Annotated in this window: 49 protein-coding genes (1 of these 49 only partly in view); 29 read left to right on the top strand and 20 right to left on the bottom strand. The window is 71.5% G+C overall.

Annotated elements, in window-relative coordinates; translation table 11 throughout:
* The 3 genes in view from ACIREI_RS08655 to ACIREI_RS08645 are tightly spaced (at most 41 nt apart) and all read left to right on the top strand, a layout consistent with a single transcriptional unit that may run on beyond the window.
* A protein-coding gene (locus ACIREI_RS08655; protein WP_403329040.1) for an FGGY family carbohydrate kinase crosses the window boundary here: on the top strand, positions 1-729 show its 3' portion. 702 nt of this gene lie to the left of the window's left edge; the window shows 729 of its 1,431 coding nt (coding positions 703-1,431); its start codon lies beyond the left edge, outside the window; it ends in the stop codon at positions 727-729.
* A gap of 41 nt (positions 730-770) precedes the next feature.
* Positions 771-1,823, top strand: a complete 1,053-nt coding sequence (locus ACIREI_RS08650) for a glycerophosphodiester phosphodiesterase family protein (RefSeq protein WP_403329037.1) — start codon at positions 771-773, stop codon at positions 1,821-1,823.
* Positions 1,823-2,053 (top strand): hypothetical protein, encoded by a 231-nt coding sequence (locus tag ACIREI_RS08645; RefSeq protein ID WP_403329034.1) that lies wholly within the window; start codon positions 1,823-1,825, stop codon positions 2,051-2,053. The genes ACIREI_RS08650 and ACIREI_RS08645 overlap by 1 nt, the downstream gene beginning before the upstream one ends.
* A gap of 3 nt (positions 2,054-2,056) precedes the next feature.
* Here ACIREI_RS08645 and ACIREI_RS08640 read toward each other — a convergent pair whose 3' ends face one another.
* On the bottom strand, positions 2,057-2,695 hold the full coding sequence (locus ACIREI_RS08640; protein WP_403329031.1) for a DsbA family protein: 639 nt from the start codon (positions 2,693-2,695) through the stop codon (positions 2,057-2,059).
* 136 nt (positions 2,696-2,831) lie between these two features.
* Between ACIREI_RS08640 and pepN (ACIREI_RS08635) the strand changes: the two genes are divergently transcribed.
* Both pepN (ACIREI_RS08635) and ACIREI_RS08630 read left to right on the top strand, forming a co-directional pair.
* Entirely contained in the window at positions 2,832-5,414 is a 2,583-nt protein-coding gene (gene pepN, locus ACIREI_RS08635; protein ID WP_403329028.1) for an aminopeptidase N, read from the top strand.
* Positions 5,415-5,652: 238 nt separating this feature from the next.
* Complete coding sequence (locus tag ACIREI_RS08630) at positions 5,653-6,711, top strand: hypothetical protein (protein WP_403329025.1); 1,059 nt, start codon at positions 5,653-5,655, stop codon at positions 6,709-6,711.
* A 106-nt stretch (positions 6,712-6,817) separates the two neighbouring features.
* Here ACIREI_RS08630 and ACIREI_RS08625 read toward each other — a convergent pair whose 3' ends face one another.
* Entirely contained in the window at positions 6,818-7,045 is a 228-nt protein-coding gene (locus tag ACIREI_RS08625; protein ID WP_403329023.1) for a hypothetical protein, read from the bottom strand.
* A 78-nt stretch (positions 7,046-7,123) separates the two neighbouring features.
* Here ACIREI_RS08625 and ACIREI_RS08620 point away from each other — a divergent pair, with 78 nt between their 5' ends.
* On the top strand, positions 7,124-8,578 hold the full coding sequence (locus tag ACIREI_RS08620) for a PLP-dependent aminotransferase family protein (RefSeq protein WP_403329019.1): 1,455 nt from the start codon (positions 7,124-7,126) through the stop codon (positions 8,576-8,578).
* 45 nt (positions 8,579-8,623) lie between these two features.
* Here ACIREI_RS08620 and ACIREI_RS08615 read toward each other — a convergent pair whose 3' ends face one another.
* From ACIREI_RS08615 to ACIREI_RS08600, 4 genes are all read right to left on the bottom strand, one after another.
* The gene (locus ACIREI_RS08615) at positions 8,624-9,835 is read right to left on the bottom strand and encodes a serine hydrolase domain-containing protein (protein WP_403329016.1); all 1,212 of its coding nucleotides are present in this window, start codon (positions 9,833-9,835) and stop codon (positions 8,624-8,626) included.
* Between the two features lie 137 nt (positions 9,836-9,972).
* Positions 9,973-11,112 (bottom strand): serine hydrolase domain-containing protein, encoded by a 1,140-nt coding sequence (locus ACIREI_RS08610; protein WP_403329014.1) that lies wholly within the window; start codon positions 11,110-11,112, stop codon positions 9,973-9,975.
* Between the two features lie 93 nt (positions 11,113-11,205).
* Complete coding sequence (locus tag ACIREI_RS08605) at positions 11,206-12,996, bottom strand: TIGR03767 family metallophosphoesterase (RefSeq protein ID WP_403329011.1); 1,791 nt, start codon at positions 12,994-12,996, stop codon at positions 11,206-11,208.
* Positions 12,997-13,195: 199 nt separating this feature from the next.
* Complete coding sequence (locus ACIREI_RS08600; RefSeq protein ID WP_403329008.1) at positions 13,196-13,645, bottom strand: NUDIX hydrolase; 450 nt, start codon at positions 13,643-13,645, stop codon at positions 13,196-13,198.
* Between the two features lie 225 nt (positions 13,646-13,870).
* On the opposite strand from ACIREI_RS08600, the gene ACIREI_RS08595 reads away from it, so the two are divergent.
* Positions 13,871-17,155 carry a S8 family serine peptidase gene (locus tag ACIREI_RS08595; RefSeq protein WP_403329005.1) on the top strand — a complete coding sequence of 1,095 codons (3,285 nt, stop codon included), beginning with the start codon at positions 13,871-13,873 and terminating at the stop codon, positions 17,153-17,155.
* 49 nt (positions 17,156-17,204) lie between these two features.
* Here ACIREI_RS08595 and ACIREI_RS08590 read toward each other — a convergent pair whose 3' ends face one another.
* Both ACIREI_RS08590 and ACIREI_RS08585 read right to left on the bottom strand, forming a co-directional pair.
* Positions 17,205-17,981: a hypothetical protein gene (locus ACIREI_RS08590; protein ID WP_403329002.1), complete on the bottom strand. Its 777-nt coding sequence runs from the start codon at positions 17,979-17,981 to the stop codon at positions 17,205-17,207.
* Between the two features lies 1 nt (position 17,982).
* Positions 17,983-18,510 (bottom strand): RNA polymerase sigma factor, encoded by a 528-nt coding sequence (locus tag ACIREI_RS08585; protein WP_403328999.1) that lies wholly within the window; start codon positions 18,508-18,510, stop codon positions 17,983-17,985.
* Positions 18,511-18,818: 308 nt separating this feature from the next.
* Between ACIREI_RS08585 and ACIREI_RS08580 the strand changes: the two genes are divergently transcribed.
* Positions 18,819-19,835, top strand: a complete 1,017-nt coding sequence (locus ACIREI_RS08580) for an aspartate-semialdehyde dehydrogenase (RefSeq protein ID WP_403328996.1) — start codon at positions 18,819-18,821, stop codon at positions 19,833-19,835.
* Positions 19,836-19,895: 60 nt separating this feature from the next.
* On the opposite strand, the gene ACIREI_RS08575 is transcribed toward ACIREI_RS08580, so the two are convergent.
* From ACIREI_RS08575 to ACIREI_RS08565, 3 genes are read right to left on the bottom strand one after another with little or no spacing between them, the layout of a single operon-like run.
* The gene (locus ACIREI_RS08575; RefSeq protein WP_403328993.1) at positions 19,896-20,243 is read right to left on the bottom strand and encodes a type II toxin-antitoxin system PemK/MazF family toxin; all 348 of its coding nucleotides are present in this window, start codon (positions 20,241-20,243) and stop codon (positions 19,896-19,898) included.
* Positions 20,230-20,460 (bottom strand): type II toxin-antitoxin system ParD family antitoxin, encoded by a 231-nt coding sequence (locus ACIREI_RS08570; protein ID WP_403328990.1) that lies wholly within the window; start codon positions 20,458-20,460, stop codon positions 20,230-20,232. Before ACIREI_RS08570 ends, ACIREI_RS08575 begins: the two co-directional genes overlap by 14 nt.
* Positions 20,461-20,518: 58 nt before the next feature.
* Positions 20,519-20,992 (bottom strand): DUF1203 domain-containing protein, encoded by a 474-nt coding sequence (locus tag ACIREI_RS08565; protein ID WP_403328988.1) that lies wholly within the window; start codon positions 20,990-20,992, stop codon positions 20,519-20,521.
* Positions 20,993-21,112: 120 nt separating this feature from the next.
* Between ACIREI_RS08565 and pepN (ACIREI_RS08560) the strand changes: the two genes are divergently transcribed.
* On the top strand, positions 21,113-23,689 hold the full coding sequence (pepN, locus tag ACIREI_RS08560; RefSeq protein ID WP_403328985.1) for an aminopeptidase N: 2,577 nt from the start codon (positions 21,113-21,115) through the stop codon (positions 23,687-23,689).
* A gap of 69 nt (positions 23,690-23,758) precedes the next feature.
* Here pepN (ACIREI_RS08560) and ACIREI_RS08555 read toward each other — a convergent pair whose 3' ends face one another.
* From ACIREI_RS08555 to ACIREI_RS08545, 3 genes are read right to left on the bottom strand one after another with little or no spacing between them, the layout of a single operon-like run.
* Positions 23,759-24,655, bottom strand: coding sequence for a LysR family transcriptional regulator (locus ACIREI_RS08555; RefSeq protein WP_403328982.1), 897 nt, complete (start codon positions 24,653-24,655; stop codon positions 23,759-23,761).
* A 14-nt stretch (positions 24,656-24,669) separates the two neighbouring features.
* Positions 24,670-25,584, bottom strand: coding sequence for a DMT family transporter (locus ACIREI_RS08550; RefSeq protein ID WP_403328979.1), 915 nt, complete (start codon positions 25,582-25,584; stop codon positions 24,670-24,672).
* A gap of 35 nt (positions 25,585-25,619) precedes the next feature.
* Positions 25,620-26,615, bottom strand: coding sequence for an EamA family transporter (locus tag ACIREI_RS08545; protein ID WP_403328976.1), 996 nt, complete (start codon positions 26,613-26,615; stop codon positions 25,620-25,622).
* A gap of 184 nt (positions 26,616-26,799) precedes the next feature.
* On the opposite strand from ACIREI_RS08545, the gene ACIREI_RS08540 reads away from it, so the two are divergent.
* Positions 26,800-27,312, top strand: a complete 513-nt coding sequence (locus ACIREI_RS08540; RefSeq protein WP_403328973.1) for a MarR family winged helix-turn-helix transcriptional regulator — start codon at positions 26,800-26,802, stop codon at positions 27,310-27,312.
* Positions 27,313-27,324: 12 nt separating this feature from the next.
* Here the strand turns inward: ACIREI_RS08540 and ACIREI_RS08535 are convergent, their stop codons facing one another.
* Positions 27,325-28,791 (bottom strand): FAD-dependent monooxygenase, encoded by a 1,467-nt coding sequence (locus ACIREI_RS08535; protein WP_403329454.1) that lies wholly within the window; start codon positions 28,789-28,791, stop codon positions 27,325-27,327.
* Between the two features lie 207 nt (positions 28,792-28,998).
* Here ACIREI_RS08535 and ACIREI_RS08530 point away from each other — a divergent pair, with 207 nt between their 5' ends.
* The gene (locus tag ACIREI_RS08530; protein WP_403328970.1) at positions 28,999-29,598 is read left to right on the top strand and encodes a TetR family transcriptional regulator; all 600 of its coding nucleotides are present in this window, start codon (positions 28,999-29,001) and stop codon (positions 29,596-29,598) included.
* Between the two features lie 136 nt (positions 29,599-29,734).
* Here the strand turns inward: ACIREI_RS08530 and ACIREI_RS08525 are convergent, their stop codons facing one another.
* The 3 genes from ACIREI_RS08525 to ACIREI_RS08515 form a co-directional block, all read right to left on the bottom strand.
* A complete protein-coding gene (locus ACIREI_RS08525) occupies positions 29,735-29,992 on the bottom strand; it encodes a hypothetical protein (RefSeq protein ID WP_403328968.1) in 258 nt (85 codons plus the stop codon).
* 114 nt (positions 29,993-30,106) lie between these two features.
* Positions 30,107-32,242 carry a 4-alpha-glucanotransferase gene (gene malQ, locus ACIREI_RS08520; RefSeq protein ID WP_403328965.1) on the bottom strand — a complete coding sequence of 712 codons (2,136 nt, stop codon included), beginning with the start codon at positions 32,240-32,242 and terminating at the stop codon, positions 30,107-30,109.
* The gene (locus ACIREI_RS08515; protein ID WP_403328962.1) at positions 32,243-32,521 is read right to left on the bottom strand and encodes a hypothetical protein; all 279 of its coding nucleotides are present in this window, start codon (positions 32,519-32,521) and stop codon (positions 32,243-32,245) included.
* Positions 32,522-32,708: 187 nt separating this feature from the next.
* Here ACIREI_RS08515 and ACIREI_RS08510 point away from each other — a divergent pair, with 187 nt between their 5' ends.
* The 3 genes from ACIREI_RS08510 (at position 32,709) to ACIREI_RS08500 (ending at position 35,420) form a co-directional block, all read left to right on the top strand.
* Positions 32,709-33,242: a PadR family transcriptional regulator gene (locus ACIREI_RS08510; protein ID WP_403328959.1), complete on the top strand. Its 534-nt coding sequence runs from the start codon at positions 32,709-32,711 to the stop codon at positions 33,240-33,242.
* On the top strand, positions 33,239-33,937 hold the full coding sequence (locus ACIREI_RS08505) for an ABC transporter ATP-binding protein (protein ID WP_403328956.1): 699 nt from the start codon (positions 33,239-33,241) through the stop codon (positions 33,935-33,937). The genes ACIREI_RS08510 and ACIREI_RS08505 overlap by 4 nt, the downstream gene beginning before the upstream one ends.
* A gap of 124 nt (positions 33,938-34,061) precedes the next feature.
* Positions 34,062-35,420: an FtsX-like permease family protein gene (locus tag ACIREI_RS08500; protein ID WP_403328954.1), complete on the top strand. Its 1,359-nt coding sequence runs from the start codon at positions 34,062-34,064 to the stop codon at positions 35,418-35,420.
* A gap of 104 nt (positions 35,421-35,524) precedes the next feature.
* On the opposite strand, the gene ACIREI_RS08495 is transcribed toward ACIREI_RS08500, so the two are convergent.
* Positions 35,525-36,061: an HNH endonuclease gene (locus ACIREI_RS08495; RefSeq protein ID WP_403328951.1), complete on the bottom strand. Its 537-nt coding sequence runs from the start codon at positions 36,059-36,061 to the stop codon at positions 35,525-35,527.
* A gap of 317 nt (positions 36,062-36,378) precedes the next feature.
* On the opposite strand from ACIREI_RS08495, the gene ACIREI_RS08490 reads away from it, so the two are divergent.
* Positions 36,379-37,473 carry a mechanosensitive ion channel family protein gene (locus ACIREI_RS08490; RefSeq protein ID WP_403328948.1) on the top strand — a complete coding sequence of 365 codons (1,095 nt, stop codon included), beginning with the start codon at positions 36,379-36,381 and terminating at the stop codon, positions 37,471-37,473.
* 70 nt (positions 37,474-37,543) lie between these two features.
* Here the strand turns inward: ACIREI_RS08490 and ACIREI_RS08485 are convergent, their stop codons facing one another.
* A complete protein-coding gene (locus ACIREI_RS08485) occupies positions 37,544-37,804 on the bottom strand; it encodes a hypothetical protein (protein ID WP_403328946.1) in 261 nt (86 codons plus the stop codon).
* Positions 37,805-37,910: 106 nt separating this feature from the next.
* On the opposite strand from ACIREI_RS08485, the gene ACIREI_RS08480 reads away from it, so the two are divergent.
* From ACIREI_RS08480 to ACIREI_RS08415, 14 genes are all read left to right on the top strand, one after another.
* Positions 37,911-39,158, top strand: a complete 1,248-nt coding sequence (locus tag ACIREI_RS08480; protein ID WP_403328943.1) for an MFS transporter — start codon at positions 37,911-37,913, stop codon at positions 39,156-39,158.
* Positions 39,159-39,334: 176 nt separating this feature from the next.
* Positions 39,335-40,546, top strand: a complete 1,212-nt coding sequence (locus ACIREI_RS08475; protein ID WP_403328940.1) for an ROK family protein — start codon at positions 39,335-39,337, stop codon at positions 40,544-40,546.
* 120 nt (positions 40,547-40,666) lie between these two features.
* Entirely contained in the window at positions 40,667-42,004 is a 1,338-nt protein-coding gene (locus ACIREI_RS08470) for an ABC transporter substrate-binding protein (RefSeq protein WP_403329451.1), read from the top strand.
* Positions 42,005-42,012: 8 nt separating this feature from the next.
* Entirely contained in the window at positions 42,013-42,954 is a 942-nt protein-coding gene (locus ACIREI_RS08465; RefSeq protein ID WP_403328937.1) for a carbohydrate ABC transporter permease, read from the top strand.
* A gap of 2 nt (positions 42,955-42,956) precedes the next feature.
* Complete coding sequence (locus ACIREI_RS08460; protein WP_403328935.1) at positions 42,957-43,847, top strand: carbohydrate ABC transporter permease; 891 nt, start codon at positions 42,957-42,959, stop codon at positions 43,845-43,847.
* 4 nt (positions 43,848-43,851) lie between these two features.
* Positions 43,852-45,117 (top strand): 6-phospho-beta-glucosidase, encoded by a 1,266-nt coding sequence (locus ACIREI_RS08455; RefSeq protein WP_403328933.1) that lies wholly within the window; start codon positions 43,852-43,854, stop codon positions 45,115-45,117.
* Positions 45,108-46,079: an N-acetylglucosamine kinase gene (locus ACIREI_RS08450; protein ID WP_403328930.1), complete on the top strand. Its 972-nt coding sequence runs from the start codon at positions 45,108-45,110 to the stop codon at positions 46,077-46,079. Before ACIREI_RS08455 ends, ACIREI_RS08450 begins: the two co-directional genes overlap by 10 nt.
* A gap of 219 nt (positions 46,080-46,298) precedes the next feature.
* Positions 46,299-47,759 carry a hypothetical protein gene (locus ACIREI_RS08445; RefSeq protein ID WP_403328929.1) on the top strand — a complete coding sequence of 487 codons (1,461 nt, stop codon included), beginning with the start codon at positions 46,299-46,301 and terminating at the stop codon, positions 47,757-47,759.
* Between the two features lie 14 nt (positions 47,760-47,773).
* A complete protein-coding gene (locus ACIREI_RS08440; protein WP_403328926.1) occupies positions 47,774-48,850 on the top strand; it encodes a glutamate ABC transporter substrate-binding protein in 1,077 nt (358 codons plus the stop codon).
* Positions 48,851-48,984: 134 nt separating this feature from the next.
* The gene (locus tag ACIREI_RS08435; protein ID WP_403328923.1) at positions 48,985-50,316 is read left to right on the top strand and encodes a hypothetical protein; all 1,332 of its coding nucleotides are present in this window, start codon (positions 48,985-48,987) and stop codon (positions 50,314-50,316) included.
* Positions 50,317-50,347: 31 nt separating this feature from the next.
* Positions 50,348-52,900, top strand: a complete 2,553-nt coding sequence (locus ACIREI_RS08430; RefSeq protein WP_403328920.1) for a tetratricopeptide repeat protein — start codon at positions 50,348-50,350, stop codon at positions 52,898-52,900.
* A gap of 3 nt (positions 52,901-52,903) precedes the next feature.
* Entirely contained in the window at positions 52,904-54,382 is a 1,479-nt protein-coding gene (locus ACIREI_RS08425) for a PP2C family serine/threonine-protein phosphatase (protein ID WP_403328917.1), read from the top strand.
* Between the two features lie 97 nt (positions 54,383-54,479).
* Positions 54,480-55,826, top strand: coding sequence for a VWA domain-containing protein (locus ACIREI_RS08420; protein WP_403328915.1), 1,347 nt, complete (start codon positions 54,480-54,482; stop codon positions 55,824-55,826).
* A 114-nt stretch (positions 55,827-55,940) separates the two neighbouring features.
* Positions 55,941-57,533 carry an FHA domain-containing protein gene (locus ACIREI_RS08415; RefSeq protein ID WP_403328912.1) on the top strand — a complete coding sequence of 531 codons (1,593 nt, stop codon included), beginning with the start codon at positions 55,941-55,943 and terminating at the stop codon, positions 57,531-57,533.
* Positions 57,534-57,671 lie beyond the last annotated feature (138 nt).

The following is a 57,671-nucleotide window of genomic DNA, read 5'->3' as shown; positions in this document are numbered from 1 at the left end:
GCCTGCGCGCTGGGCGCGGGAGTCACGCGCCCCGGCGACGGTCTGCTGATCGTCGGCACCTGTCTGGCCAGCCTCGTCGCGACGACCGATCTCGACCTGACCGGCGAACCGGCCGGCCTGTACATCAACACGGACCGCCCGGGCCACTGGCTGCGGGCGATGCCCGCGATGGTCGGTACGGCGGCGCTGGACTGGGTGCTGTCGACGACGGGGGTCCGGCACGAGCAGGTCGACGGGCTGCTGGCCGAGACACCCCCCGGGGCGAACGGCGTACGCGTCCTCCCGTACTTCGCGCCCTCCGGCGAGCGGGCCCCCTTCGTCGAACCCCGCCTGCGCGCCGAACTGACCGGTGTCTCCCTGGAGTCGACCCCCGCCGACCTGGTCCGGGCGACCTGCGAGGGCATCGGTTACGCGGCCCGGCACTGTCTGGAGGCGGCGGGGCTGACCGGCACGCTGGCGGTGTGCGGCGGCGGTACCCGCAGCCCGGCCTGGATGCGGCTGCTCGCCGATGTCCTGGGGCGTCCCCTGCGTGTCGTCGAGGGCGAGGTGGGCGCGCGGGGCGCGGTGCTGGCGGCGGCCGAGCGGTACGGGGTGGCGCTGGACGCGGCGGCGTGGACGCGGCCGACGGCCGTGGTCGAGCCGGACGGGGGGCGGGCGGCGTACTACACGAAGGGCTATGAGGAACACCTCACCCGGCTGGCGGAGGCAAGGAACCGGGCGCGCGCCTGAACTCTCTCCCGTACAACTCCCCTACTGCGAAAGGGAACCGCATGCCAGTGAGACGTCGATCGCTCCTGCTCGCGGCCGGAGTCGGCACGGCGGCCGCCGCCGTGCCCGCTCCGGTGGCGGCCGCGTCCCGGCCGGCCGGTCCGGTCGTCATCGGCCACCGCGGCGCCGCGGGCTGGCGCCCCGAACACACGGCGGCTTCCTACACGTACGCCGTGCAGACCGGCGCCGACTGGATAGAACCGGACCTCGTCCCGACGAAGGACCACGTCCTGGTGGTCCGGCACGAGAACGAGATCTCGCAGACGACGGACGTGGCGTCGCACCCGGAGTTCGCGGGCCGCCGTACGACGAAGACGGTGGACGGGCGGTCGGTGACCGGCTGGTTCACGGAGGACTTCACGCTGGCGGAGCTGAAGTCGCTGCGGGCGGTGGAGCGGCTGCCGCTGGTGCGCAACCGCAACACCGTGTTCGACGGCCGTGAGGAGGTGCTCACCTTCCAGGAGGTGGTCGACCTGGCGCGCCGGCTGTCGAAGGCGTACGGCCGTACGGTCGCCGTCTTCCCGGAGACCAAGCACCCCACGTACTTCCGCGGGCTGGGCCTGCCCCTGGAGCCGAGGCTGGCGCAGGTGATCCGCCGCAACCGCCTGGGCCGGCGCGAGTGTGTCGTGCAGTCCTTCGAACCGACGAGTCTCAAGCGGATCGCGGCGGAGCGGCTGGGGGTGCCGCTGTGGCAGGCGCTGGGGACGACGGGTGGGCCGTACGACCTGGTCTCGGCCGGTGATCCGACGACGTACCGGGACATGATGACGCCGGCGGGGCTGGCGCGGATCGCCGAGTACGCCGAGTGGATCGGGCCGGACAAGTCGTCGCTCGTGGGCACCCCGGTCCTCGCGGACGCCCATGCGGCGGGGCTGCGGGTGGGGCCGTACACCTTCCGGGCGGAGAACCAGTTCCTGCCGGCGGACTTGCGGCGCGGCAGCGGAGCGAACGATTTCGGGGACGCGTTCGCGGAGTACGCGCTGTACTACGGGATGGGGGTCGACGCGGTGGTGACCGACTTCCCGGATCTGGCGGTGATGGCGAGGAGGGGTTGATGGGGACGCGTGTACTGGACTGCCCGAAGTGCGGCACCATGCAGGTCTTCCGGGAACTCAACAAGGAGGAGAGGGCGGCGGTCCGTGCGGAGATGGAGAATCCCCGCTATTACGTGGCCAACCTCTGGCGCTGCACCGCCAAGGGCTGCCGGACGTACTTCCCTCAGTTCAACAAGGCCGGCTACGGCCTCCTCCCCGAAGAGTTCGGTGAGGAGGCCGCCGGGAAGTGACCGCTACAGGTTGCTGAAGTCCGGCCCCTTGGTACGGGTGCGCTTGATCTCGTAGAACCCCGGTACGGAGGCCACGGCGAGGGTGCCGTCCCACAGCTTCGCGGCGTCCTCGCCCTGGGGGGCGGGGGTGACGACGGGGCCGAAGAACGCGATCTGCTCGCCGTCGGCGCCGGGGACGGCGATGACGGGGGTGCCGACCTCCTGGCCGACCTTGTCGATGCCCTCCTTGTGGGAGGCGCGCAGCTGCGGCTCGTAGGGGGTGCCGTCCCAGTGGTCCATGAGGGAGTCCGGCAGGCCGACGTCCTTCAGGGCGGCGGCGACGGTCTCCTTGCCCGGGCCCTCCTCCTTGTTGTGGATGCGGGTGCCGAGCGCGGTGTAGAGGTCGCCGAGCACCTCGGCGCCGTGCTCCTCCTGTGCCGCGATGACGACCCGGACGGGACCCCATGCCTTGGTCTCGAGCAGTTCGCGGTACTGCTCGGGCAGTTCGTCGAGCTTGTCCTCGTTGAGGACGGCCAGGCTCATGAGATGCCAGCGGACCTCTATGTCGCGGAGCTTCTCCACCTCAAGCACCCAGCGCGAGGTCATCCAGGCCCAGGGGCACAGGGGGTCGAACCAGAAGTCGACGGGGGTCTTGTCCGACATGTCTCTCCTCAAGGGGAAGCGTTTCCCCGGGGAACGTTCCCGGTCGGTCCGGCCATTCCCGGCTGCTCCGCGGCGGGAGCTCATGGCAGGATCAGGGCTGTCCGCATACTGAACACCATCCGAGGGAGTGGCACCCGTGCCCGGTGAGAATCTGTCCCGCGACGAGGCCCGGGAGCGGGCCGCCCTGCTGTCCGTCGACGGGTACGACGTGTCCCTCGACGTCCGTTCCGCCGTCGGCGACCGGGCCCCGGAGAGCGAGGAGCCGCGCACCTTCCGCTCCGTCACCACGATCCGCTTCCGCTGCGCCGAGCCCGGCGCCACCAGCTTCGCGGACCTGATCGCGCCGAGTGTGACGGCCGTCTCCCTCAACGGCAAGGACCTGGACCCCAGCGAGGTCTTCGACGGCTCGCGGATCACCCTGGAGGACCTCGCCGCCGACAACGAACTCGTCGTCGACGCCCAGTGCGCCTACTCCCGCACCGGCGAGGGCCTGCACCGCTTCGTCGACCCCGAGGACGGCGAGGTCTACCTCTACACGCAGTACGAGCCGGCTGACTCCCGCCGGGTCTTCGCGAACTTCGAGCAGCCGGACCTCAAGGCCCCGTTCCGCTTCGAGGTACGGGCGCCGGAGGGATGGACGGTGTGGAGCAACGGCGTCGGTGAACGTGCCGACGGCGTCTGGCGGTTCGCGGAGACGAAGCCGATCTCGACGTACATCACGTGCGTCGTGGCCGGCCCGTACCACTACGTCACCGACTCGTACTCCCGCACGTTCGCCGACGGCACGACGCTGCGGATCCCCCTCGGCGCGATGTGCCGCAAGGGTCTGGCGCCGCACTTCGACGCCGACGACGTCTTCCTGGTCACCAAGCAGGGTCTGGACTTCTTCCACGACCACTTCGACTACCCGTACCCCTTCGGCAAGTACGACCAGGCGTTCGTGCCCGAGTACAACCTCGGCGCGATGGAGAACCCGGGGATGGTGACCTTCCGGGAGGAGTTCATCTTCCGCGGCAAGGTGACGCGGACGGCGTACGAGGGCCGGGCCAACGTCATCCTGCACGAGATGGCGCACATGTGGTTCGGCGACCTGGTCACCATGGTGTGGTGGGACGACCTGTGGCTGAAGGAGTCCTTCGCGGACTTCATGGGCACCTTCGCGAACGTGGGCGCGACCCGCTTCAAGGACGCCTGGATCACCTTCGCCAACCGCCGCAAGGCGTGGGCGTACCGCGCCGACCAGCTGCCCTCCACGCACCCGATCACGGCGGACATCCGCGATCTGCAGGACGCGAAGCTCAACTTCGACGGCATCACCTACGCCAAGGGCGCGTCCGTACTGAAGCAGCTGGTGGCGTACGCCGGCCAGGACGCGTTCCTGGAGGGCGCGCGGCGCTACTTCAAGCGGCACGCCTACGGCAACACGCGCCTGGGTGATCTGCTGTCGGTGCTGGAGGAGACCAGCGGGCGGGACATGGGCGCGTGGGCGCGGTCCTGGCTGCAGACGGCCGGCGTCAACTCCCTGACCCCGCAGGTGCTGCTGGACACGGAGGGCCGCGTCGACGAGCTGGCGGTGATCCAGGAGGCCGCCGAGTCCCACCCCGAGCTGCGTCCGCACCGAGTCGCCGTGGGCCTGTACCGGCGGGGCGCGGAGGGGGCGTTGGAGCGGTTCGCGCAGGCCGAGGTGGACGTCGAGGGTCCGCGGACGGTCGTGCGGGAGCTGGCGGGCGCCGACGCACCGGAGCTCGTGCTCGTGAACGACGACGACCTGACGTACTGCAAGACCCGTTTCGACGAGACGTCCCTGGCGACGCTGCGGGAGCACCTGGGCTCGGTGACCGACCCGCTCGCCCGTGCCCTGTGCTGGTCGGCGCTGTGGAACATGACGCGGGACGCGCTGCTGCCGGCGCGGGACTTCGTGGACCTGGTGCTGCGGTTCGCGGGGCGCGAGTCGGACATCGGCGTGCTGCAGATGCTGCACGCGTGGGCGAACTCGTCGCTGGTCCACTATGTGGCGCCAGAGTGGCGTCCGACCGGCGAACAGCTGCTCGCCGAGGGCGCGCTGCGGGAGCTGCGGGCCGCCGCGCCGGGCGGCGAGCAACAGCTGGCGTGGGCACGGTTCTTCGCGTCGGTGGCCTCGGGTCCGGAGGATCTGGGGCTGCTGCGGGGTCTGCTGGAGGGCACGGAGAAGATCGAGGGCCTGGACGTCGACCAGGAGCTGCGCTGGGCGTTCCTGGAGCCGCTGGCCGCGCACGGGGTGATCGACGGGTCGGTGCTGGTGGCCGAACTGGCCCGTGACGACACGGCGTCCGGCAAGCGCCACCAGGTCCGCTGCCTCGCCGCGCGGCCGTCGGAGGTGGTGAAGGCGCAGGCGTGGGTGCAGGTCGTCGAGTCGGACCTGCTGTCCAACGCCCTGGTCGAGGCGACCATCTCCGGCTTCACCCAGCCGTCCCAGCGGGAGCTGCTCGCGCCGTACGCCGACAAGTACTTCGCGGCGATCGAGCGGGTGTGGAACGAGCGGTCGATCCAGATCGGCATGGATGTGGTCCGGGGCCTGTTCCCGGCGCTCCAGCAGTCGCAGGCCACGCTGGACGCGACGGACGCGTGGCTCGCGGCCCATGAGGACGCGGCGCCGGCGCTGCGGCGGCTGGTGCTGGAGGCGCGGGACGATCTGGCGCGGGGGCTGCGGGGTCAGGCGTGCGACGCGGCGCGCGCGTGAGCCGTACGTAGGGCGCGTCAACCGCACAAGACCTTTGGCCAACGGTCACGGCCCTCCGTGACCGTTACGGAATTCAGGCAATAGCAGCCGTAACCCCTGGTCCAACCCGAACGGACCAGGGGTTTTCCGTGCCTACTCGGCATCCGAACACGCGTCCTTTAGTGCCAGGTTGTCCGTTTTTGTCGACGGGCGTGTAACAGCGGTTAAAGGACGGTCGGGACGCGGGAACCTCCGGGTCATGAACCACAACGCGCCGCTCCCCCCGCTCTCCCCCCGCCCCCTGCGTCACCTCTCCGAGGTCCACCGCCGTGTCATGACGACCGCGCAGCTGAAGTCGCACGGCATCTCGCCCGCCGAGATGAACGAGCAGTGCCGCCCCGGCGGCCCCTGGCAGCAGTTCCTCCCCGGTGTGTTCCTGCTCCACCCCGGCCCGCCGACCAGCGAGGAACGCCTGCACGCGGTGCTGATGTACGCGGCTCGGGAACGGTCACCGGGGGTGCCGTCCCAGCCGAACGCCGGCGAGGGCCACGCCCCCGCCTACCCCGACGCGGTGATCACGGGCCTCGCGGCCCTGACCCTGCACGGCTTCTCCGCCACACCGCCGCTCACCGCGCTGGACCGGATCGACGTCCTGGTCCCCCGGATGCGCCGGCTGCGCACCACGGGCTGCGCCCGCATCCTGCGCACCGCCGCGCTCCCCACCCCCCAGCAGGTGACGGGCCTCCCGGTGGCCCCGGTCCCGCGCGCCCTCGCCGACGCGGTGGCCGAACTGACGGACGCGAGCGCCGTACGCCGGCTGCTGACGGAAGCCGTCCGCGACGGCCACTGCGAACCGGCCTCGGTGGTACGCGAGTTGAACCAGGCGAAGCTGCTGTCCCGCCCGCACGTGGTGGACGCGGTGGACTCGCTGCTCGCCGAGGGCCGCGCCATCGCCGAGGACCGCCTGTACGAGATGGTCCACGTCCACGGCCTGCCCGACCCCGTCTGGAACGTCGACCTGCGCCTGCCCGGCGGCCCTCACCTCGGCGGCCTGGACGCCTACTGGCCGGAGCAGGCGGTGGCGGTCGAGCTGGACACCCGCGCGCCCCGCCAGGGCCACCGGCAGGACGACGACGCCCTGTGGTCCGAGTACGCCCGCAAGCGCGAGCACCTGGAGCGCCTCGGCATCACGGTCGTCCACATCACCCCGAAGAAGCTGCGGGAGTCGATGGAGCAGCAGGCGGCTGTGGTCCGTACGGCCCTGATGGCGGCGGCGGACCGTGAGCCGGCCGCGTATGTCGTGGTGCTGCCCCGGTAGTGACGGACCGGGAAGGCAGCACCAGGAGGGGAGAGGAGGGGCCGCCGGGGCCTGGCACCGGCGGCCCCTCCTCATGTCGTCACGCTCGTGTCGTCACCGCACCGCTTCAGGCGGCCGGCCAGTCGACGGCAACGGCTCGGCGGGCTCCCATCGTCCGTGCGAAGTGGGTGCGCAGCCGACGCCACGCGGTCTGCCCCTGCCGGGTGTCGTCGGGCACGACCGGTGCGCCCGGCAGCGCCGACAGGACACCGGCCCTGGTCTGCCAGTCGTCGAACAGGCCGCGGAACATCTGGTGTTGGTCCTGGATCGGCACCGAGCGCCTCACTGCTGCCACGACGGCCTCCTTCACGTACCCGCACTCGTCGATGTAGCGAAGGTAGCGAGCAATGGCTCGCTGATACCGTCCAATGCCATGCGGGAATCACAGACCAATCTGGCGGGCGATCTCCTGCTCCAGCTGGGGCGGCCCGGTGACGGACCGCTGCACGAGCGGGTGAAGCGGGCGCTGCGTGCGGCGATCAGGGACGGCCGGATCGAGGTCGGCACCGCCCTGCCGCCCAGCCGGCAGCTCGCCACCGACCTCGGCTGTTCGCGCTGGGCGGTCACCGAGGCGTACGGCCAGCTCATCGCCGAGGGATATCTGGAGGCGCAGACCGGCTCCGCCACCCGGGTGCGCTGGACGAACGCCCTGGACGCCGGCTCCGGGCGCCGCGCATCGCGCCAGGCTCCGGAGGCCCGCTTCGACCTCGGGCCGGGTCTGCCCGACCTGCGCGCGTTTCCGCGCCGCCGGTGGGCCGAGGCGGTGCGGGCGCAGGTGACGACCACGGCTTTCACGGAACTCGGCTACCCGCCGCCCGGCGGTCACCTGCGGCTCAGGCGGACGCTCGTCGCCTACCTGGGCCGCTCCCGCGGCGTCTTGGCGAGCCCGGAGGACGTGACGGTCTGCACGAGCGTGACCGACGGAGTGCGGCGCGTCTGCCACGGCCTGCGCGCCGAGGGCATCACCGCGGTCGGCTGCGAGGAACCGGGCTGGACGCGGCTGCGCGAGGTGATCCGGGCCGCGGGCCTGGACCCGGTGCCGGTCCGCACGGACGGTGGCGGTCTACGCGTGGACGACCTCGCCGGACACAGCGGCCTGCGGGCCGTACTGACCACCCCGGCGCACCAGTTCCCGATGGGCACCGTCCTCGCCCCCGAACGGCGCGCCACGCTGCTGCAGTGGGCCCGCCGGGTGGACGGCGTCGTCCTGGAGGACGACTACGACGCGGAGTTCCGCTACGACCGTCGTCCCGTCGCGGCGCTGCAGGGCATGGACCCGTCTCGCGTCATCCTGTTCAAGTCGCTCAGCAAGATGCTGTCACCGGCGCTCGGCATCGGCTGGATCGTGGCACCGCCCCGCTGGACCCGGCACCTGCACGAGTCCGACCAGACGGCGATGCAGCCGCCGACCCTCGACCAGCTCGCCTTCGCCGTACTGCTAGAGTCGGGCGCGTACGACCGCCATCTGCGCGCCTGCCGGAAGCGGTACCGGGATCGGCGTGACGCGCTCGTGCATGCCCTCGCCCACGAGTTGCCCGGCGCCCCGGTCTCCGGCATCGCGGCCGGGCTCCATCTCATTCTCCGGCTGCCTGCCGATGTCGACGCCGCCGCCATGGTCGGGGCGGCGGCCGCCCGGTCGTTGCGCATTGCCGACCTCGCGGCTTATCACGCCACCGAGGACCACGCCGCGCACGGCCTGGTCCTCGGCTACGGGAATCTTGCGGATGGGGCGGTCAAGGAAGCGGTACGGCTTCTCCGCGAGGCGATCGCAGAAGTGCGCCGGGCAGCGGCCCCGTCGAGCGACGACCAGGAGTCCGCGGCCGTGTAGGCCCCTGCACCTTGCCCCAGGCGGGGGCGAGCCGGGTGTTCCGGGCTACCCGAAACTCCTCACCGCAGCCATCGCGTTGTCCCGGAGGCCGCTCGGATCACCGGCCTTCGCCGGCGCCTTCCCGCAGAACTCGGCCTCGGTCACCGCCCCCGTGTCCCCCGACCAGTCGCCGTTGAGGTTGAAGGCCAAGGACTTGCGGCCGTCCTTGGTCGTGATCGCCTCGGATATCGAGCCGTGGATGCCGCCGGCGTGGCCCCAGACGGTGACGTCGCAGGACAGCTTGGTCTTCATCAGGCCGAGGCCGTAGCCAGTGGCCTCGTTGACGGGCACGGTCGTGGTCATCTCGGCCAACTGCTCGCGCGGGAGCAGCCGGCCGCGCAGGAGGGCCGAGTAGAAGCTGTTGAGGTCGGTCGAGTTGGAGATCATCTCGCCGGCCGCGTAGGCGATGGACGGGTTGATCTTCGTGACGTCGTAGGTCGGACCGGTCGCCGTCTCGGCCAGCTTGGAGTAGGCCCGGCTGCTGGGCTGCGGCACCGTCACCCGGGTGCCGGGGATCGACGTGGCCGTCAGGTGCAGGGGCTTGATGATGCGGTCACGGATCGCGTCGCCGTACGGGCGCCCCGTGGCCTTCTCGATCACCATTCCGGCGAGCACGAAGTTGGTGTTGGAGTAGTTCCAGGACGTACCCGGCTCGAAGTCCGGCTTGTGGGTCATGGCCAGGGCGACCAGTTCCTCGGGCTTCTTCGTGTCGTAGCGGTGCTCGAAGAAGCCGTCCTTCAAGAAATACGTGCGGCCGAAGTCCTCGTCCGCCGTGTAGTTGAAGATGCCGCTGGTGTGGTTGAGGAGCTGGCGGAGGGTGATCCGGCTGCCGTCGTGGCCGTTGCCCCGCACCAGGCCCGGCAGCCACTTCTCCACCGTGTCGTCCAGCGACAGCCTGCCCTCCGCCTCCAGCTGGAGCAGCACCGTGGCCACGAAGGTCTTGGTGATGCTGCCCACCCGGTAGCGGTCGTCGGCCGAACGCGGCTTCCCTGTCTTGAGGTTGCCCACGCCCGCGGTCGCCGACCAGGTCCCGTGGCCGTCCTTCGCGGTCACCGTCACGCCGGGCACACCCGCATCGACCGCGGCCTCCATGGCCTCGCGGGTCGCGTCGTGGCCGGCTCCGGCGGGCGTCGCCGCCAGCGCGGGGGCCGCGAGGGCCACCGACAACGCCACTGCCGTCGCCGCCACCAGGATCGTGCGTGTCGCGCGTACGGTCATGTCTTGTTCCCCCTGGTCATCGCTGTTGTCGCTCATGTGGAGCGTGGTCGGGGAGGGAGACTCCGGGGCGCCTGCCAAGGTTGAGGCGCCGCACGCCGGTTGAGCCGGATTCGGCCAATCGGCGTGAGACGGGGCGGTCACCCGCCGCAGAACTCCGCCTCGATCACGGCGTCGCTGTCTCCCGACCAGTCCCCGTTGAAGTTGAACGCCAGGGCGTGGCGCCCGTCCTCCGTCGTCACCGCGTCCGTGTTCGAGCCGTGGATGCCGCCGTCGTGACCCCAGACGTGGACGCCGCAGTCGAGCTTGCGTTCGACGAGGCCCAGTCCGTAGCCGTTGGTGCCCCTGGACGGGACCGTCGTCTTCATCTCCTTCAGCTGCTCGGCCGGGAGCAGCCTGCCGCGGAGCAGGGCCGTGTAGAAGCGGTTCAGGTCGGCCGAGCTGGAGATCATGTCGCCCGAGCCGTAGGCCAGCCGGGGGTTCAGTTCGGTGACGTCGTACGTCGGCCCTGTCGCCGTCCTGGCCAGCTTGGAGTAGGCGCGGCTGCTGGGCCGGGGAAGGGTGACCCGGGTGCCGGGGACCGACGTGGCCGTCAGGTGCAGGGGGTCGATGATGCGGCGGCGGATCTCGTCGCCGAGACTGTTGCCGGTCGCCTTCTCGATCACCCGGCCGGCCAGCGCGTAGTTGGTGTTGGAGTACCTCCACGAGGTGCCCGGCGCGAAATACGGCTCGTGGGTCATGGCGATGGCGATGAAGTACTCGGGTTCCTTCTGGTCGTAGCGGTGTTCCAGGAAGCCTTCCGCCGCCATGTACGTCTGCTGGAAGGCCGGGTCCGCCAGGTAGTCGTAGATGCCGCTGGTGTGGTTCAGGAGCTGGCGCAGGGTGATCCGGCTGCCGTCATGGCCGTTGCCCCGGACCACGCCCGGCAGCCACTCCTCCACCGTGTCGTCCAGCGACAGCCTGCCCTCCGCCTCCAGCTGGAGCAGCACCGTCGCCACGAAGGTCTTGGTGATGCTCGCGACCCGGTAGCGGTCGTGCGGCGAGCGCGGCTTCCCCGTCTCCAGGTCGCCCACGCCCGCAGTCGCCGACCAGCTGCGACGGCCGTCCCGCACGGTCGCCGTCACTCCGGGCACGCCGTCGGCCACGGCGGCTTCGACGGCCCGGCGGGTGGCCTCGTGCCCGTCGCCTTCGCCGCCCGGCGCCGCGACCGCCGGCGCCGCCAGAGCCATGGACAGCGCCGCCACCACTGTCATCGCCGTCATCGCCGTACGTACATTCATCTGTGTCCCCCTATGCGGCATTCGGCTCGATCGGGGGAACAGACCAGGGCTGTACGGCGAAGGTTGAGGAGCGGTAGGGCAGTTGAGGCGTTTTCAGCCCTTCTTAAGCACCAGCTCCGTGTTGCGGTCCTTCCGGTCGCCCGCCAGCGTCGTGCGGGCGCCGGGGGCGTTGAAGGACAGCTCACGGTAGAGGGCGGCCAGGCCCGTCTGGGAGAGGTCCGTGAAGTCCGTGGCGTGCGGGGCGGAGGACTCGATCAGGGTGGTGAAGAGCGAGATCGTGCCGTCCTTGTTGTCCACCACCTCGATGATCCGGGCGAGTTGGGGGAAGTCGACGTGGGAGGCGGTGGAGATCTCCCAGAAGGAGCCGCCGTCGGCGCCGGAGCGCGGAGTGATGACGTTCTTGTGGATGTGGCCGTTCACCCAGGCCAGGACGTTGCGGTGGCTCGCGAGCAGCTCGACGACCTCGGCGCCGCCCACGCGCCGCTCGTTCGGGCGGGCCGGGTCGCGGCGGAGGTTGTCCATCGTCTCGCTGGTGTGATGGCTGAAGATGATCGCGTACGAGTCCTTGTTGTCGCGCAGTGTCCGGTCCAGCCAGTTGAACTGGGCCGCCCCGATTGACCCTTCGTAGTGGCCGCCCGCGTCGGTGGTGTCGAGGCTGATGCCGATGACGTCGTCGGCGATGCGGAAGCTGTAGTACTGGGTGCCCGCGTCCAGGTTGGCCGTCGAGTAGCCGTGGCCGACCGGGCCGAGGCCGCGGTGGGCCGGGTTCAGGTGGGCCTGCACGTACTCCCGGGGCGTGAACGGGGCCCGGCTCTCGTCCGGCGTGACCGAGCGCATCGAGCGGGCGTGGGCCTTGAGGAACTCCTTGAAGACGGTGCCCCTCGGGTCCTTGTCCTGCTTGAGGGAGTCCTGGAGCTTCTTGGCGTCGGCCGCCGACACGTTCATCAGCTTCCTGCCGCCGACCGCGAGGTCGGTCAGGTAGGAGTCGCTGTGCGAGGCGTAGGTGCCGAGCGGCATCGCGTCGTGGTTGCCGACCGTCGAGTACCAGGGGATGTTGAGGCCGGGGCTGCGCAGTTCGCGGATCGCGGCGGCGAGGAAGCCGTCGATGTGCGGGAAGCCGAGTTGCTTGTCGGCGTCGCGGACGCTGTCGTCGGCCTGCCAGTACAGCTTCAGACCGCTGTTCTGGACGCCCTCGTAACCGCGCGGGTCACCGGTGTTCGGGGTGACACGGCCGCCGCTCATCACCGTCAGGAACCACTCCAGCTCGGACTTGCAGTTGTTGTCCGTGTTGTCGCCGGTGGTCATGGCGAAGTGGAACGGGGCGCCGGTGACGGGGGCGCCCCGCAGCGCGTTGATCCGCTCGACGAGCGCGACGGCGCCCGGCACGGTCAGCGCCTCCTGCGGACGCCAGGCGTGCACGTCGGTCGAGCGCAGGTACTCGAGGCGCAGCGGGTGCTGGACGTCGATCAGGTGCAGGTCGGTGAGCTGGACGAAGGCGGCGAGCGCCGTACGCCGGCTCTCGCGCCCCGACTTGGCCGCCGCCAGGTTCTCGCGGACCACCCGCTTCCAGCCGGCACCGTGGCCGAGCCGGCGGTAGCCGGAGCTGCCGCGCGGGGCGGCGACCGAGCTGAGGGTGGTGCCCCGGGTGTACGGCGCGAGCGCGACCGGCACCTTGCGGGAGGCACCGACGGGCGCCTCCGCTGCGGCGTTGCCCGCCTCGGCGCCCGGTGCGCCCACGGGTCCCGTGGTGGTGGCGGCCTGGCTGTCGGTGGGCCGCAGGGCGTAGCCGACGCCCGCGGAGAGGGTCACCGCTCCGGTGGCGGCGAGCAGGGTACGGCGGTGGACCCCCAGCGCGGAGCTGGCGACAGAGCGTATGCGCGACATGGCGCGATCTCCCCGAGTGCGAACGCGTCGGCAGTGGTCGCGGGTGGTCGCCGAGGCGAACCTCCCGCTCACTGTGGATCGTTGGCAGCGGGGATGACCTGCGCATGAACATGACCGCAACGGGCAGCGCCGATCACCGTACGTGGATCTTGGACTACCTTCCGCGTCCACGGCCGCTCCTTCAACGGCCGGGACGCGGTCACTCAGTGTTCATTTTCCGGGGTACCCGTCCCGTCGCCGGGCGCTCACGCCACAACGCCAGGCCCTTGCCGACCATGGGGACCAGGGTCAGGCCGGTCACCGTGTCGAGCGGGTGCCAGGCCGCCATGTCCGTGGAGCCGTTGGTCTCGTAGCGCAGTTCGCCGCCGGTGATGCGGGCCTCGTAGACCAGCGCCAGGCCTTGGTGATCCACGGCCCGACTGAGGCGGTGGACGGAGTCCATGCCGAGCAAGCCGGTGGGTTCGACGAGGTAGCCGGTCTCCTCCTCCACCTCCCGTACGACCGTGTCGTAGGGATCCTCACCGTGCTCCATGCCGCCGCCCGGCAGCACCCACTCGAAGCCGCCGCCGGGCGCCGGGGAGCGCGCGAGGAGGAGCTGTCCGTCACGTACGCAAATGGCGTAGGCCGCCACCCTCAAGTTCTTCCGCACGTACGGACGTTAGACGGCGAGGCCCGCGTTCGGCAGGCGATTATTCAGCTTGCGGGCGGATTACCCCTTTCGCTCCCCACGCCCCAATTGCATAGCGGGTTTCCCCCATCTCTCCATTTCGATTCGGTCAACTCTTCCCAAACATCCTTCCCTTGCGTAAGGCTGTGCGGTCGTCCGGGGTCGCATACCGGACGCCTCATGCTCCTTTACCAACAAGGGATGCCGATGACCCTCACCCCCCAGCGCGAACCGAAGCCGGGCGCGAGACGCGCGGCCCGCATAGCCGTGGCCGCCGGTCTCGTCGCCGCGCTCTCCGCGGCCGGGCCGATACCCATGGCCATGGCCGCGGACCCCGCGCCCGCCGCGACGGACCCGAGCGTCAAGTCCGCGCACGACAAGCTCGGTTCGGACGACGCCGATCTGCTCGCCGAGGCCAAGGCCGACGGCGACAAGAACGTCACGATGATGGTCGCGACCGCGCCCGGCCAGACCGAGAAGGTCGCCGAGCAGCTGGACGCGGTCGGCTCTGTGGGCCGCACCTACGACAAGCTCGGCTACGTCCGGGCCACCGTCCCCACCGGCAAGGCCGACTCGGCCATCGCCGCCGCCGCGAAGCTCTCCTCGGTGCACGGCATCGACCTGCGCGAGGAGATACCCCTGGACGACCCCGCGGTCGGCACCGGGAAGTCGACGGCCGCCGCGACCTCGTACTCCGGCCCGAGCAAGAGCACCCCGGCCGAGAACCCGTACAACCCGTCCTACGAGACGGGCGCCGTCGACTTCGTGGAGGACCACCCGAAGGCGGACGGCCGCGGCATCACCATCGGCATCCTCGACAGCGGTGTGGACCTCGGGCACCCGGCGCTGCGGAAGACCACGACCGGCGAGCGGAAGATCGTCGACTGGGTCACCGCCACCGACCCGCTCCTCGACAGCGACCGCACCTGGCGCCCGATGGTGACCTCCGTCTCCGGGCCCACCTTCACCTACGGCGGCAAGACCTGGACCGCGCCGGCCGGTTCGTACCAGGTCAGCACCTTCCTGGAGTCGTACACCACCGGCGGTGACGCGGCGGGCGACGCCAACCGCGACGGCGACAAGACCGACTCCTGGGGCGTCCTCTACGACGCCGCGAACGGCACCGTCCGGGTCGACCTGAACAACAACAACGACTTCGGCGACGACACCCCGATGAAGCCGTACAAGGACGGTTTCCAGATCGGGTACTTCGGCACCGACGACCCGGCCACGGACATCGCCGAGCGGCAGCCGTTCGTCGTGCAGATCCGCAAGGACGTCCCGATGGACCCGCTGGGCGGCGACTGGGTCGGCCAGAAGCGCGACTTCGTCAACATCGGCGTCATCGAGTCCGAGCACGGCACGCACGTCGCCGGCATCACCGCCGCGAACGGCCTGTTCGGCGGCGAGATGAACGGCGCTGCGCCGGGCGCGAAGCTCGTCTCCTCCCGTGCCTGCACCTGGACCGGCGGCTGCACCAACGTCGCGCTCACCGAGGGCATGATCGACCTCGTCGTCAACCGCGGCGTCGACATCGTCAACATGTCGATCGGCGGTCTCCCGGCGCTGAACGACGGCAACAACGCGCGTGCCGAGCTGTACACGCGGCTCATCGACACCTACGGCGTCCAGCTCGTCATCTCGGCGGGCAACTCCGGCCCGGGCGCCAACACCATCGGCGACCCGGCCCTGTCCGCCAAGGTCATCTCGGTCGGCGCGACCATCTCCAAGGAGACCTGGGCCGCCAACTACGGCTCCGTCGTGCAGAAGCCGTACGCGATGATGCCGTTCTCCTCGCGCGGACCGCGTGAGGACGGCGGCTTCACCCCGACGCTGTCCGCGCCGGGCGCCTCGATCAACACCATCCAGACCTGGCTGCCGGGCGCCCCGGTCGCCGACGCGGGCTACTCGCTCCCGGCCGGCTACGGCATGCTCCAGGGCACGTCGATGGCGTCCCCGCAGGCGGCGGGCGCGTCCGCGCTGCTGCTGAGCGCCGCCAAGCAGAAGGGCATCGCCCTGACGCCGGCGAAGCTGCGTACGGCGCTGACCTCAACGGCCGATCACATCAAGGGTGTTCAGGCCTACGAGGAGGGTGCCGGCCTCATCAACATCGAGGACGCCTGGGACTCCATCCGTGACGGCGCCACCGCCCACGAGTACACGGTGAAGGCGCCGGTCGACACCGCGATCGACCAGTTCCTGAAGACGCCGGGCTTCGGCACGGGCGTCTACGACCGCGAGGGCGGCCTCAAGGCCGGGCAGAAGAAGACGTACGCGGTCACGATCACGCGCACGTCCGGCGCGGACAAGGCGATCCGGCACGAGCTGCACCTGGAGAACAACGCCGGGGACACCTTCCGGATCGTCGGCTCCGACGAGATCAGCCTCGGCCTGAACAAGCCGGTCACCGTCCAGGTCGCCGCGAAGCCGTCCTCGGCCGGCATCAAGAGCGCGATCCTGGAGGTCGACGACCCGCGTACCGAGGGGATCGACAAGCAGGTCCTCAACACGGTCGTGGTCGCGGCGCCGCTGAAGTTCACGTACTCGGCGTCCGGTTCGGTGCAGCGCAACAGCACCAAGTCGTACTTCGTGACCGTCCCCGAGGGCGCGAAGTCGCTGGAGGTGGCGATCGGCGGGCTGAAGGACAAGAGCCAGACCCGGTTCATCGCCATCCACCCGTACGGCGTCCCGTCCGACTCCACCAGCAGCACGACCTGCTACAACAACTACCTCGGCGGCAACGGCTGCAAGCCGGACGTGCGTGCCTACGCCGACCCGCAGCCGGGCGTCTGGGAGATCGAGGTCGAGTCGCGCCGCACGTCGCCGCTGCTCGACAACCCGTACACGCTGGACGTCACCGTCCTGGGCGCGGCCTTCGACCCGGAGACCGTGACCGTCCCCGAGGCCAAGGTCGGCACCCCGGCCACCGCCTCCTGGAAGGTGACCAACAACTACGCCGCCCTCGACGGCAAGCTGGCCGGCGGCCCGCTCGGCTCCTCGAAGACGGCGCGTCCGACCATCGCCGAGGGCGCCACGCAGACCACCACGGTCGAGGTGCCCGCGGGCGCCACGTCGCTGGACGTCTCCATCGGCAACGTCTCCGACGCGGCCGCCGACCTCGACCTGGTCGTCTACGACGCGGCCGGCACCGAGGTCGGCAGCTCCGCCGACGGCGACTCGGAGGAGTCGGTCTCGGTCGCGAAGCCGGCCGCCGGGAAGTACAGCATCGAGGTCATCGGCTACGCGGTGCCGGCCGGCTCGACGGCGTACGACTACCTGGACGTGTTCTACTCCACCGCGCTCGGCACCGTCACGGTCGACGAGTCGCCGGTGAAGCTCGGCACGGGTGACTCGGCCACCGTCGCGGGCAGCGTCACCGCGCAGGCGGCCGCACCGGAGGGCCGGGAGTTCTTCGGCCAGGTCCAGCTGCTGAACGCGCGCGGCACGGTCGCGGGCGTGGGCAACGTGAAGATCGAGAAGGTCACGCCGTAATCACCGGTACGGCCTTGGGGCGGGCGTCCGTGCGGACGCCCGCCCTTCGTCATTCGCAGGTCAGCTCGCCCGCCTCGGCCAGCGAGGCGGTGATCCAGGCCCGTTCGAGGGCGATGTCATGCTCACCGACGGCCCAGACGTCCGGTGTCGCGGCATGCCGCGGGATGCCGACCAGGAGGTGCTCACCCTTGTCGACGATGTCCTCCTCCATCAGGAAGGTCACCTCGTCGTCCTTGCCCTTCTCCGGGCTCTTCTCCGGCTCGTAGAAGCGCGTCACCCGTAGCGTGATCCGCTCCTGCAGCGTCCCCGGCACCGGCACCACGGCGGTGACGGCTCCCTCGGCGACCAGGCGGGCGCAGGCGAGGTAGCGGGGGCTGCCGAACTCGGCGGCCTCCTGCTTGGCACTGGACTGGTCGGCGCTGCCTCCCGAGGCAAGGCCGGAGTCCCCGCCCTGCGACACCAGCCAGCCCAGTCCGGTCACCACGGAGGCGACGGCGGCCACCGCGAGGGTGCCGAAGGCCAGGGTGAACGCGTGCCGCCGGGCACGGGAGGGACGTCGGGCGGGGACGGGCTCGGGGGCGGGGGCCCGGACCGGCGGCGGCTCGGCGAGCGCCTGCCCGATGAGCTCCAGCTGCTCCCGCAGCAGCGCCACATCGGCGGCGGCCGACCGGTGCTCGGCCATGAAGGCGGCGTCGGCGCGCGCCTCGTCCGGCAGTGGTTCGCCGGTGATGGCGGCCAGCAGCGCGTCGGTGCCGGTGCGGCCCTCGTGGCTGTCGTGGCCCTCGCGACCTTCGCGACCGTTACGGCTTTCGTTCTCGGCGGTCACGTCACACCACCTCGTCCTCGTGCAGGCGGGCGCGCAGGGCCCGTACCGCCGTGTGCAGCCTGCTCTTGACCGTGCCCTCGGGGATGCCGAGCTCCTCGGCGATCCCGCGCACCGGCAGATCGGCGTAGAAGCGCAGCACGAGGACCTGGCGCTGGGCGTCGGGCAGCTCGTCCAGGCCCTGGGCGACGGCGAGGGAGAGCAGGCTGGTGTCCTCGCCGGAGGGGTGTTCGAGCTGGCGCAGGGAGGCGAGCCGTTCCCCGAGCCGCTCCTGGCGCTTCTTGGCCCGGTGCCAGTCCATGGCGAGGTTGGAGGCGACGACCGCCGCCCACGCCGAGACGTCCCGGGGCGCCTCCCGCCCGCTCGCGGCCCGTTCCAGCAGCCGCAGACGGACCTGCTGTACCCCGTCCAGCAGGTCCGTCTGCGGCACCCCGCCCAGCGCGAGCACCGCCCGCACCCGACGCTCCTGGGCCGCGTCCAGAGGATCTCTGTGATCGATCTCCTGGGCACGGCGGGTCCTTCTGCGCAGCACAAGCCACCCCCCTCACCGCGTTTCTCCTACGACGCCGCAGCGCACGGAAACGTTCGCCCGGGTCTCCGGGAGTTTTCGCGAGGCGTACGTCACACCGCGGCGCGGGCGCAGCACAGCTTGCGGAACGAGAGCCTCGTAGGGCGAATTTCTGCAGCTCAGTGTGGGTGTGCACGGGAGTTCCGGTGCCGCCGGACGGGTCGGGGTGTCCCGGTCCTCGGGCATGGAACGCAAAGAATTGGACAGGCGGACCCGGGTCGGCCGCATGATGGAAAGGCCGCAGACATTCAAGAACGCGTAAGGGAGTCGCCGTGAGGGTCGGAATCGTCGGAGCCACCGGACAGGTCGGCACGGTCATGCGCAGGATCCTCGCGGAGCGTGCCTTCCCGCTCACCGAGCTGCGCCTGTTCGCCTCGGCCCGCTCGGCGGGGACGGTCCTGGACGGCGTGACGGTGGAGGACGCGGCGACGGCCGACTACTCCGGCCTGGACATCGTCCTGTTCTCGGCGGGCGGCTCGACCTCGAAGGCGCTGGCGCCGAAGGTCGCCTCCCAGGGTGCCGTGGTGATCGACAACTCCTCCGCCTGGCGTCGCGACCCCGAGGTCCCGCTGGTCGTCTCCGAGGTGAACCCGCACGCGATCACCGACCGCCCCAAGGGCATCATCGCCAACCCGAACTGCACGACGATGGCCGCGATGCCGGTGCTGAAGCCGCTGCACGCGGAGGCCGGTCTCGAGGCGCTGGTCGTCGCCACCTACCAGGCGGTGTCCGGCTCGGGTCTGGCCGGCGTGGACGAGCTGTTCGACCAGGTCAAGAAGGTCGGCGACGACGCGCCCAAGCTGACCCACGACGGCTCGGCGGCGGAGTTCCCCGCCCCGAACAAGTACGTGGCCCCCATCGCGTACAACGTCCTGCCGATGGCCGGCTCCATCGTCGACGACGGCCTGAACGAGACCGACGAGGAGCAGAAGCTCCGCCACGAGTCCCGCAAGATCCTGGAGATCCCCGAGCTGAAGGTCTCCGGCACCTGCGTGCGCGTCCCGGTCTTCTCCGGCCACTCCCTCCAGGTCAACGCCCGCTTCGCCCGCCCGATCAGCGTGGAGCGCGCCAAGGAGCTGCTCGCCGGCGCCCCCGGCGTGGCCCTCACCGACGTGCCGACCCCGCTGCAGGCGGCCGGCCAGGACCCGTCGTACGTCGGCCGCATCCGCACCGACGAGACGGTCGAGCACGGCCTCGCCCTGTTCCTCTCCAACGACAACCTCCGCAAGGGCGCCGCGCTGAACGCGGTGCAGATCGCGGAGCTGGTGGCGGCGGAGCTGAAGGGCTGACGCCGGTCCATTACGCAGGAAGGGGCGCCCACCATGACGGTGGGCGCCCCTTCCTCATGCTCAGAGGGCCAGATGCCGCCGCAGGGCCATGTCGATTTCCGTCATTCGCTGACGCGGGACTGAACCGACGGGTCGCAGCAGCCGCTCCGGAGCGAGAGCCCGCACTTGCTCGCACTGCACCTTGGAGTCCTTTGGGAGACCGCACTCCCCGGCGGGAAGCAGCACCTGGAACGGATAGACGCGAGACGTGTTCGTCGTCAGGGGGACCAACGTGATCACTCCGCGCCCGGTCCGCGCCACGGACGCGTTGGCACCGTCGTTGGAGACGATCACAGCCGGGCGCGCCTTGTTGGCCTCACTGCCACGGGCCGGCTCGTAATCGACCAGGTAGATGTCACCGCGCTTCATCGGTCAGCCCGTCTGCCGAGAACTGGTCCCAGAACTGGGCGTCCTCACTCTCGTCCCATTCTGCGAACGCCTCGCTGTACTGCTGCTCCAGCTGTGCTTGCCGGAGCAGTTCGATGGCTGCGTGTATCACGGCGGACCGGGAATCGGCCTCTGTACGCGCGGCGTACTCGTCGACGAAGGTGACGTCCTCCTGCGGCAGGCTCACACTGATCTTCATACCCTCAGAGTACCAAGGTATGACCACTCTGGCCACTATTCGTACTACTGACCTAGGGCTAAGCCTTTCGCACCTCATAGAGGAAGCACCCGTACTCCACTGCCCGCACATGAACGAAAGCCACCGCAGGGTCGGCGAACGCCCCCGCGACAGCCTCCTCGAAGCCCCCCGGCTCCACCAGCCGCCCCCCAAGGATCCGCCCGTCGACCGAGTAACGGCGGAGGGTGCGGTGGGCGTTGGCGAAGGGCAGCCCGTCACCGTCCGGACCGCCGCACTCCTCGGCGTGCACGAACACCGGCCCCTGCTCGTCGTACGCCCCCGGATCGGTCCCGCTCTCGGTCGCCCAGCGGCGCAACGGCGCGTACGAGACCAGGGCGATCCGCTCCCCGGATGCACTCCGCCGCAGACAGCAGCGCAGGGGCGACCCGCCCTCCTCGTCGGTCACGGGAACCATTCGGCGCCCCGCATCGTCAGCAGAGCGCAACTCCTTCAGGGCCGCCGGATCGATGGCGCGTGCGAGGTAGGTCGTCATGCCTCCAGCCTCACGCGCCCGCGCCCCGCCCACCGGCGGTAAACGGACATCGCGCTCCGCGCAGGTCACGTGGAAGGATGACCGAACCGCCGAACCTACACATATCGAGGAGATGACCGCGTGCCTGGCACAAACCTGACCCGCGAAGAGGCTCAGCAGCGGGCGCAGCTGCTCACCGTCGAGTCCTACGAGATCGATCTCGACCTCTCCGGCGCGCAGGAGGGCGGTACCTACCGGTCTGTCACCACGGTGCGCTTCGACGTCGCCGAGACCGGCGCGGAGTCGTTCATCGACCTGGTGGCCCCGACCGTCCACGAGGTGACCCTCAACGGCGACGCACTCGATGCGGCCGAGGTCTTCAAGGACTCCCGGATCGCCCTGTCCGGCCTGCTGGAGGGCCCCAACGTCCTGCGGGTCGTGGCCGACTGCGCCTACACCAACACCGGCGAGGGGCTGCACCGCTTCGTCGACCCGGTCGACCAGCAGGCCTACCTCTACACCCAGTTCGAGGTCCCGGACGCGCGCCGCGTCTTCGCGTCCTTCGAGCAGCCCGACCTGAAGGCCACCTTCCAGTTCACCGTGAAGGCGCCGGACGGCTGGACCGTCATCTCCAACTCGCCCACCCCGGAGCCCAAGGACAACGTCTGGTCCTTCGAGCCGACGCCGCGCATCTCGACGTACATCACGGCGCTCATCGTCGGCCCGTACCACTCGGTGCACAGCGTCTACGAGAAGGACGGGCAGAGCGTGCCGCTGGGCATCTACTGCCGGCCCTCGCTCGCCGAGTTCCTCGACTCGGACGCGATCTTCGAGGTGACCCGGCAGGGCTTCGACTGGTTCCAGGAGAAGTTCGACTACGCGTACCCGTTCAAGAAGTACGACCAGCTGTTCGTGCCGGAGTTCAACGCGGGCGCGATGGAGAACGCGGGCGCGGTGACCATCCGCGACCAGTACGTCTTCCGGTCCAAGGTGACGAACGCGGCGTACGAGACGCGCGCGGAGACCATCCTGCACGAGCTGGCCCACATGTGGTTCGGCGACCTGGTCACCATGGAGTGGTGGAACGACCTGTGGCTGAACGAGTCGTTCGCCACGTACACGTCCATCGCCTGCCAGGCGTACGCGCCCGAGTCGCGCTGGCCGCACTCGTGGACCACCTTCGCCAACCAGATGAAGACGTGGGCGTACCGCCAGGACCAGCTGCCGTCCACCCACCCGATCATGGCCGAGATCCGCGACCTGGACGACGTGCTCGTCAACTTCGACGGCATCACCTACGCCAAGGGCGCCTCCGTCCTCAAGCAGCTCGTCGCCTACGTCGGCGAGGACGAGTTCTTCCAGGGCGTCCAGGCGTACTTCAAGCGCCACGCCTTCGGCAACACCCGCCTGTCCGACCTGCTGGGCGCCCTGGAGGAGACCTCCGGCCGTGACCTGAAGACGTGGTCGAAGCAGTGGCTGGAGACGGCCGGCATCAACATCCTGCGTCCCGAGATCGAGACGGACGCGAGCGGTGTGATCACCTCGTTCGCGATCCGCCAGGAGGCCCCCGCGCTGCCGACGGGCGCGAAGGGCGAGCCGACGCTGCGCCCGCACCGCATCGCGGTCGGCCTGTACAACCTCGACGACGCGACCGGCAAGCTGGTGCGCGACGAGCGCATCGAGCTGGACGTGGACGGCGAACTGACCGCCGTACCGCAGCTGTCGGGCACGCGCCGCCCGGACGTGGTCCTCCTCAACGACGACGACCTGTCGTACGCGAAGGTCCGCCTCGACGAGCAGTCCCTGGCCTTCGTCACCGAGCACCTCGGCGACTTCGAGGCCTCCCTCCCGCGGGCCCTGTGCTGGGCGTCGTCCTGGGACATGACGCGCGACGCGGAGCTCGCCACCCGCGACTACCTCTCCCTCGTCCTGTCGGGCATCGGCAAGGAGTCCGACATCGGCGTCGTGCAGTCGCTGCAGCGCCAGGTGAAGCTCGCGATCGAGCTGTACGCCGACCCGGCCGCCCGCGAGTCGCTGCTGACCCGCTGGACGGACGCCACGCTGGCCCACCTGCGCTCGGCGGAGGCGGGCAGCGACCACCAGCTGGCGTGGGCGCGGGCGTTCGCGGCGACGGCACGCACGCCCGAGCAGCTCGACCTCCTCGAGGCCCTGCTGGACGGCTCCCAGACGATCGAGGGCCTGGCCGTCGACACGGAGCTGCGCTGGGCGCTCGTCCAGCGCCTGGCGGCGGTGGGCCGCTTCGACGAGACGGAGATCGCCGCCGAGTACGAGCGGGACAGGACGGCGGCCGGCGAGCGCCACGCCGCCACGGCCCGCGCCGCCCGTCCGACCGCGGAGGCCAAGGCCGAGGCCTGGTCGTCGGTCATCGACTCCGACAAGCTCCCCAACGCCCTCCAGGAAGCGGTCATCGGCGGCTTCGTCCAGACCGACCAGCGCGAACTCCTCGCCCCCTACACGGACAAGTTCTTCGAGGTGGTCAAGGACATCTGGGACGCCCGCTCCCACGAGATCGCCCAGCAGATCGCGGTCGGCCTGTACCCGACCCTCCAGGTCTCCGAGGAGACCCTGAGCAAGACGGACACCTGGCTGTCCTCGGCGGAGCCGAACGCGGCCCTGCGCCGCCTGATCTCGGAGTCCCGCGCGGGCGTGGAGCGGGCGCTGAAGGCGCAGGCGGCGGACGCGGCGGCGGAGCAGTAACGGTCGTCGTACGTATGCCGACAGGGCGCCCGGTGCTGCTGCGCCGGGCGCCCTGTCGTGTGCGCCCGGCTACGCGGCGGCAGCACCGCGCAGAGCGTCCAGCGCCCTGCCCACCGCCGGCGAACCCGCCCCGCCCTTGCGTACGGCTGCCACCACATGCCGGACCGGCCGCTCCGCGCCCAGCTCCCGCATCACGACGCCGCCCCTGGCCACCGCCGCCATCCGCGGCACCAACGCCACCCCCATCCCCGCCTCCACCATCGCCAGGATCGCCGTCCACCCGGCCGCCGAGTGCCCCTGTACGGGGCTGAACCCGGCCGCCTCGCAGGCCCCGCGGGTGATGTCCGACCAGGGCCCGCTCCCGCCGAAGATCCACGGCTCCTCCGCGAGATCGGCGAGCCGCAGCCCGTCCGCGGTGGCGAGCGGGTGGTCGCGGGGGAGGGCGACGTCGAGGGGGTCGGCGAGCAGCGGGACGCGGGTGAACCGGGGGTCGGCGGCCGTCGGGGCCTGCGCGGCGAGGGACAGCGCGAGGTCGACGTCCCCGGCGGCCAGCAGCTCGTACGCCTCCCCGGCCTCCGCCTCCCGCACCCGCAGGGTCACCCCGGGATGCGCGGTCCGCAGCGCCCGCACGGCGGGGACGACGAGGGCGGGTACGGCGGTGGAGAACGCCGCGACCCGCACCTCCCCCACCTCGCCGTGCACGTACGCGGCCACCTCGGCGTCCGCCCGCTCCAGTTGCTCGAACACGGCCTCGGCGTGCCGCAGCACCAGCCGCGCCGCGTCCGTCAGCCGCACCCGCCGCCCCTGCGCCTCCAGCAGCGGCACCCCCACCTGCTTGGCGAGATTCGTCAGCTGCTGCGACACCGCCGACGGAGTCATCCGCAGCGCCTCGGCGGTCGCCGTCACGGTCCCCCGCTCCCGCAACGTCCGCAGGATCTGCAGCTTCCGGATGTCCCACTCGACCATGGCGGCAACCTACGTCACCGACGCGCCCCCGCACCCAGCACGACCCCGCCGAGGATCAGCGCCATGCACAGCACCTGCGTCCAGCCGGTCGCCTCGCCGAGCACCGCCCAGGACAGCAGGGCCACGCACACCGGCTGGAGGTAGTAGACGACCCCGGCGCGGCCCGGTCCGACCAGTGCGATCGCCCTGTTCCAGGCGAAGAAGGCGACGGCGGAGGAGACGACTCCCACGTACAGGATCGGCAGGACCGTCCCGGCCGTCGGCTCGAAGCCGCCCTGCACCGCCAGGCTGACTCCCTGCGCGGGCACCAGCAGGACCGTGCCCAGCAGGAACGTGGTGAACAGGAAGGCCACCCCGCCCAGTTCGGCCGGCTTGCGCCGCAGCAGACCGCTGTACGAGGCGAAGCAGCAGGCCGCGGCCACCATCCACAGGTCGCCCGCCGCGAACCGGGCCCCGCCCGCGCCACTCCCGATCAGCAGCACGACGCCCGCACAGGCCGTCAGCAGACCGGCCACCCGGCGCGCGCCCAGCCGTATCCCCGCGGCCCGTTCGAACACGGCCATCAGGACCGGCGAAGCGGCCATGATCATGCCCATGTTGGCGGCGGGCGTGGTCAACCCGGCCTGGTTGACGAGGGTGTTGTAGGTGGCCACGCCGAGGAGGGCGGCAAGGAACACGAACCCGAGGTGACGGCGGATCACCTTCCGCTGCCGCCAGGCCTGCCGGGCACCGAAGGGAGCCACCGCGGCCAGCGCCACCAGCCATCTCCAGAACGCTTGCTGCACCGGGGGCACGCTGTCGTGCAGCGCGCGGGAAGTGACGAAGCTGCCCGACCACACGACGGTGGCGAGGGCGGCGAACGCGATGCCGAGGGCGGCCGCCTTGGGGAGGGGAGTCGGGGTGGCTGTCCTGGGGAGGACGACGGTCACGGAGATCCTTTCGCTGGGCGGTGATCGGGCTCGATCTACCGTCGCAGCGCGGGACCTGTCAGGTCCATCGAATCTTTTCGATGCTTCTTTTCAGCAGAACTGAACAATGGTGGGAGGGCCTGTCCAGGCCGGCCCGTCCCGTCCCGGCTCTCCTGGACCCGGCCAACCCTGATCTGCCCGACGACCGTCGCCCCGAACGCCAGCGCCATCCCCGCCAGTTGGAGCGGGCTCAACGCCTGCCCCAGCGCGGCCCAGCCGACCACGGCGGCGGTCAGGGGGGACAGCGGGCCGAGGAAGGTGACCTGCATGGCGCTCAGGCGGCCGATGCCGCGGAACCAGAGCCAGTACGCGACCGCCGTGTTCGCCAGCGCCAAGTAGACGTAGCCGCCGGCCGCACGGACGTCGAGTGCGGGCGGGGCGCCCTCGGCCAGGAGGGCGAGCGGGGCGAGGAGCAGGCCGCCGGCGGTGAGCTGCCAACCGGTGAGGGCGAGCGGGCCGACACCCTCGGGGCGCCCCCACCGCTTGGTCAGCACGGTGCCGGTGGACATGGCCGCCGTGCAGGCCAGGGCCGCCAGCAGCCCGACGGGATCGAGCGCACCGGCCGCCTCCAGCACCACCAGGCTGACACCGAACGCCGCCACGACCCCGGTGAGCACATTGCGCACCGTGGGCCGTTGCCCGAGGAACAGCGCCGACAGACCGACGACGAACAGCGGGCCGACCGAGCCGACAACGGCCGCCATGCCCCCGGGCAGCCGGTACGCGGAGAGGAAGAGCAGAGGGAAGAAGGCGCCGATGTTCAGGGCGCCCAGCACCGCCGCCTTCCACCACCAGGCGCCGCGCGGCAGCACACGGGCGAGGGCGAGCAGCAGCAGACCGGCGGGCAGGGCGCGCATCAGGCCGGTGGACAGGGGGCGGTCGGCCGGCAGGAACTCGGTGGTGACCGCGTAGGTCGTGCCCCAGGAGATGGGCGCGAGGGCGGTGAGGAGTATCAGGGCGGGAGAGACACCGCCGACACGGTGGGCGGCCACGGGATGCACCCTTCGAAGTAGGTCGGCCGAGCAGGCCGGGCGGAGGTAGGCCAGTGGAAGTAGAGGTAGAGGAAAGGAAGTAGGCCAGTGGGAAGCAGGCCAGTGGAAAGTAGCTTAGCGCTAAGCCACTTTCCGTCAAGCCACTTTCTTGCGGGCCAGCATTCGGACCCCCGATACTCGACGCATGAGCGAACGCCCCCAGCGCAAGGACCCCGTCGACGCGATCATCGACCAGTGGGCGACGGTGCGGCCCGACCTCGACACCAAGGCGATGGAGGTCTTCGGGCGGATCTACCGCCTCGCGCGCACGATGGGCGACCGCATCGAGAAGGCGTACGCGCCCTACGGCATCTCACGCGGCGAGTGCGACGTCCTGGCGACCCTGCGCCGCTCCGGAGAGCCCTACACCCTCTCGCCCCGCCAGCTCTCGGCGACGCTGATGCTCACCACCGGAGGCATGACCGGCCGGCTCGACAAGCTGGAACGGGCCGACCTGCTGCGCCGCTCCCCCGACCCGCACGACCGCCGCGGTCTGCAAGTCACGCTCACGGAGAAGGGGTTGAGCATCGTCGACCAGGCGGTCAGCGCCGGCCTGGCCGTCCAGACGGAGGCCCTGTCCGCCCTCGACGACGAACAGGCCGACCAACTGGCCGACCTGTTGAGGGAGTTGCTCGCGGGGACGCCCGATTCCCGGTAGGCGGGGCTCCGCTCACCCCACCTGGGCGGCGACCGCCGCCTCGATCGCCCCGGCGTCCGCGTCGTCCGACGCCCACGCCACGTATCCGTCGGGCCGCACCAGCACGGCCGTACGGCGGTCGCCCGCCCAGCGCTCCACGGCCGGCCGGCCCTTGCGGGAGACCGGACCCTCGGGCACTTGCGCCGCCTTCGGGACGATCAGTACGAACCGTCCACCGCGCAGGGCCTCATAGAGGCGGCCACTCTCCAGAGCCACGTCGGGGACACGGGTGCCGACCAGGCGGTGGGAGCCGCGCGGGGCGGGGTACCTGTAGCCGATGCCCGAGATCTGGGCCAGCGCCTTCGCCCGGGCGGGCCGGGCCGCGTTGACGAAGGCGGAGACGAGGGCGCGTACGGCGCGCAGGGCCGGGTTCCGCGCCCTCGCCAGCCGGACCAGCCCGCCGCTGCTGCGCAGCACGGCCTTGCCGACCGGGTGGCGTTCGGCCTGATAGGTATCCAGGAGCGCCTCGGGCGCCCAGCCCTTGACGACCGCGGCGAGCTTCCAGCCGAGGTTGGCCGCGTCCTGAAGGCCGGTGTTCATGCCCTGGCCGCCCGCCGGCGAGTGGACGTGCGCGGCGTCACCGGCGAGGAAGACCCGACCGACCCGGTACTGCGGCGCCTGCCGTTCGTCGCTGTGGAAGCGGGAGAGCCAGCGCGCGTCGTGCATGCCGTAGTCGGTGCCCAGGGCGCGGCGGGTGACCTCCTTGACCTCGTCGAGGTCGAGCGGTGCGTCGTCGGGGACCTCGTGGTGGCGGTTCCAGCCCATGACGCGGTACCAGCCGTCGCCGAAGGAGGCGATCATCGCGAAGGCGTCACCGGCGCCGTTGACGGTGAGCACGCTCTCGGGCCGCTCGGCGAGCCGTACGTCCGCCAGGAAGAGGGACTTGATGACGGAGACGCCGGGGAAGGGCAGGCCGACGGCCTGTCGCACGGCGCTGCGATGCCCGTCCGCGCCGACGACATAGGCGGCGCGGCGCGTGACGACGGTCCCGTTCTGGCCGCGCACATCGAGGTCGACCCCGCTGTCGTCCTGCCGCAGCCCCACGACCTCGCTCTCGAAGAGGAACTCGACACCGAGCTCACGCGCCCGCCGCTCCAGCAGCCGCTCGACCTCGTACTGCGGGGTGATGAGCAGGAACGGGAAGCGGGACGGCAGCGTGCCGAGATCGAGGGAGAGGCGGCGGAAGAGGCGCAGCTCGGTGATGGTGCTGCCGGTGGCGAGCAACGGCTCGGCAAGGCCGCGGGCGTCGAGCTGTTCCAAGGTGCGGGCGTGCACGCCGAAGGCGCGGGAGAGGTTGCTGATCTTGTGGGGGCGCTTCTCGACGAGGGTGACGGGGACGCCGGCGGCGGCGAGGTCACCGGCCAGGAGGAGACCGGTGGGGCCGGAGCCGACGACGAGCACGGGGTGGGTGGGGGTGGTGCCGGTGCCGGTGCCGTTCATGGTGGTCATGGTGGCCTCCTGGTTGCCAACACGCGTCGGCCAACAATTGTTGGCCAACGCTCGTTGGCAACGATAGGGCCGTGAGGACGAAGGCGTCAACGTCTGTGGGCCTACAGTTGTGGGCACACACCTGTGGACGCACACTTGGGGCACGCGCTCGCGAGCCCCGCCTTGTTGGCCTACACATGTTGGCCTACGCTTGTTGACATGACCGAGAGCAAGCCCCCCACACCCACCCCCACCCCGACACCACCCCGCCGCTCCGAGGCCACCCGCACGGCGATCCTCGACGCGGCCCGCGAGCGCTTCGCGGCCGACGGTTACGAGCGCGCCACGATCCGCGCCATCGCCAAGGACGCGAACATCGATCCGTCGATGGTGATGCGCTACTACGGCAACAAGGAAGGCCTGTTCGCGGCGGCCGTCGCCATCGATCTGCGGCTGCCGGACCCGGCGTCGTTGCCCCGGGACGACGCCGGCCGGGCGCTGGTGACGCACTTCCTGGTCATGTGGGAGAAGAACGAGGTGCTCACGGCCCTGCTCAGGGTCGGCGCGACCAACCAGGCCGGGGCCGAGCGCATGCGGAGCATCTTCGGGGACCAGTTGCTGCCGGTCGCCCGCCGGGTGTGCCCCGACCCCGAGCAGGCCCCGGCGCGGGCGGCGCTGGTGTCGGCGCAGCTGCTCGGGCTGGCGCTCACCCGCTACGTACTGCGGTTTCCGCCCGCCGTGGACCTGGCCCCCGAGGAGGTCGTGGCATGGCTGGCGCCGACGGTGCAGCGGTATCTGACGGCGCCGTATCCGGCGTGAGCGTCACCTGTCCGTGACAGCCGCCCACCCGTGAAAACGCCGAGGGCGCCGGCCTCGTCGCAGGTACGGCGGATGCGCGTACGTACGACGAGGCAGGCGCCCTCGAAGAAGCTGTGACCGGACGGAGCCGCCCTGGTCAGGCCTTCGCCTTGACCTTCGCCTTCGGCTGGCGGTCCGTGGAGCGGTCCAGGACCATCACGAGGCCCGCGATGACCGCGAACAGCACGATCGGGGCCAAGACGAACTGGCCCAGCGTCTCCATGACGCTCAGGCCCGGACCGGGGTCGTCGCCGTCGTCACGCGCGAGCGCGAGCGCAGGGGACGACATGAGCAGCATCATCAGCGTCGTACCGGCAGCCAGGGCGCCGGCGCGCAGGGCGTTCTTCTTGTCCACGGGGCCAAAAGTACCGAACGCCGGGAGGGGCCGCGCGCCCGGGGTGCCGTAGGAGGCGCGGCCCGCCCGCCGAGAGGCGCGGCCCGCCCGGCCTGGGGCACGATCCGCCCGGCGTCACCCCCGCCGGGCCGCCTCGCCCCGCAGCACCTCCACGAGCGCCCGCACCCGGGCCGACCCCGCCAGTTCCTCCAACGTCACCGCCCGGCCCTCCGCGTCCGCGATCGGCAGTCGCCAGTTCGGGTACTGGTCCCAGGTCCCCGGCAGGTTCTGGGGGCGGCGGTCGCCCACGCCGTCCGGGAGCCAGATGCCGACCATGCGGGCCGGGGTGCGCAGCAGGAAGCGGTGGACGGCCTGGATCTCGGCCTCCTCCTCCGAGGTGCAGTGCCCGCCGTGCGTGCCGCGCAGCAGTCCGAGCCGGGAGAGCAGTTCCAGCCACTCGCCCGTGTCCGCCGACGCCGCCGCCTGTTCCTGCTCCAGAGAGCCGGTCAACAGGCCGAGGCTGTCGCGGAGTTGGACGTGTTCGCCGGTGAGGCGGGCCGCGGTGGGCGGCAGGTCGTGGGTGGTGGCGGTGGCGAGGCAGTCGGCGCGCCAGGACTCCGGCGGCAGCGGACGGCCGTCCCCGTCCCAGTCCCGTTCGAACCAGAGCACGGAGGTGCCGAGCACGCCCCGTGCGCGCAGCGTCTCGCGCACACCGGGCTCCACCGTGCCGAGATCCTCGCCGATCACCACGGCCCCGGCGCGGGAGGCCTCCAGCACCAGGATCGCGAGCATGGCCTCGGCGTCGTAGCGGACGTACGTCCCCTCCGTCGGCGCGTGCCCCTGCGGCACCCACCACAGCCGGAAGAGCCCCATGACGTGGTCGATCCGCAACGCGCCCGCGTACCGGAACAGGGCCCGCAGGAGGCGGCGGTACGGCTCGTATCCCGATTCGGCCAGCCGGTCCGGTCGCCAGGGCGGCAGTCCCCAGTCCTGGCCGCGCGCGTTGAAGGCGTCCGGCGGTGCGCCCACCGACATCCCGGCGGCGAAGTACTCCTGCTGGGCCCAGGCGTCCGCGCCCCCGGGGTGCACCCCGACCGCCAGGTCGTGCACGATCCCGACCCCCATCCCCGACTCGCGCGCGACCCGCTGGGCGGCGGTCAGCTGGCCGTCGGTGAGCCACGCGAGCCGGCAGTGCAGGTCGACCCGGTCCATCAACTCGCCCCGCGCGCGGGCGGTTTCGGGCGACCGCGGATCCCGTAGCCCCTCCGGCCACCGGAGCCAGTCCGAGCCGTGCACCTCGGCCAGCGCGCACCACGTGGCGTGGTCCTCCAGCGCCTGCCCCTCCCGCGCGAGGAAGTCGGCGTACGCGGCCCGGCGCCCGGGCCCGAGCGGCACCTCGCGCACCAGCTCCAGCGCCTCCCGCTTCGCCTCCCACACGGCGTCCCGGTCGATCAGCGCCCCCTTCTCCAGCACCGCTTCCCGCAGCCGCCCGGCCCGCTCCAGCAGCGTCCGCAGCCGCTCGCGGTCCTCGACGTACGCGAACTCGGGCACGTCCTCGACCCGCAGATGCACCGGGTCGGGGAAGCGGCGGGAGGAGGGGCGGTAGGGGGAAGGGTCGGTGGGCGCTCCGGGTACGGCCGCGTGCAGCGGGTTGACCTGCACGAATCCGGCGCCGAGCGACCGGCCGGCCCAGGCGGCGAGTTCGGCGAGGTCGCCGAGGTCGCCCATGCCCCAGGAGCGGCGGGAGAGGAGGGAGTAGAGCTGGACGAGGAGGCCGTACGAGCGTTCGATGGACGGGGGCAGGCGGGGCGGGGCGACGACCAGGTGGCTGGTCGCGGTACGGCCGTCGGGGGCGGTGGCCGTCAAGCGGTGGACGCCGGGCGGGAGCCGGTCGGGGGCGGCGCGGGTCTCGCCCTGTTCGGTCTCGATGTGCAGCCGGGTACCAGCCGGCAGCGACGGCAGGGCGGCCGGCGCCTCGGGCTCGGCCCCGCTCCAGCACACCAGCGTCGGCGGCAGCAGCCGCTCGCGCAGCTCCCGCTCCCGTGCGGCGAGCGCGGCACCGACGGCCCCGGGGGTGCTCGTGTCGATGTCGAGGGCGGCCAGGGCGAGGGTGAGCGCGGTGGCGGAGGCCGTGACCGTACGGTCGGCGGACGGCTGGTAGGAGGTGGCGACGCCGTGCAGTTCGGCGAGCCGGGTCAGGTCGTCGGAGGGCAGGTCCTCGGGACTCGCGGGAGTCTCGGCAGGGGCTTCGGCCGACCGCTCTGCTGTCATCTACGGCCTCGGGAAATCCATGTCCATGTCCATACCGGTGTCCATACCCGCATCCCAGACGGCCGCCTCACTGGTCAGCGGCGCGGCGTCGGCGAGGGGCGGTTCGCTGGTGAGGGGCTCGACGTCGGGGAGGGGCGGTTCGCTGGTGAGGGGGGTTTCGAAGCAGGCGCCCTCGGAGCTGAAGACGCAGGCGTGCATCTCGGGTTCGGTGAAGACGCCTTCGTACGCCTCGGGCTCGTGGGGCGCCTCGGGTTTGGACAGGGCCGATGCTGTGGGCACGGGGGGGCTCCTCGTCTGGTTCGGCGTGCGGGTTATCGCAGCCCTACCCAGCAGACGCGGGGACAGACGTCCGGAGACAAACATCGTGCCTCTCGTCACATTCTGTTCCGCACGTGCCTTTCCGCCGCAGAGTTTTCTGCCCGATCACTATTCACTCAGTACATGTACTCAGTGCATAATGATCGGCATGAGCACCCGCCACATCCTGTTGGGGCTGCTCGCCACGGGGCCGAGCCATGGCTACGACCTCAAGCGACGCCACGACGAACGCTTCCCGCAGGCCCGCCCGCTGGCCTACGGGCAGGTCTACACGACCCTGCAGCGGCTGGTCCGCGACGGGCTCGCCGAGGTCGACGGCACCGATTCGGACGGCGGCCCGGAGCGCACCACGTACCGCTCGACGGACGACGGAGCACGTGAACTGGCCAAGTGGGCCGGGGAGATCGCGCCGCCCGCGCCGTTCGTGACGAACGAGATCTTCGCCAAGGTCGTCGTGTCGATCCTGTCCGGCGGCGACCCCGAGGCCTATCTGCGCGCCCAGCGCGCCGCCCACATGGAGCGGATGCGCGAGCTCACGGCGGTCAAGACCGCCCCGCACACCGATCTCGCGACCGTGCTCTCGGCGGACTACGCCCTCAACCACCTCGACGCCGACCTCCGCTGGATGACGACCACGGCGGCCCGGCTCACCACCCTGACCGCGGAGGTCGACGCAGCATGAGCAACACAGAGGGGGGCACGGTGCCGCTGCTGGCGGCCCGTGACCTCGTCAAGGCACACGGCAGGACCGAGGCCCTGCGCGGCGCCTCGATCGAGCTGCGGGCCGGCGAGATCCTCGCCGTCACCGGCGCCAGCGGCAGCGGGAAGTCGACGCTGCTGCACTGCCTGGCCGGCATCGTCCGCCCGGACACCGGCTCGGTGACGTACGCCGGGCAGCGGCTGGACCAGCTGCCGGAGAAACGGTTGAGCGAGCTTCGGCGTACGGAGTTCGGCGTGGTCTTCCAGTTCGGGCAGCTGATCCCCGAGTTGACGGCCCTGGACAACGTCGCGCTGCCGCTGCTGCTCGCCGGTGCCCGCCGGCAGGAGGCGCAGGCGAAGGCCGGTGCGTGGCTGGAGCGGTTCGGGGTGCGCGGGCAGGAGGAACTGCGGCCGGGCGAGATGAGCGGGGGCCAGGCGCAGCGGGTGGCCCTGGCCCGGGCCCTGGTCACCGGCCCGGAGATCGTCTTCGCGGACGAGCCGACCGGGGCGCTGGACTCGCTGGCGAGCGAGCAGGTGATGACGGCCCTGACGCACACGGCCCGTGAGTCCGGTACGGCGGTGCTGCTGATCACGCATGACGCCCAGGTGGCGGCGTACGCGGACCGCGAGGTGCGGTTGAGTGACGGGACCGTGGCGCCGCTGGAGGTGGCGGTATGAGGCGCGAGTTCCGCGGCGGCGGGCCGACCGGCGCCCGACCGCAGGCAACGGCCACGAGTCCCGCCGGACACGGCGACGCCCTCCGCCTCCCCGGCGCAGACGTGACCGGCCCGGGGGTGACCGCATGAAGGCCGACCTCCGACTGGCCTGGCAGCTCACCCGGGGCTCCGACCGGCGCGAGTGGTGGCGGGTGGGGCTCACCGCGCTGGGGGCGGCGCTCGCGACCGGTTTCGCGCTGGCGGGCGTCGCGCTGGCCTCGCTCGACGGCTACAACAGCGTGCCGCTCGCCCACGGCCTGCTGAACACCGCGGGAGGCCGCTTCGGGGTGATCTTCACCCTGGCGCTCCTCCTCATTCCGGTGCTCGGATTCCTCGGCCAGAGCGCGCGCATCGGCGCCGTCCACCGCGACCGGCGGCTCGCCGGGCTGCGACTGGCCGGGGCCACGCCCTGGCAGGTACGACGGATCGCCGCACTGGAGGCGGGGCTCGCCTGTCTGCTGGGCTCGGCGCCCGCCACCGCGGTCGCGGTGCCGGTACTGCTGTCCCTGTGGGCCAGTCCGACCGTTCTGGCCTGGGCGGGGATGACCCTGGTCGCCCTGGCCGTGCCGGCGCTGGGCGCGGCGGTGTCCGCACTGGCGTTGCGCCGGGTGGTGGCGTCACCGCTCGGCTGGGTGCGCCGGGTGCGGAGCGGCCGGCCTCCGGGCCGGGTGTTCCTGGTGGCGACCGGGCTGCTCGCGGTGTTTGCGGTGGTGCCCCTGCTGACCCCGGTGTTCGCCGGGCCCCGCCGGCTCTCCCCCGTCCCGCTGATCGTCCTGGCCCTGACCCTGCTGGTCGGTGCCGCGGCGCTGTGGCTGACCGGCTGGTCCTCCGGCCTGCTGGGCCGCACCCTCGCGGCCCGGGCCCAGCGCCCGGACCTGCTGATCGCGGCGGAACGGCTGCGCGACGACCCGTGGGCGGCGGCCCGCACCCACGCGGCCGTGCTGCTGGTGACCGTCGTCGCCACCGGCTTCGTGGGGGTGCGGCAGGTGTTTCTCGACGATCTGCACGCCATGCGCCGCCTGGGCCGACTCGGCATGGACATGGAGTTCTATACGACGGGCCTCGACCTGACGGCGGCCGCGGTCCTCGTCGCCCTCGGGATCGTCCTGTCGGCTCTCGCGGTCGGCACCGCCGAGTCCCTCGCCACCCGGCGCCGGGGCCTGGCAGCGCAGAACGCGGCGGGGGTGCCGCGCGGGGTGCTGGCCCGGGCGCTGTTCCTCGAGACCGCGCTCCCGCTGGTACCGGCGGTCGTGGTGGCGGGCGCCGGCGGCATGGCGATCGGTGCCTGGTACGCCTCGATCGCCACGGAGTGGACGGTGCCGGAGGTGCCGTACGTCTCCCTGCTGGTCCCTCTCGCGGTGTACGCCTGCTGCCTGCTGGCCGCGGCCACCTCGCTGCCCCTGCTGCACCGCTCGGTCCGCCCGGCGGAGCTGCGCTACGGGTGAGAACGGCCGGGCGGCCGCATGACCGGCCGGCCCCGGGGGCACGGGGGACCCCCGGGGCCGGATGCCATGCACACGGTTCGCCGGGTATGCGAAGGCCCGGATCGTCAGGCGGAAATGCCGTCGATCCGGGCCATGGCGTCCTCCGCGCCGAACGGCTGCAAGTACGGCAGCCAGCGCGGGTCCCTATGCCCGGTGCCGATGATGCGCCAGGCCAGACCGGTGGGTGGAGCGGGTTTGTGGCGCAGCCGCCAGCCGATCTCGAACAGATGTCGGTCGGCCTTCACGTGGTTGCAGCGACGGCACGAGGCCACCACGTTGTCCCAGACGTGCTTGCCCCCGCGGCTGCGCGGAATGACATGGTCGACGCTGGTTGCGACGCCACCGCAGTACATGCACCGGCCCCCGTCACGCGCGAAGAGCGCCCTGCGGGTCAGAGGAACGGGCCCCCGATAGGGAACCCGGACGAATCGCTTGAGCCGGACCACGCTGGGTGCGGGGACTGTGACGGTTGCGCTGTGCAGATAGGCGCCGGACTCCTCGAGGCATACGGCCTTGTTCTCGAGGACGAGGACGAGCGCGCGGCGGAGCGGTACGACGCCGAGTGGCTCGTACGACGCGTTGAGGACCAGGACATGCGGCACGGATGCCTCCTTGGGCGTCGGCGGCGCGTGGCTCGCGCCGGGACGATCTGTAGTCAGTCTCCCCTCTTGCCTGGTGAAAGCGCCACCATGTCCCGGTAACGGGCTGGGAGTGTTTTCGACCACATCTGATTCATCCCCAGGATGACGAACGGTTCATCCCTCCAGTTCATCCCCAGGTGGGCACCGTTCCTCCCTCGAACATGGCGACGATCCACACACGATGCCCCGATAGTGTGGTGGGCCTGCCCTACCGGTGACCTTTTCGTGACCTTGACCATCTGCCGGTGGGGCGGGCCGCTGCACTGGAGGTACCAGCCGTGTCCTTGCCCGCCGTCCTACTGGCCGCCGGTTCGTCCCCGTCACCGTCCCCCTCGGAGACGACGACCCCGGCGGTGCCATCGATCCAGGACGCCCAGGAGAGCGCGACCCAGGCCGCGAGCTGGTTCGAGGAGAACTGGTCGACCTGGCTCGCCATAGGTCTGAAGATCCTGCTGATCCTGGTGATCGCGGCGGTGCTGAGAATGGCGATCCGGCGGGCGATCACCAAGCTCATAGACCGGATGAACCGCACGGCGCAGGCGGTGGACGGCACGGCCCTCGGCGGCCTGCTGGTCAACGTCGAGCGCCGCCGTCAGCGCTCGCAGGCGATCGGCTCGGTCCTGCGCTCGGTGGCGAGCTTCCTGATCATGGGCACCGCGGCCCTGATGATCCTGTCCACCTTCGACATCAACCTGGCCCCGCTGCTGGCCTCCGCCGGTGTGGCGGGCGTGGCGATCGGCTTCGGCGCCCGCAACCTGGTCACCGACTTCCTCTCCGGCGTCTTCATGATCCTGGAGGACCAGTACGGCGTCGGCGACGCGATCGACGCGGGCGTGGCATCCGGCGAGGTCATCGAGGTCGGCCTGCGCGTGACCAAGCTGCGCGGCGACAACGGCGAGATCTGGTACGTCCGCAACGGCGAGGTCAAGCGGATCGGCAACCTCTCGCAGGGCTGGTCGACGGCCGGGGTGGACGTCACGGTCCGCTCCTCCGAGGACCTGGACAAGGTCAAGCGCAGCATCGGCGAGGTCGCCGAGAAGATGAGCAAGGAGGAGCCCTGGAACGAGCTCCTCTGGGGCCCGATCGAGGTCCTCGGCCTGGACAGCGTGCTGCTGGACTCGATGGTCGTACGGGTGTCCGCGAAGACGATGCCCGGCAAGTCGCTGACGGTGGAACGCGAGCTGCGCTGGCGCATCAAGCGCGCCTTCGACGCCGCCGACATCCCGATCGTCGGCCGCGCTCCCCTCACCACGGAGGAGGCGGCCACGACCGACCCGACGGCGGGCATGGCGGCTCCGTCTGCGTACTCCAACACGTCCTCTCCGCAGGCCCAGGCGGCCACGCCGCTGACACCGCCGAGCGTGACGAAGTAGGCCGGGGGGACGGGAGCTGGGGGCGTACGGCGAGGGCGCGCGTGGGCAGCGGGCACGTACCTCAGTCGACTCAGTCGACCCACTCCCGCCACCGTGGCCAAGGCCGCTCACACCGCCCTTCGGCGATCGCCTTCCTGCACTCCCGCTGGGCGAGTTCCTCCAGCTCACGCCCGGTCGCAGGCTTGCTGCCGATGGTGGTGACCTCGGAGAAGGCGATCAAGCACTCGCCGTGTGGTACGGGCCGTGTCGCCCAGAAGACGAAGGACACGCCCGCGATGATCACGGCGAGCGAGGCGAGAGCGAGCAACGCACGGCGACGGTCACGCGTCATCCGCGCAGCCTAGCCGCGCCCGATCACGGCGCCGCCAGAACCGGTCATCACGCCCAGGGGGGCGTCCTGTACAACCCTTGGTTGTCGACGGAGGCAGGGGCTGGGCATGGCGGGCGAGCGGTCGTTGGGGCGGGGTTTCGGGTGGCTGTGGGCGGCGTACGGGGTCAGTACGTTCGGGACCCGGCTCGCCTTCGACGCGTTCCCGATCATCGCGGTCGTCGTGCTGCACGCCGGGGCGACCGAGGTGGCGCTGCTTGCGGCCTCGGGGCTCGCGGTGGGAGCGGCGGTGGCGGTGCCGCTCGGGGCGTGGGTGGAGCTGCGCCGGAAGCGGCCGGTGATGGTCGCGGCGGACCTGATCCGGTGCGCGGCGCTGCTGAGCGTCCCCGCCGCCTTCGCGCTGGACGGGCTCGGCCTCGGCCAGCTGCTGGTGGTGTCGGTGGTGGTCGCCGCGGCGGACATCACGTTCACCGCGGCGAGCGGGGCGTATCTGAAGTCCCTCGTGGCACCGGAGGACCTGCTCGTGGCGAACGGCCGCTTCGAGGCCACGACATGGACGGCCACCGCGCTCGGCCCGCCGCTCGGCGGGGTGGCGATCGGCGTGTTCGGCCCCATGGCGACGGTACTGGCGGACGCGGCCAGCTATCTGCTGTCGGCGCTGGGCATCCGGGCGATCGGCGGTAAGGAAAGGCAACAGACGGCACCGCGGCAGACCCGCCCCGACGCGCCCTCAGGCCTGAAGGTGAGCGACCTCCCGGCGGGCTGGCGGCACATCCTCACCCACCCCACGCTGCGCCCGCTGTTCCTCAACACGATCCTGGTCAACGCCCTGATCATGGCGCCGGCCCCGGTGCTGGCCGTCCTCATGCTCGGCCAACTCGGCTTCGCCCCCTGGCAGTACGGCCTCGCCTTCGCCGTCCCGTGCCTCGGCGGCCTGCTGGGCTCCCGCCTGTCGCGGCGCCTGGTCGCCCGGTACGGCCGCCGCCGGGTCCTGCTCACCGCCGGCACCCTGCGCGCCTGCTGGTCCGTCGGCCTGGCCTTCGTCGGCCCGGGCACGTCCGGACTCCTGCTCGTCATGGTCATCGAGTTCGGTCTGATCACCTGTGCGGGCGTCTTCAACCCGGTGCTCGCCACCACCCGCCTCGACCAGACCCCGTCGGACCGGATCACCCGCACCCTGTCGGCATGGCAGGTCACGGGCCGGACGACGACCGCGGCCATGACGGCGCTGTGGGGCCTGCTGGCGGCGCTGACCGGGCCCCGCGCCGCGATCGCCCTCGCCGGGGTCCTGCTGCTGGCGACCCCGCTCCTGCTCCCCCGGCACGAGCGCGCACCGGAGCACAGCACCACCGGGTGACGACGGCTGCCACGGTAACGACTGGGTTGCTGGTATAGACCTCTCTTGACGCCGCCTTCTCCCCGGGTCTACCTTCCTGGACAACCCGATAGGAAACTTTCCTAACAGTGATCCTGGATGGACTTCCGTCGTAGATCGCTGAGAAGCTGGTCAGCCGAAAGGCAGGTGTCGCTCCCATGGCAGGAACCGCCGGTACGCCGGGCACCCCGCGCGTCCTGCGCGCCATGAACGACCGTGCCGCCCTGGACCTCCTCCTGGAGCACGGGCCGCTGTCCCGCACGCGGATCGGCAAGCTCACCGGCCTGTCCAAGCCGACCGCCTCCCAGCTGCTCGCCCGCCTCGAAGCCGCCGGCCTCGTCCTGGCGACCGGCACGACGGAGGGCCGACCCGGCCCGGGCGCCCAGCTGTACGAGGTCAATCCGGCCGCCGCGTACGCCGCGGGGCTCGATGTCACCCCCGAACGCATCCTCGCCGCCGTCGCCGACATCACGGGCCGCACGGTGGGGTCGTACGAACTGCCCACCCCCGGCAGGCGGCCGGTCCAACCCGTCGTCCGGCAGGTCACCGACGCCCTCGACGGCGCGGTGAAGGCGGCAGGTCTCGCCCGCGACGACGTCCACCGGCTCGTCATCGGCACCCCCGGCGCCTTCGACCCCAACACGGGCCGGCTGCGCTACGCCTCCCACCTCCCCGGCTGGCACACCCCCGCGCTCCTGGCCGAACTCGCCGCCGCCCTGCCGATGCCGGTCGAGTACGAGAACGACGTCAACCTCGTGGCGGTGGCCGAGCAGCGGCTCGGCGCGGCCCGCGGCCACGAGGACTTCGTGCTGCTGTGGAACGAGGGCGGCCTCGGCGCCGCCCTGGTCCTCGGCGGGCGCCTGCACCGCGGCTGGACCGGCGGCGCGGGCGAGGTAGGTTTCCTGCCGGTTCCGGGCGCACCCCTGGTCCGCCAGGTGACCAAAGCCAACAGTGGCGGCTACCAGGAGCTGGCCGGCTCGCAGGCGATCCCCCAACTCGCACGCGAACTCGGCATGACGAACATCCCATCGGGGCCGTACGCCGAGGCCGCCGCCCGACTCGTCGAACGGGCCGCCGCGGAGGACACCGTGCTCAACCGGCTCCTCCTGGAGACCTACGCGACCCGGCTGGCCACCGGTCTCGCCTCCCTGGTCTCCGTCCTCGACCCCGAACTGGTCGTCCTCACCGGCGCCTCCCTCACGTCCGGCGGCGAGGTGCTGCGCGCCCTCGTCCAGGGCGAGCTGGAGGAGCTGGCCGCGTCCCGGCCCCGGCTCGTCGTCGGCGACGTCCGTGAACATCCCGTGTTGCGGGGCGCGTTGGAGAGCGCGCTCGCGACCACGCGTGACGAGGTCTTCGACACCGCACGCTGAGCGCCCGCCCCCGCCGGCGCACCTCCAACACACCCACTGACCCACCCCCCCCGCCTTCCTTCACCCACCCCTGTCCCGCCTTTGGGAGACCTCGCCATGCCCGGAAAGTCCTGGAAAGCCATACCCGCACCGTCCCGCAAGGCGGCCGCCGCTCTCGCCGCCACCGCCTCCCTGGCCCTTCTCACCACGGCCTGCACCGGCCAGTCGGCGTCCGGTGCCGACGACGACCCCAACGCCAGGACGACGATCACCTTCTGGCACGGCTGGAGCGCACCCACCGAGGTCAAGGCGATCCAGGCGAACGTCGACCGCTTCGAGAAGGCCCACCCGAACATCACGGTGAAGGTCGTCGGCAACATCAACGACGACAAGCTCAACCAGGCACTGCGCGCGGGCGGTTCGAGCGGGCCGGACGTGGTGTCGTCGTTCACGACCTCCAACATCGGCAAGTTCTGTTCCTCGGGCGCGTTCCTCGACCTGAAGCCGTTCATCGAGAAGTCGAAGCTCGACCTCGACAAGACCATCCCGAAGCCGATGCTGGACTACACCCAGTTCGAGGGCACCCGCTGCGCCCTCCCGCTGCTGGGCGACGCCTACGGCCTCTACTACAACAAGGACGCCTTCGACAAGGCCGGCATCAAGTCCCCGCCGAAGACCTGGTCGGAGTTCGCGAAGGTCGCCAAGAAGCTGACCGTAAGCAAGGGTGACAGTTACCGGCAGCTCGGCTTCATGCCGACGTACCACGGCTACGAGACGGTCGTGGACCACTACATGTCCCAGTGGGACCACGCCTACTTCGACAAGGACGGCAAGTCCAACATCGCCAAGGACCCGGCCTTCGCCGAGATGTTCACGTACCAGAAGAAGCTCGTCGACGACCTCGGCGGCTTCGCGAAGCTGGAGAGGTACCGCAACACCTTCGGTGACGAGTGGGGCGCCAAGCACCCGTTCCAGACCGGCCAGGTGGCCATGCAGCTCGACGGCGAGTGGCGCCTGGGCATGGCGAAGGACGCCGGTGTCGACTTCGAGATCGGCACCGCTCCGATGCCGGTCGCGGACGACGAGGCCGACGAGTACGGCAAGGGCTTCCTCTCCGGCACGATCATCGGCATCGCCCCGCAGAGCGAGAAGCAGAACGCGGCCTGGGAGCTGGTGAAGTACCTGACCACCGACACCGAGGCCGTCGTGTCCTTCGCCAACGCCATCCACAACGTGCCCTCCACGTTCGCCGCGCTGAAGTCGCCCGACCTGAAGGTGGACCCCGGCTTCAAGACGTTCCTGGACATCGCCCAGAACCCGCACTCGAACACCCCGCCGGCCTCCGTCAACGGCTCGACGTACCAGACGACGCTGCAGGACTTCGGCTACCAGTACGAGTCAGGCAAGGTGAAGGATCTGAAGGCCGGCCTGGAGAAGACCGCGCAGCAGATCGACACCGACATCCAGCAGGCGAAGTAGCGCCGTCGATGTCCACGCACACTCTCCGCGCGAAGCGCCGCAGGTCGGCGCTTCGGACGGTGGTCTTCCTGTCACCGTGGCTCATCGGGTTCGGCGTCTTCTTCGCCTATCCGCTGGTGTCCACCGTGTACTTCTCGCTGATGAAGTACGACGGCTTCGGCACGCCGGTCTTCCGCGGCCTGGGCAACTGGGCCTACGTCTTCGAGGACTATCCGCTGTTCTGGCCGGCGCTGCGCAACACGCTCTGGCTGGTGCTGGTGATGGTCACCTGCCGGGTGGTGTTCGGGCTCGGCATCGGCCTGCTGATCACGAAGATCAAGACCGGCACGGGTGTCTTCCGCACTCTCTTCTACCTGCCGTACCTCGCCCCGCCGGTCGCCGCGACACTCGCCTTCGTCTTCCTCCTCAACCCCGGCACCGGCCCCGTCAACTCGGTCCTGGACGGCCTGGGCCTGCCCACACCCGGCTGGTTCACGGACCCCTCCTGGTCCAAGCCGGCCCTCACCGCGCTGGCGCTGTGGGGCGTGGGCGACCTCATGGTCATCTTCATGGCCGCGCTGCTCGACGTTCCGAAGGAGCAGTACGAGGCCGCGGAGCTGGACGGGACGTCGGCCTGGCAGCGGTTCCGGTTCGTCACCCTGCCGAACATCTCGCCGATCGTGATGTTCGCCGTGGTCACGGGCGTGATCCAGACGATGCAGTACTACACACAGCCGTTGGTGGCGGGGAAGGTCGCCTCCGGCATCATCGGCGGCTCGGGCCAGCAGTTCGAGCCCGGCTACCCCGACAAGTCGACCCTGACCCTCCCCCAACTCGTCTACAACCTCGGCTTCCAGCGCTTCGACTACGGATCGGCCTGCGTGGTCGCGCTCGTACTCTTCGCCCTCGCCATGGCCTTCACCGCGCTGCTGATGCGGCGTCGGGGCGGACTGATGCAGGCAGGTGACTGAACATGACCCAAGTGCTGGACAAGCCAGTTCAGTTGGCAAACCCGACAGTCGCCGAGCGCACGGCCCGCCGCAGGGCGCTCCTGGAGTGGATCGCCGTCCACTCCCTCGGCGTCGCGGCCGCCCTCTTCTTCACCCTGCCCTTCGTGTTCGTCGTCCTGACCTCGCTGATGAGCGACCAGCAGGCCCTCACCCGCGACCTGGTCCCGGACACCTGGGAGTGGGGCAACTACACCAAGGTCTTCGACACACCCGGCTTCCTGACGTGGTGGAAGAACACCCTGGTCTACGCCGGTCTGGGCACGGTCCTCACCGTCGTGTCGTCCGTCCCGGTGGCGTACGCGCTCGCCAAGTTCCGCTTCCGCGGCCGGAACCTGTCCTTGATGCTGGTCATCTCGATGATGATGCTGCCTCCCCAGGTGATCATCATCCCGATGTACCTGTTCTGGGCGAAGCAGCTGGACCTCTCGGGGACCCTCTGGCCGCTGATCATCCCGATGGCGTTCGGAGACGCGTTCTCGATCTTCCTGCTGCGCCAGTTCCTGATGACGATCCCGAACGAGTACCTGGACGCCGCCAGGGTCGACGGCTGCGGTGAACTCCGCACACTCCTGCGAGTGGTCCTTCCCATGGCGAAACCGGGCATAGCCGCTGTGGCCCTGTTCCAGTTCTTCTACGCGTGGAACGACTACTTCGGCCCCCAGATCTACGCGTCCGAGAACCCGGGCGCCTGGACGCTCTCCTACGGCCTGGAGTCGTTCAAGGGGGCACACCACACCGACTGGAACCTGACGATGGCCGCGACCGTACTGGTCATGGCCCCCGTGATCCTCGTGTTCTTCTTCGCCCAGAAGGCGTTCGTCGAGGGTGTCACGCTCACCGGAGTAAAGGGTTGATGGCATGAAACTCACCGTGGTCGGCGGCGGCTCGACCTACACCCCCGAACTCATCGACGGCTTCGCCCGCCTCCGGGACACCCTGCCCATAGAGGAACTGGTCCTGATGGACCCGGCGACGGACCGCCTGGAGCTGGTCGGTGGCCTGGCCCGCCGTATCTTCGCCCGCCAGGGTCACAACGGCACCATCACCACCACTACAGACCTGGACGCGGCCGTGGACGGCGCGGACGCGGTCCTCCTCCAGCTCCGCGTGGGCGGCCAGGCGGCCCGCGAGCAGGACGAGACCTGGCCCCTGGACTGCGGCTGCGTGGGCCAGGAGACGACGGGCGCCGGCGGCCTGGCGAAGGCCCTGCGCACCGTCCCCGTGGTCCTCGGCATCGCGGACCGGGTCCGCCGCACCAACCCCACCGCCTGGATCATCGACTTCACCAACCCGGTCGGCATCGTGACCCGCGCCCTGCTCCAGGCGGGCCACAAGGCGGTCGGCCTGTGCAACGTGGCGATCGGCTTCCAGCGCAAGTTCGCCGCCATGCTCGGCGTGACGCCCGCCGACGTCCACCTCGACCACGTGGGCCTCAACCACCTCACCTGGGAGACCGGGGTACGCCTGGGCGGCCCCGAGGGCGAGAACGTGCTGCCGAAACTGCTGGCCGGCCACGGCGACACCATCGCCGCCGACCTGCACCTCCCCCGCCCCCTCCTGGACCGCCTGGGCGTGGTGCCGTCGTACTACCTGCGTTACTACTACGCCCACGACGAGGTGGTGCGAGAACTGCGCACCAAACCGTCGCGAGCCGCGGAAGTGGCGGAAATGGAAAGAAGGTTGCTCACCCTCTACGCCGACCCGGCCCTCGACGAGAAGCCGGAGCTGCTCTCCAAGCGGGGCGGCGCGTACTACTCGGAGGCCGCGGTGGACCTGGCGGCGGCGCTGCTGAACGGCGCCGGCAGCCCGTACCAGGTGGTCAACACCTACAACAAGGGCACGCTCCCCTTCCTGCCCGACGACGCGGTGATCGAGGTACAGGCCGGGGTGGGTCCGAGGGGCGCGCTCCCTCTCCCGGTCGCACCCCTGAACCCCCTGTACGCGGGCCTGATGGCCCAGGTGACGGCCTACGAGGACCTGGCACTCGACGCGGCCCTGCACGGTGGCCGTACCCGAGTCTTCAAGGCGCTGCTCTCCCACCCCCTGATCGGCCAGTATGGGTACGCGGAGAGACTCACCGACCAACTGATCGCACACAACCGGGAGCACCTCGCGTGGGCCTGACCGCATGTGTCCTCGCCGTGGACGCGGGCAACAGCAAGACCGACGTGGCGGTGGTGGCGGCCGACGGAACCGTGCTGGCCACGGCCCGCGGCGGCGGATTCCGCCCGCCGACGGTAGGCGTGGAGCCGGCGATGGACGCCCTCGCCGAAGCGGTGGAGGAGGCCTTCGCCGCGGCAGGTGTCACCCGCGCCGACCACGTCTCGGCCTGCCTGGCCAACGCCGACTTCCCGGTGGAGGAGGAGATCCTGGCGAGCGCGCTGCACGCACGCGCGTGGGGCACGACCGTGGACGTCCGCAACGACACCTTCGCCATCCTCCGGGCGGGCGTGGCGGAACCCCGCGGTGTGGCCGTCGTCTGCGGCGCCGGCATCAACTGTGTGGGCATGCGGCCCGACGGCCGTACGGCCCGCTTCCCGGCGCTGGGCCGCATCTCCGGCGACTGGGGCGGCGGCTGGGGGCTTTCGGAGGAGGCCCTGTGGCACGCGGCCCGGGCGGAGGACGGCCGCGGAGTGCCCACCGAGTTGGCGCGCACCCTCCCCGCCCACTTCGGCCTGCCGACGATGTACGCCCTGATCGAGGCCCTGCACCTCGAACACATCGCCCCCGCCCGCCGCCACGAACTGACCCCGGTCCTGTTCGGCACGGCCGCGGCCGGGGACCCGGTCGCCCGCGAGCTCGTCGACCGCCTGGCCGAGGAGGTGGTGACGATGGCGACGGTCGCGCTGACCCGGCTGGACCTGCTGGAGGAGGAGACACAGGTGCTGTTGGGCGGGGGCGTCCTGGCGGCACGGCACCCCCGACTCATCGACGGCATCCGGGACTTGCTCGCCTCCCGCGCCCCCAAGGCCGTACCGGGGGTGGTCACGGCGAGTCCGGTGCTGGGCGCGGCATTGCTGGGACTGGACGCGGTACGGGCCCCTGGGGAGGCGCATACCCGGCTCCGCCGGCACTTCGAGCCGTAAGGGCCCGCTGGGGGCTCGCGCCCCCAGTCGACCCTGAACCTTGGAACCGAACCGATTCTCCCGGCGTGTTCATGGGCAGGGGGTGGTGCGGGGCGTGTCCGGTGCGCCGGAACCCCCGCATCCGCGCTGCGATCCGATCAAGATCCAGTGAAGCCCGGTGCGGATGTCAGTCCCGGCAGCGATACTTGCCGCGACGGATGACCACGGGGGAGGTCAGCAGTGACACAGACGCCGAAGAGCGCGGCACCACCACCGGGACCCGCCCCGGCACCCGGCGCACCCACCATGCCGTCCGTACCGCCACAGCCCGTCCGGCCCGCCACGCCCCCGGCCTCCCCCACCGCACCGGCCGCGGGGCCCCGCCGCACCGCCTTCGCCGAGGGCCTCGACCAGCTCCGCGCGGCCGCCACCACCGAGCCCGGCCGCCTGCGGATCATCGGCGCCCTCCTCGCTCTTTTCGTGGTCGCCTTCGGTGCCGTGGCCGCCTGGCAGATGACCGAGCGGGCGAGCGCCGCCGACGACGTGCTCCACCGAAGCCAGCCCCTCAGCTCGGACGCGGCCGACATCTACCGCTCCCTGGCGGACGCCAACACCGCGGCGGCCAGCGGCTATCTCGCGGGCCTGCAGGAGAAGCCCGCCATGCGCGAGGGCTACGAGAGCGACATCCGCAGGGCCGCCTCGAAACTCGTCACCGCCGCCGCCAACTCCGAACCGGGTTCCACCTCGGCGAACACCATCGCCGAACTCAGCAGGCTGCTCCCGCAGTACAAGGGCCTGGTCGAGACCGCGAGGGCCAACAACCGCCAGGGCTACCCCGTGGGCGGCGCCTATCTGCGCGCGGCGAACGAGATGATGCAGCAGAAGATGCTGCCGGCCGCCGAGAAGCTCCACCAGACGGAGAACCAGCGCCTGCGCGACGACTACGCGGACGCGAAGTCGTTCCCCTGGGCCGCGGCCGGCCTCGGCCTCCTCGCCCTGGCCGCCCTCGCCTGGGCCCAGCGCCGCAACTACCAGCGCACCAACCGGGTCCTGAACCACGGCCTCGTCACGGCCACGGCCGCCTCCACGGTGGTCCTGCTGTGGCTGGCGGTGGGCCACACCGTCGCGCGCGCGGGCCTGACCGACTCCTACGACCACGGCGTCCGCTCGCTCAACGTGCTGCACGAGGCCCGCATCGCCTCCCTGACCGCCCGCAGCGACGAGAACCTGAACCTGGTCCGCCGCGGCGCGGACACCAGGACGCTCGACGACGGCACGGTGGTGGACGCGTACGAGTGGGGCTACGACCAGGAGATCGAACAGCTCGGCAAGGCGCTCGTCCGCGCCGAGGGCCTCGCCGACGACACGGCGGGGAAGAAGCCCGTTCAGGACGCGAACGGCTTCATGAAGATCTGGAAGGACCGCCACGTCATCGCCCGCGACGACAACAACTCGGGCAACTACCAGGCCGCCCGCGACCGCGTCATCGGCGCCGCGAAGGAGCCGACGAGCGTGTGCTTCGACAAGGTCGACAAGGCGATCGCGGCGGCGATCGAGCACGAGCAGGACGAGTTCCAGCAGGCCGCGAGCGACGGCCGTGACTCGCTGACCGGCCTCCCGACCGGCGCCGCGGTCCTCGCGGTCCTGGGCGCGGCCGGCGCGGTACTCGGCATCGGTCGCAGGCTGTCGGAGTACCGGTGAAAGGGGGCAGGACGATGAACGCACGCGACGACTCGGTTCGCCTCCGGGGCGCACTCAGCCCGTGGCGGCGTCTGCGGGCCGGCCTGCGCGGCTGGGGCGGGGTGGGCGCGATGGCGTTCGTCTGCGCCCTGGCGGTGGCCTTCGCGCTGCTGCTGCCCCTGTCCCAGCCACAGGGCGGGGACGGCGGTGCGGTCACCGGGGGCCGGAGCGTCGTCCACGGCAGCCAGGTGCGGGCCGAGGACTGCGAGAAGCCGCAGGACAAGAGCCTGTCGCCGTCCGGCGGCGACGGGAAGACCCCGACCGTCGACGCCATCAAGGACCGCAAGGACCGGCGCCTGATCGTCGGCGTCGACACCAACAGCTACCGCTGGGGTTATCTCGACCCGAACAACCCCTCCGGTGAGCTGGAGGGATTCGACATCGACCTGGTCCACCGGATCGCCCAGGACATCCTCGGCGACCGCGACGCGGTGCGGTTCAAGGCCATCCCGACCAGCCGCCGTATCGAGGCGATCCAGAAGGGCGAGGTCGACATGGTGGTCCGCACCATGACGATCAACTGCGACCGCATCGAGCAAGTCGCCTTCTCCGCACCCTACTTCGTGACCGGCCAGCAGGTCCTGGCGCCCAAGACCTCGACGATCACGGGCTACAACGACACCCTCGCCGGCAAGCGCATCTGCTCGGCGACGGGCTCCACGGCGTACGACAACCTCGAAGCGGGCAAGAAGAACGGCGCCCTCCCCGCCTCCGCCGACATCAGCACCACCGTCCCCAACCAGCTCGACTGCCTGGTGAAGTTGCAGCTCGGCGAGGTCGACGCGGTCGTGACGGACGGCGCGCTCGCCGCGAGTCAGGCCGCGCAGGATCCCACGGTGGAACTCAAGGGCGGACTGTTCACCGACGAGTACTACGGCGTGGCGATGAAACGGGGCTCCGACGATCTGGTACGCCAGGTCAACCGGACCCTGGAGAACTACGTCAAGGACGGCGGCTGGGAGGCGTCGTACGAGAAGTGGCTGCACCCGACCATGGACCAGGGCGACAAGAAGTCGGCGTCGGCGACCCCTCCCGCGGCCCGCTACAAGTGACCGATCATCAACTGACGAACAGCCCATGACGAACAACCGATGACGAAGACCGACGAAGACTGACGAAGACCGACGAAGACCGACGAAGACTGACGAAGACCACTGACGGAACACAACGCAGCGAGAGGTGATCGATGGGCGTCACGGACCCCGCCGGGCCGGTGATGGACCGGGACGAGGTGGACCGTGCGCTGGCGCGGCTCGGCGCGGAGCACGAGGCGATCGAGACCTCGCTCCTCGCCCTGCAGGACCACGCGGGCCGCAGACTTCTCGAGGGCGCCGAGCTCACGGGCGTCACCAAGGAGCGCTGGACGGCCGCGGAGGCGTCGATCACGCTGCTGTGGGCGTACTTCGACGCGTACACGGACGCGTTGCGCTCCGCCCGCGAGATCCGCTCCCGGCGCCGCTGGTCCAGCCGCGACGACCTCGTGGAACTGACGGAACTGCTGCGCGGCGAGTCCGTGACGGTCGCGGGCTCGGCGGCCGCGACCGCGAACACCCCGACGTTGCACGGCGGTTCGGGCAAGCTCAGCGAACAGTTCACCCTGGTCACCCTGGTGGACCGGATGAACGAGCTGTACGCGACCTCGCTGGACATGGTCGTCGCCGCCGACGCGGTCTGGTCGGCGCTGCCCGCCCGCATCGATTTACTGGCCGCGGAACTCCAGCGCACTCGTCGGCTCGCGCACTCCGTGGGCGTACGCCCCGGCGAGCACCCGGCGGGCGACGATCTGGAGCGCATCACCCGCACGCTCACCAACCTGCGCGCCGAGGTGGTGTCCGACCCGCTCGCCTACTGGGTCCCCACGCAAGGGAGTTCGGCCCCCGGCGGGGGCAAGCCGGACACCACGGTCTACGACCGGGAGGCGCGCGCCCTGGAGGACGTACGCCGGGAGATCGACGCCGTATTGACGGTCCGTCAGGACGCCGAGCAGCGCCTGATCAAACTGCGTGACGTGCTGTCCCGCGCGGACCGCACACTCGCCGAGGCCCGTACCGCGCGCGGCGAGGTGCTGGCGAAGATCGCCGCCACGGAGGTGCCGGTCGTCAGCGGCCCGCCGACCGTGCTGCAGGAGCAGCTGGCGACGGCCGCCGAGTACCGCAGACACGCCCAGTGGCACCGCCTGTCCCCGCTCCTGGAGTCCCTGGAGCAGAAGGCGGAGGACGAACTGCTGCGCGCCCGCGAGTCGTTGACCGCGGTCACCGCGCCCCTGGCGGTCCGCGCCGAACTGCGCGGCCGCCTCGACGCGTACAAGGCGAAGGTGGCCCGGCACGGCCTGGCGGAGGACCCGTTCCTCATCGAGCGCTACGACGCGGCCCGCCGCATGCTGTGGAGCGCCCCCTGCGACCTGCGCGTCGCCGAACAGGCGGTCCTGCGCTACCAGCAGGCGGCCGCCGAACTGCTCGGCGGTCCACGCGTGCCGGGGCCGCGCGGGCCCGAGGACCGGCAGGGGCCGGGATCATGAGGGGCAGGGGGAACAGGGGGGAGTCGTCGTCATGAGTCAGGCACAACAGAGCTGCCAGCGGCCCGACTGCGGCGGGACGTACGAGGACATGGGCGGTGGCGAGCTGTACTGCGACACCTGCGGCCTCGCCCCGGTCGTGTCGGCGACCGGCATGGTGGGCTCGCCGCCCACCGGGGTGACGGCCGGCGGCAAGGGTTCGCGCGGCTCGGCGGGCAGCGCCGGCTCCCGCTCCACCGGGCGCGGCAGTTCGCGTACGTCGTCGCAGTCGTCGAAGTCCCGGCGCTCGGTGTCGGGACGGCTGTCGCGCTCGCTGTCGGGCCGTTCCACGAGCCGCTCGGTGTCGGTGCGCAGCTCCGGCTCGACCGCCGGCTCCAGCGGCCGCGGCCGGCTCGGCGTCGGCCTGGTCCAGGTCCCGGACGTGCCGCGGCCCGACCCGCGCGCGATGGTGCTGGAGAACCCGGAGGTGCCCGAGCGCAAGCGGTTCTGCTCCCGCTCGGACTGCGGGGCGCCGGTGGGCCGGGCGCGCGGCGACCGGCCGGGCCGTACGGAGGGCTTCTGCACGAAGTGCGGTCACCCGTATTCCTTCGTCCCGAAGCTGAGGTCCGGGGACATCGTGCACGGCCAGTACGAGGTCGTGGGCTGTCTGGCGCACGGCGGCCTGGGCTGGATCTACCTCGCCGTGGACCGCGCGGTCTCCGACCGCTGGGTGGTGCTCAAGGGCCTGCTCGACACCGGCGACCAGGACGCGATGGCGGCGGCGATCTCCGAGCGGCGCTTCCTCGCGGAGATCGAGCACGCCAACATCGTGCGGATCTACAACTTCGTCGAGCACCTCGACCAGCGCACGGGCTCGCTCGACGGCTACATCGTGATGGAGTACGTCGGCGGCAAGTCGCTGAAGGAGATCGCCAACGGCCGCCGTACGCCCACCGGGAAGCGTGACCCGCTCCCCGTCGAGCAGGCGTGCGCGTACGGCATCGAGGCGCTGGAGGCCCTCGGCCACCTGCACAGCCGCAACCTGCTGTACTGCGACTTCAAGGTCGACAACGCCATCCAGACCGAGGATCAGCTCAAGCTGATCGACATGGGCGCGGTGCGCCGGATGGACGACGACGAGTCGGCCATCTACGGCACGGTGGGCTACCAGGCGCCGGAGGTCGCGGAGGTCGGCCCGTCGGTGGCGTCCGACCTGTACACCGTCGCCCGCACGCTCGCCGTCCTGGCCTTCGACTTCCAGGGCTACACGAACGTCTACGTCGACTCGCTGCCCGACCCCGACAACATCGAGGTCTTCCGCCAGTACGAGTCCTTCTACCGCCTCCTGGTCCGCGCCACCGACCCGGACCCGGCCCGCCGCTTCGCCTCCGCGCAGGAGATGACGGAGCAACTGACCGGCGTCCTGCGCGAGGTGGTGTCCCTGCAGACGGGTCGGGCCAGGCCGTCGCTGTCGACCCTGTTCGGCCCCGAGGTACGGGTCACGGACACGGAGCTGTTCCCGAAGCTCGAAGGGGACGTGTCACGGCTGGGGGCGCGGGTCGTGCGTACCCAGAAGCGCACCCAGCAGCAACTCTCCCTCCCCACGGCCAACCTGCCCGCCGTGTCCGCGCCGTCCGCCGTGTCCGCCGTGTCCGCCGGCATCGTCAAGGTCGCCGACGCCGCCGTGGCCGCCCTCGCGCTTCCGGTCCCCCGGGTCGACCCCTCCGACCCCAACGCCGGTTTCCTGGCGGGTCTGATGACCACCGCACCGGCCGAGCTGCTCGGCGCGCTCGCCGCCGCCGCGGCGCCGTCGACCGAGACGCGGCTGCGGCAGGTGCGGGCCTGGCTGGAGAACGGCGACACGGGCACCGCGCACGAGGCCCTGCTGAAGCTGGAGGACGAGCGGTCGGACGACTGGCGGGTCGTCTGGTACCGCGGCGTGGCCGCGCTCGTCACCGGCGACCACGAGGGCGCCGCGCTCGCCTTCGACGCGATCTACGACGCCTTCCCGGGCGAGCCCGCCCCCAAGCTGGCCCTCGGCCTGTGCGCGGAGGTGCTGGGCCAGTTGGACAACGCCGCCGAGTACTACCGCCTGGTGTGGTCGACCGACCCGAGCTATGTGAGCGCCGCCTTCGGTCTCGCCCGCGTCCAGCTGGCGGCCGGCGACCGCCGCGGCGCCGTACGGACCCTGGAGTCAGTTCCGGAGAGCTCCATTCACTACACGGCCGCACGCGTGGCGGCCGTCCGCGCCCGGCTGCGCGGGCGCACGGCGCTCGCCGCTGACGTACCGTTTCTTGACGACCTGATCGCGGCTGCGGGCCAGGTCGAGGCCCTGGACGCGTACGGTCTGGATCCGGCGCGCCGGGAGCAGTTGTCGGCGGAAGTCCTCGGCTGCGCGCTGGACTGGATACTCTCCGGTGGCCAGGGTTCCGCCCCTCCCACCGCCACCGGAGGACGGACGCTGCTCGGCAGCGGCCTGGACGAGCGGGGACTGCGTTTCGGCCTGGAGCGTTCGTACCGCACGCTGGCCCGGCTCGCACGGGGCGGCGAGGAGAGGATCGACCTGGTGGAACGTGCCAACCGTTACCGCCCCCGGACGTGGGTGTAGTTGATGTCGCAGATGCCCCAGTTGTCCGCCTGCCCGAGCTGCGAATGGCCGCTCGAGTCGGGTGACCGTTTCTGCGGTGCGTGCGGATACGACCTGTCCGCCGTGCCCGTACGGCCGGACGACAACCCGACCATCGTCATGAACGGCTCGGCGCCGCCCCCCGCCACGGGCACGCCCGGCACGGACTGGCCCGGCGCCGCCACCCCGGACGGCTCCGGCGGACACGAACTGCCCCCGGGCACGCCCCCACTCCCCCCGTCGCCGCCGCACGCCGCACCTATGCCCCCCGCGGTGAGCGGTCCCGACGTGTCGCCCGGCCCCGGTCTCCCGGGCGGCTTCCCGGTCCCCGGCCACCACACCCCGCCCGGCTTCCCCACCGTCCCGGCCCCGGGCGGCCACGACGCGCCGGCCGGTCCGAGGACACCGCCCGCTCCCCCCGCCCCGACCGGCTCTCCCGACTCCCCGGCCTCCGGCGTCCGTTTCGACCGTCCTCCCGAGCCCGAGGAGTACCCCTTGCAGGCGCCCGATCCGCGCGTCGTCACCGACCTGCCGACCCCGCCCGAGGGCACCAAGGTGTGCGTGGCCTGCCGCGCGGGCCGCGTGGACCACGACGGGTACTGCGAGAACTGCGGGCACGCCCAGCCGCGCGAACGCGACCACATGGAGCTGGACGCCGGTCCGGTGGCCGCCGTCAGCGATCGCGGCCTGCGCCACCACCGCAACGAGGACGCGTTCGCCGTGGCCTGCACCGCGCTGCCCGACGGCCGGCCCGCGGTCCTGGCGATCGTCTGCGACGGAGTGTCCTCGGCGACCCGTCCCGACGACGCGTCGATGGCCGCGTCCCGAGCGGCGAGCGAGTCGCTGCTGACCGCCCTGCCGCGCGGCACGCACCCGCAGCAGGCCATGCACGAAGCGATCGTCGCCGCCGCGAACGCGGTCAACGCGCTGGCCGCCGAGCCGGCCACCATCCGCGAGCAGGGCCCGCACCAGAACGCCCCCGCCTGCACGATCGTCGGCTCCGTGGTGACGCCCGAGCTGCTGATCGTCGGCTGGGTCGGCGACAGCCGCGCCTACTGGGTCCCCGTGGACCGCAGCACTCCCCCGGCCCGGCTCACCGAGGACGACTCCTGGGCCGCGCAGATGGTCGCCGCCGGCCTGATGAACGAGGCCGAGGCGTACGCCGACGAGCGCGCCCACGCGATCACGGGCTGGCTCGGCGCGGACGCCTACGAACTGGAACCGCACACCGCTTCCTTCAAGCCGGACCGTCCGGGTGTGGTGGTGGTGTGCACGGACGGGCTGTGGAACTACGCCGAGGCGGCCGACGACATGGCCGAGGTCGTGCCCCTCGACGCCGCCGCGCGCCCCCTGCACAGCGCCCAGGTGCTCGTCGGTCACGCCCTCGACGGCGGGGGCCACGACAACGTAACAGTGGCCGTCCTGCCGTTCCCGGCACCGCCGATGGGGGCAGGATCGGCCTGAGGCCGCACCACGGGGACAGCCTCATCGGACCGGAGGGGACCGGTCCGCCGACAGCCATGGCCCCACCACGGGGTTCTTTAGGGGGATTTGAGAGCACATGGCCAATTTCTCGAAGTCGAACGTGCCACAGTTCTCGGTGGACGTGTACCAGAACGAGTACCTGCCGGAGGGCGGTCGCGAGGTCAACGCGATCGTCACGGTGACCGCGACCGGCGGCGGCACGGTCGGGAGCGCGGTCGCGGCACCCCACCTCTACTCGCCGGGGCAGGGCCCGTCCGCGGGCGTGGCGATCATGGTCGACTGCTCGGGTTCGATGGACTACCCGCCGACCAAGATGCGCAACGCCCGCGACGCCACGGCCGCCGCGATCGACACCCTGCGCGACGGTGTGCACTTCGCGGTGGTCGGCGGCACGCACGTGGCCAAGGAGGTCTATCCGGGCGGCGGCCGCCTGGCCGTGGCCGACGGCACCACCCGCGACCAGGCCAAGCAGGCCCTGCGTCGACTCAGCGCGGGCGGCGGCACGGCCATCGGCACCTGGCTGCGCCTCGCCGACCGCCTGCTGTCCTCGGCCGACGTCGCCATCCGGCACGGCATCCTGCTCACCGACGGCCGCAATGAACACGAGTCGCCCGAGGACCTCAGGGCCGCGCTCGACGCCTGTGCCGGACGCTTCACCTGTGACGCCCGCGGCGTGGGTACGGACTGGGAAGTGAAAGAAGTCACAGCGATCGCCTCGGCCCTGCTCGGCAGCGCCGACATCGTCGCCGATCCGGCCGGTCTCGCCGCCGACTTCACGCGGATGATGGAGACGGCGATGGGCAAGGAGGTCGCGGACGTCGCCCTGCGGGTGTGGACACCGGTCGGCACGACCATCAAGTTCGTCAAGCAAGTCGCGCCGACGATGGAGGAGTTGACCGACCGCCGCACGGAGGCCGGCCCTCGCGCCGGGGACTACCCCACCGGCTCCTGGGGCGACGAGTCCCGTGACTACCACGTATGCGTCGAGGTTCCCGCGGCCGACCTCGGCCGGGAGATGCTCGCCGCCCGGGTCTCCCTGGTCATCCCGCAACCCGACGGCACCGCGCAGAACTTGGGCGCCCAGGGCCTCGTACGGGCCGTATGGACCGACGACATGGTCGCCTCGACGTCGATCAACCCCCAGGTCGCCCACTACACGGGCCAAGCCGAACTGGCACAAGCCATCCAGCAAGGTCTGGATCTACGCAAAGCGGGGGATATGGATGGAGCAACGGCCAAATTGGGCCGGGCCGTTCAGCTCGCCAGCGCCTCCGGAAACGCGGATACGGCGAAACTCCTTGCGAAGGTGGTGGACGTGGTCGATGCCGCGGCAGGTACTGTGCGACTGAAGGCGAAGGTCGCGGAGGCCGATGAGATGACTCTCGAGACACGGTCGACAAAGACTGTTCGTGTAAAGAAGTGACCCAGTAGTGACCGAGTAATGCCCTAGCAGGACCCTGAAAAGCAGCGAGCCTGACCCCTTGGGGTTGGAGAAATCCGGTCGAAGCGACCGGAAAGGAGAGGGGGAAGCGCCGACATGCCGACCTGCCCGAACGGACACCAGTCGGGTTCCGACGACTGGTGCGAGGTCTGCGGTCACCGCATGGCCGGTGCCGTACCTCCGCCCCCTCCGCCGCCGCCCCCGCCCGGCGGTGGCTACGGCTTCCCGCCCCCCGGTGGGCCCGGTGCCCCTGGCGGCCCCGGCGGTCCGTTCGGCGGCCCGAACGCCGGTCAGCCGGGTGGCCCGCCGCCCACCTCCGCCGTTCCGGAGCCGCAGCTCTGCCCGCAGTGCCGTACGCCGCGTGAGGGCGGAGCGCCGTTCTGCGAGGAGTGCCGGTGGAACTTCCTGACCAACACGGCGACGTCGTACACGCCCGCCGCCCCGCGCACCCAGGCGCCCGGCGGCCCGGGCCTGCCCTCCCACTTCCAGCAGCAGTCGGCGCCGCCGCCGTCGTTCGGCGGCGGTGACTCGTACGAGTACCAGGGCTCCCGCCCGTCCCAGGTGAACCGCCCGGCGGAACCGATCCCGCCGTTCGGCGCGGATCCGCAGGGGCCGGGTGGCCCTGGCGGCCCAGGAGGTCCTGGCAACCCTGGTGCCGGTGGGCCCGGTGGCCCCGGTCCTGGTCCTGGTCCTGGCGCCCCGGGCGGCTTCGGCGCGGGTCCCGGCGGTCCGGGCAACCCCAACTCCGGTGGTCCCGGCGGCCCTGGCGGTCCCGGCGGCTTCGGCGCGGGTCCTGGCGGCCCCGGCAACCCCAATCCCGGTGGCCCCGGTGCCCCCGGTGGCCCGGGCGGCTTCGGCCCAGGCCCCGGCGGACCTGGTGCCCCCGGTGGTCCGGGAGGCCCGGGAGGCCCGGGAGGCAACGGCCCCTCCGGCTTCGGCGGCGATCCCTCGCGGCCCGTTCCGCCGCCGCCCGGCCCCACCCCGCCCGGCGGCCCGGGCGCGACCAGTGGTGCTCCGCAGGGCTTCCAGCAGCCCGGGCAGGCAAGCCCCGGCGGCCCGCCGGCCCCGCCCGGATTCCCGCAGGAGACCCACCGTCCTCCGCAGCAGGGCGGCCCGTCCTTCGGCGGCGGTGACGACTGGGTGATCTCGCCCCCGTCGTCCGGCCCCGGCGGACCCGGTGGCCCCGGCGGCCCGGCTCAGGGCGGCTACGGCTACCCGCAGCCCGGCTCGACGCAGGCCCCGCCGCCCCCCGGCCCGGGTTACCCGCAGCAGCCGACGGCGCCGACGACCTGGTCGGCGACCATCGGTCCGGACCGCGAGTACTTCATGGCGATGATGCAGCGCTCCGGCCCCGAGGCCGCGGGCCTGAACCTGCCCGCGTACTCGCCCGAGCAGCAGCGCGCCCTCACCGGCAACCAGGTCACCATCGGCCGCCGCCGCCACTCCACCGGCGACACCCCCGACATCGACCTGTCGGTGCCGCCGGAGGACCCGGGCGTCTCGCACCAGCACGCGGTCCTGGTCCAGCAGCCGGACGGCACCTGGGCGGTCGTCGACCAGAACTCGACGAACGGCACGACGGTGAACGGCTCCGAGGAACCGATCCAGCCCTTCGTGCCGGTACCGCTGCAGGACGGCGACCGGGTGCACGTCGGGGCGTGGACGACGATCACGATCCGACGCGGCTAGGTCTGTCTTCTCGACATCGGGAGGGGGGGGGGGGGGGGGGGGGGGTGGTGGCGGCCCCCCCCCCCCCCCGGGGGGGGCGGGGCCCCCCCCCCCCGAAGCGCCCCCCCGGGGGGGACCCCCCCCCCCCCCCAGCACACC

The organism is Streptomyces sp. NPDC093591 (assembly GCF_044764885.1).
Taxonomy (GTDB): domain Bacteria; phylum Actinomycetota; class Actinomycetes; order Streptomycetales; family Streptomycetaceae; genus Streptomyces.
The sequence above is the reverse complement of the archived record's forward strand: the minus strand, read 5'-3'. Positions and strand labels throughout refer to the sequence as shown.

Coding starts and splice junctions, on each gene's coding strand:
- ACIREI_RS08565 (WP_403328988.1), bottom strand. CDS start 20,992: ATGACGACCTACCTCGCACGCGCCATCGATCCGGCGGCCCTGAAGGAG.
- ACIREI_RS08500 (WP_403328954.1), top strand. CDS start 34,062: ATGAAGGCCGACCTCCGACTGGCCTGGCAGCTCACCCGGGGCTCCGAC.
- ACIREI_RS08575 (WP_403328993.1), bottom strand. CDS start 20,243: ATGAAGCGCGGTGACATCTACCTGGTCGATTACGAGCCGGCCCGTGGC.
- ACIREI_RS08645 (WP_403329034.1), top strand. CDS start 1,823: ATGGGGACGCGTGTACTGGACTGCCCGAAGTGCGGCACCATGCAGGTC.
- ACIREI_RS08510 (WP_403328959.1), top strand. CDS start 32,709: ATGAGCACCCGCCACATCCTGTTGGGGCTGCTCGCCACGGGGCCGAGC.
- ACIREI_RS08630 (WP_403329025.1), top strand. CDS start 5,653: ATGAACCACAACGCGCCGCTCCCCCCGCTCTCCCCCCGCCCCCTGCGT.
- ACIREI_RS08605 (WP_403329011.1), bottom strand. CDS start 12,996: ATGTCGCGCATACGCTCTGTCGCCAGCTCCGCGCTGGGGGTCCACCGC.
- ACIREI_RS08505 (WP_403328956.1), top strand. CDS start 33,239: ATGAGCAACACAGAGGGGGGCACGGTGCCGCTGCTGGCGGCCCGTGAC.
- ACIREI_RS08640 (WP_403329031.1), bottom strand. CDS start 2,695: ATGTCGGACAAGACCCCCGTCGACTTCTGGTTCGACCCCCTGTGCCCC.
- ACIREI_RS08570 (WP_403328990.1), bottom strand. CDS start 20,460: ATGAAGATCAGTGTGAGCCTGCCGCAGGAGGACGTCACCTTCGTCGAC.
- ACIREI_RS08555 (WP_403328982.1), bottom strand. CDS start 24,655: ATGGTCGAGTGGGACATCCGGAAGCTGCAGATCCTGCGGACGTTGCGG.
- ACIREI_RS08480 (WP_403328943.1), top strand. CDS start 37,911: ATGGCGGGCGAGCGGTCGTTGGGGCGGGGTTTCGGGTGGCTGTGGGCG.
- ACIREI_RS08435 (WP_403328923.1), top strand. CDS start 48,985: ATGGGCGTCACGGACCCCGCCGGGCCGGTGATGGACCGGGACGAGGTG.
- ACIREI_RS08540 (WP_403328973.1), top strand. CDS start 26,800: ATGAGCGAACGCCCCCAGCGCAAGGACCCCGTCGACGCGATCATCGAC.
- ACIREI_RS08415 (WP_403328912.1), top strand. CDS start 55,941: ATGCCGACCTGCCCGAACGGACACCAGTCGGGTTCCGACGACTGGTGC.
- ACIREI_RS08455 (WP_403328933.1), top strand. CDS start 43,852: ATGAAACTCACCGTGGTCGGCGGCGGCTCGACCTACACCCCCGAACTC.
- ACIREI_RS08615 (WP_403329016.1), bottom strand. CDS start 9,835: ATGACCGTACGCGCGACACGCACGATCCTGGTGGCGGCGACGGCAGTG.
- ACIREI_RS08460 (WP_403328935.1), top strand. CDS start 42,957: ATGACCCAAGTGCTGGACAAGCCAGTTCAGTTGGCAAACCCGACAGTC.
- ACIREI_RS08485 (WP_403328946.1), bottom strand. CDS start 37,804: ATGACGCGTGACCGTCGCCGTGCGTTGCTCGCTCTCGCCTCGCTCGCC.
- ACIREI_RS08465 (WP_403328937.1), top strand. CDS start 42,013: ATGTCCACGCACACTCTCCGCGCGAAGCGCCGCAGGTCGGCGCTTCGG.
- ACIREI_RS08650 (WP_403329037.1), top strand. CDS start 771: ATGCCAGTGAGACGTCGATCGCTCCTGCTCGCGGCCGGAGTCGGCACG.
- ACIREI_RS08430 (WP_403328920.1), top strand. CDS start 50,348: ATGAGTCAGGCACAACAGAGCTGCCAGCGGCCCGACTGCGGCGGGACG.
- ACIREI_RS08530 (WP_403328970.1), top strand. CDS start 28,999: ATGACCGAGAGCAAGCCCCCCACACCCACCCCCACCCCGACACCACCC.
- ACIREI_RS08440 (WP_403328926.1), top strand. CDS start 47,774: ATGAACGCACGCGACGACTCGGTTCGCCTCCGGGGCGCACTCAGCCCG.
- ACIREI_RS08425 (WP_403328917.1), top strand. CDS start 52,904: ATGTCGCAGATGCCCCAGTTGTCCGCCTGCCCGAGCTGCGAATGGCCG.
- ACIREI_RS08420 (WP_403328915.1), top strand. CDS start 54,480: ATGGCCAATTTCTCGAAGTCGAACGTGCCACAGTTCTCGGTGGACGTG.
- ACIREI_RS08475 (WP_403328940.1), top strand. CDS start 39,335: ATGGCAGGAACCGCCGGTACGCCGGGCACCCCGCGCGTCCTGCGCGCC.
- ACIREI_RS08610 (WP_403329014.1), bottom strand. CDS start 11,112: ATGAATGTACGTACGGCGATGACGGCGATGACAGTGGTGGCGGCGCTG.
- ACIREI_RS08595 (WP_403329005.1), top strand. CDS start 13,871: ATGACCCTCACCCCCCAGCGCGAACCGAAGCCGGGCGCGAGACGCGCG.
- ACIREI_RS08620 (WP_403329019.1), top strand. CDS start 7,124: ATGCGGGAATCACAGACCAATCTGGCGGGCGATCTCCTGCTCCAGCTG.
- malQ (WP_403328965.1), bottom strand. CDS start 32,242: ATGACAGCAGAGCGGTCGGCCGAAGCCCCTGCCGAGACTCCCGCGAGT.
- ACIREI_RS08535 (WP_403329454.1), bottom strand. CDS start 28,791: ATGAACGGCACCGGCACCGGCACCACCCCCACCCACCCCGTGCTCGTC.